The following is a 50,223-nucleotide window of genomic DNA, read 5'->3' on the forward strand; positions in this document are numbered from 1 at the left end:
CGCCCCCGCCCGCCCGCCAAACCGCGGGCCGGACGGGGACGTCGGCACGGGTCACCACCGGGCCGATGGGGACGTCGGCGCGGGTCACCGCCGGGCCGACGGGGACGTCGGGCACCGCCGGGCCGACGGGGACGTCGGCGCGTCTCGCACGGATCACCGCCGGGCCCACAGGGATGTCGGCGCGGCCGTCCGTCGGTGTCGGCACCGTAGGCCCTTGGCGTCGGAACGGGCGGGCATCGCCTAGCCTGCCCTGCATGTCCGACGACACCCCGCCCGCCGAGCGTGACGACCGACCCGAGGAATCCCGGCGCGTGCGCCTGAGCCGGACGTTCGACGAGGACGCGGAGTTGTACGACCGGGTCAGGCCGGGCTACCCGCCGGATCTGTACGACGACCTCGCGGAGTTCACCGGTGCCGGCCCCGGACATCGCGTACTGGAGATCGGCTGCGGGACCGGCCAGGCCACCATGCCGCTGGCCGAGCGGGGCTATCGGATCACCGCCGTCGAAGCGGGACCGAGCATGGCCGCGGTCGCCCGCCGCAACCTGGACGGGTCGCCGGGAGTGGAGATCGTCACGGCGGACTTCGAGAGCTGGCCGCTGCCGGAGGACCCGTTCGACGTGGCCTTCGCGGCGACCGCCTTCCACTGGATCGACCCGGCGGTGAGGATGGCGAAGGCCGCCGAGGCGCTGCGGTCCGGTGGCGCGCTCGCCGTGGTGCGGACCCAGCATGTGAGCGGTGGTACCGAGGAGTTCTTCGTCGAGGTCCAACGCTGCTACGAACGCTTCGACCCGGACACGACGCCTGGGACGCGGCCTCCGGAAGCCGCCGACGTCGACGGCTCGGACCACGCCCGGGAAGTCGCGCGAAGCGGCGCGTTCGGTCCCGCGGCCTTCCGACGCTACGAGCAGGACCTCACGTACACCGCGGCGGAGTACCTGGAGTTGCTGCAGACGTACTCCGGCCACCGCGCGCTTCCGGAAGCCGCCAGGAACGGGCTGCTGGCGTGCGTGGGGGGCCTGATCGAGGGGCGGTACGAGGGCCGGGTTACCAAGCGGTATCTCATCGAACTGGCGGTGGCGCACCGGCGGTGAGCCGGTCGGTGCCGGTGCGCCGTGGGACGTAAACACGGTGCCGGAGACGTCGGCCCGCTGTGATACTCGTCCGATGATCAGTCTGCCTGCCGCCGTCCTCGACTCCCTGCACGGGCTCGCCTTCGGTGACGCCTTCGGCGACCGGTGGTTCGGCATCCTGCGCCGGGAGGGCCCGGCGGCCCTTGAGGCCCGGACGCCGCCCCCGGAGCCGCTGTGGCAGTGGAGCGACGACACCGCCCAGGCGCTCGTGCTCGTCCGGGAACTCGCCGCCGGTGGCGGCGACGTCGACCAGGACCGACTCGCTCTGGGCCTCGCGGCGGCCTACGCCGACGACACCCACCGCGGGTACGGCGCCTCGATGCACGACGTCCTGCGTCGGATCGGAGCGGGCGAGCCGTGGCGGGAGGTGGTCGCCGGACAGTTCGGCGGCCAGGGCTCCTGGGGCAACGGCGCCGCCATGCGCGTCGCACCGCTCGGCGCCTGGCACGCCGCCGATCTCGACGTCGTCGCCGAGCAGGCGGCCCTCCAGAGCACGGTCTCGCACCACCATCCGGAGGCGGTCGCCGGGGCGGTGGCGGTAGCGCTCGCCGCCGCGCTGGCGACGCGCAGCCGGGGCGGACCCGCTCCGGCACGGCCGGAGTTCCTCCGTGCCGTCGCCGCAGGCGTCCCCGACAGTGACGTCCGGTCGGGTCTGCGCATCGCGGCCCGGATGCCGGCGCACACCTCCGTACGGCACGCCGCGGAGGTCCTGGGTTCCGGCTACCGGATGTCCGGGCCCGACACCGTTCCCTATGCGCTGTGGTGTGCGGCGGGGCACCTCGACGACCTGCACGAGGGCCTGTGGGTCACGGTCGCCGGGCGCGGCGACATCGACACGACCTGCGCCATCGCGGGCGGGGTGATCGCCGCGCGGACGGGAGTCGCCGCCCTCCCGGCGGCCTGGCACGCGGCCCGCGAACCGCTGCCCCTGGTCGTGTCGTGACGGCGAGTCCTGATCAGCCGGTGCCGCGCGAGGTGAAACGCCTGGACACGGCGTCGCTGCTCGCCCTGGAGGAGCGGGCCCTGGGGCTCGTGCTCAACCAGCGGCTGGATCCGGCGTGGGTCGCGGCGCACGCGGCGCCGGACGGTGCGCACTATCTGTGGCCGGCCCTGTGGAACACCCTGCCCCATCGTCCGGAGGTTCCTCGGCAGTTGCGCTGCGAGCTGCTGATCGCGCTGCGCGGCGGGCAGCATGTGATGAGCCTGCTCGACATGCTGCCGGAGGACTTCGCGCCGCTGCCGAGGGTGACCTCGCGGGAGGAGGGGATGCGGGTGAGCCGTCTCCTGGACGACTCCCCGACGGTGCGGCAGTGGCTGTCGGGGTCCCTGTCACGAAACGACGGCCCGGGGCGGGGGTAGGCGACGTCCGGAGTCTCCGCTCTTCCTCGCCGCCGGCGACCGGCTGCGGTTCGAGGGCGGTGTGCTCGTGGTCCTGCGGGACGGCCGGGTGCGGCACGGTCTCGTCGGCGACTGGTACTGGCGGTGCCGCCGCATGCGCAGTGCTCCCCGGACCGGGCTCCCGCGCGCCCGGCAGACCACAGAAGACGCCTAGCTTTAGCCCGTTTCGGGTGATTTCATCCAGGTGTCCGCCTCGTTGATCACCGCATGAAGCAGCTCGGACGACGTCGCTGGATCTGGTCCCCCATCACCTCCTGGCAGGCCAGGAGGCTCTCCCGGGTGTCCGGGGTGAGTCTCGACGAGGCGTGGGTCAGGATCCGGCTGACCACGCACCCCGAGGAGTCCCACCTCGCCCTCACCCGTGACGTGCTCACCCGGGTCCTGCTCACCCGGCGCACCGGATGAGCACACCTCACTCGACCGTCCCCCACCACGTCCCGCCCCGCGCCGCGTCCGTCGCCGGGTCGCCGGGCGGGCCGTCTCCGAGGGCGAGTCGGGAGACGATGCGGTAGCGGTCGCCCCGGTAGAGGGAGCGGACGTACTCGACGGGTCTGCCGTTCGTGTCGGAGGTGATCCGGTCGAAGAGCAGGGCGGGCGACAGGACCGGCACGTCGAGCAGGGCCGCTTCCTCCTCGCTCAGTACGGTCGGCTCGATCGACTGGACCGCGTGGGCCGGCCGGATCCCGCGCCGCTCCCGCAGATGGGCGTAGAAGCCGGCTTCCATGTCGGCCGCGGTGAGGCCGGGAACCAGGTCGGCCGGGACGTGAAGGTGTTCCAGGGCGATCGGGGCGCCGTCGACGTGCCGGAGGCGCGTCACGTGGACGAGTTCCGCCGCAGGGGAGATCGCCAGCCTGCGGCCGACGCGGGCACCGGCCCGTACGGTGCGGAGCGCGAGCACGGTGCTCGTCCAGTCGCCACGGCTCCGGGGCGCGCCCGCCGCCCGGTGCTCGGCGACCAGTTCCTGGGTGATCTTGTCCGGTGCGACGAACATGCCGCGGCCGTGCTCCCGTACCAGCAGACCCGTGGCGACGAGTTCGTCGACCGCCGCCCGCAGGGTGGGACGGGAGACGCCGAGGGTGGCGCAGAGGGTGCGCTCGGACGGGATGGCGTCGCCGGGACGGCGGCTCTCGATCACGGTCAGCAGATGCTCCCGTACGCGCTCCCGCTTCAGCTCCATGCCGTCCACTCCCCCGTGCGCCGTTCCGCTGCGGGTCAGTATGCATCCCCCTCCGTCGAGGAGGTCACGAGGCCGTCGCGGGTGAAGTCGAGGCGGGAGACGATGCGGTAGCGGTCGCCTCGATAGACCGAGTGGACGTACTCGACGGGGCGGCCCGCGGTGTCGAGGGTGAGGCGTTCGATCAACAGGGCGGGCGAGAGGACGGGGACGTCCAGGAGCGCGGCCTCGTCCTCGCTGACGACGGTCGGTTCGATCGACTGGGTGGCCTCCTGGACGTGGACCCGGTGGTGCTCCCGCAGATGGTCGTAGAGGTCGCCCGCCTCGAGCTCCTCCGGGGTGAGCGAGGCTCCCACCAGGTCGGCCGGGATGTGCAGGTGCTCGATGGCCATGGGTGAGCCGTCGACCAGGCGGAGGCGGGCGACGTAGAGCAGTTCGGCGGCGGGCGAGAGGCGGAGCCTGCGGCCGATGCGCGCGCCGGCCCGGACCGTGGCGGATTCCAGAACGGTGCTGGACCAGCTGCCCGAGGCGCGGGGGACGGTGAAGGCCGCGTCGTCCGGGGCGAGCCGCTGGGTGATCTTGGCGGGGGCGACGAACATGCCGCGGCCGTGTTCCCTCACCAGCGCCCCGGTCGCGACGAGTTCATCGACGGCCGCGCGCAGGGTGGGCCGGGAGACGCCGAGGGCGGCGCAGAGGGTGCGCTCGGAGGGGATCGGGTCGCCGGGCCCGCCCGCCTCGATCAGGCCCAGCAGGTGTTCCCGTACCCGCTCCCGCTTCAGCATCCCGCTGGAGGAGCCGTCCTTCATGCCACCCACCCTCATTCCGACTGGTCAACTGGTAAATCCGATACTAGCCGGACCCGATGACCTGAGACCCGGTGAACAACCCATGTTTTTCAAGGGATTGACGGCTCCTCTCGACCGTGTCACCTTCTGGTCACACACCTGACCACTTGACCAATTGGTCAACCATTCATCGAGGTGCCCGTGAAGACTCGTCCCCTCGCCGGCTCCGTCGCCCTCGCGGCGGCCGTCGCCCTCACCGCCACGGCCTGTGGTGGATCGGGCGATCCGGCAGCCTCCGGCGGACCGGAGAAGGTCACCGTATGGATCATGAAGGACAGCGTCACCGACGCCTTCCTCGACCGCTTCCGCACCGGCTTCGAGGCGGAGCACAAGGACATCGACCTGGACATCCAGATCCAGGAGTGGGACGGCATCGGCGAGAAGGTCACGGCCGCCCTCGCCAGCAAGGACGCCCCGGACGTCATCGAGGTCGGCAACACCCAGATCGCGCAGTACGCGGCGAGCGGCGGCGTCCGCGACCTCAGCGACAGGACGGCCGAGCTGAACGGCGCGGACTGGCTGCCGGGGCTCGCCGAGCCGGGGAAGGTCGACGGCAAGCAGTACGGCATCCCCTGGTACGCGGCCAACCGGGTCGTGATCTACCACAAGGACCTGTTCGCCCGGGCGGGCGTCACCACGCCGCCGAAGACACAGGCGGAGTGGCTCACCGTCACCGCGAAGCTCAACCGGGGCAAGACCCAGGGGATCTACCTGCCCGGCCAGAACTGGTACACCCTCTCCGGCTTCGTCTGGGAGGAGGGCGGCGACCTCGCGGTCAAGGACGGCTCGACGTGGAAGGGGGCGCTCGACACCGCCCAGGCGCGCGCCGGCATGGACTTCTACCGGCAGCTCCAGGCCCTCGGCAAGGGCCCCAAGGACTCCGACGAGGCCAAGCCGCCGCAGGCGGAGGTCTTCGCCAAGGGCGAGGTCGCCCAGATCATCGCCGTACCCGGTGGCGCGAAGATCGTCGAGGAGATCAACCCCGCGCTCAAGGGCCGGCTCGGCTTCTTCCCGATCCCCGGCAAGACCGCGGGGAAGCCGGGCGCCGTCTTCACCGGCGGCTCCGACCTCATCGTTCCGGAGGCGTCGACCCACCCCGAGGCCGCGTACGAGGTGGTCAAGGCGCTCGCGGGCGAGAAGTGGCAGACGGACATGGCCAGAACGATGAGTTACGTGCCCAACCGCACCTCGCTCGCCCGGGTGATCCAGGACGACGAGGGGACGGCGGCCATGGCCGCCGGCGCGGCCCAGGGCCGGGCGACGCCGAACTCCCCGCAGTGGGCGGCCGTCGAGGCCACCAACCCGATCAAGCAGTACATGACGGCCGTGCTCACCGGCACCGATCCCGCCCAGGCGGCCGCGACCGCCTCGCAGAGCATCACCAAGACCCTCGGCTCGTGAGCGGCCCCGCCGTACGGCTCCCCGACCGGTCGAACCGAGCGGCCTTCTGGCCCTACCTCCTGGTCGCCCCCACCGTCCTCGGCGGTCTGCTCCTCCTCGGATACCCCTTCGCCCGCAATCTGCTGATCTCCTTCCAGGAGTACGGCCTGGGCGAACTCATCCGTGGCGACGCCGCGTTCGTGGGGTTCCGCAACTACCGGACCGTGCTCGCCGACCCCGAGTTCTGGGAGGTCGTCCGGCGCACCTTCTGGTGGACCCTGGTCAACGTCGTCCTGATCATGGTGATCGGCACGCTGGTCGCCCTGATGATGCAGCGCCTCGGCCGGCGGATGCGGATCCTGGTGACGACCGGTCTGGTCCTCGCCTGGGCCAGCCCGGTCATCGCCACCACGACCGTCTTCCAGTGGCTCTTCGCCTCCCGGCTCGGGGTCGTCAACTGGGTCCTCGTACGGCTCGGGTTCGAGTCCTTCGAGGGGTACTCGTGGCTGGCGGACGGCCCCGCCGCGTTCACCGTCCTGGTCCTGCTGGTGGTGTGGCAGTCGGTGCCGTTCGCCGCGATCACGCTGCACTCGGCGCTGCTGACCGTCCCCGCCGAGCTGTACGAGTCGGCCCGGCTGGACGGGGCGGGGGGCTGGCGGATCTTCCGCTCGGTCACGCTTCCCCTGCTGCGCCCGATCTTCGGTCTCGTCCTCTGCCTGGAGGTCATCTGGGTCTTCCGCTGCTTCGCGCAGATCTGGGCGGTGACCAAGGGCGGGCCGGGCGAGGCGACGACCACCCTGCCCGTGTACGCCTACCGGGTGGCCCAGTCGCTGCACCGCTACGACCTCGGGGCCGCCGTGTCCACGCTCACCGTCCTGCTCCTGGTGGCCGTGCTGATCGCCTACTTCCGCCAGATGCTCCGACAGGAGGCCGACCGGTGACACCGCGCTCCCTCCGCCGACTCCCCCTGAACACCGCGGCGGCGCTCGTCTTCGTCCTGGCCGTCTTCCCGGTGTACTGGATGGTCCTCACGGCCTTCCGGCCGACCCGTGACATCCAGTCCGAGACACCGCGGTTCCTGCCGGTCTCCGTCACCCTGGAGCACTTCCGGAACGCCGTGGCCGCCGACGGGTTCTGGACCTTCTGGCGCAACAGCCTGCTCGTGACCGCCGGTTGCGTCCTGCTCGCCCTCGTGGTGGCGCTGGCCGCCGCCTTCGCCGTCGCCCGGATGAACTGGCGCGGCCGGCGGGGCTTCATCCTCATGGTCTTCATCGCTCAAGTGGCGCCCTGGGAAGCACTGCTGATCCCGATGTACGTGATCGCCCGGGACGCCGACCTGCTCGACCGGCTCGCGACCCTCAGCCTCATCTACTTCATGGTCACCCTGCCCTTCACGATCGTGACCCTCCGCTCCTTCCTGGCGGCGGTCCCGGCCGAGCTCGAGGAGGCGGCGCAGGTCGACGGGTGCACCCGCGCCGCCGCGTTCCGCCGGGTCACGCTCCCGCTGCTGGCCCCCGGGCTCCTCGCGACCTCGCTCTTCGGGTTCATCACCGCCTGGAACGAGTTCGCCTTCGCCAACATGCTCATCATCAAGAACCAGGACGACCGGACCCTGCCCGTCTGGCTGTCGTCCTTCTCCAACGTCTTCGGCACCGACTGGGGCGCCACCATGGCCGCCTCCACCCTCTTCGCCCTGCCCGTCCTCGTCCTCTTCCTGGTCCTGCAGGGCCGGGTCGCCGCCGGAATGACCGGCGGAGCCGTGAAGGGATAACGCACCGCGATGCCCCAGCCCCGACTCGTCCCCGAACCCACCCATCTCCAGCTCCTGCCCGGCACGTTCACCTTCACCGACGCGACCGCGCTCAAGGTCTCCCCGGGCGCCGAGGGCGCGGCCGGACTGCTGCGCGCCCTGCTGGGCCCGGCCACCGGACTGCCGCTGCCCGCCCGCGCGGACGGCTCCGTCGTCCTGGCGCTCGACCGCGCCCTCACCGGCCTCGGCGAGGAGGGGTACGGCCTCACCGTCGGCGCCGAAGGGGTACTGCTGCGGGCCGCCCGCCCGCAGGGGCTCCTCGCCGGCGTCCAGACCCTCCGCCAGCTGCTGCCCGTCGAGGCCCTTCGGGCCGAGCCCGTGGCCGGCGTCGCGTGGTCCGTGCCCTGCGCGCAGATCACCGACACCCCCCGCTTCCCCTGGCGGGGCTCCATGCTCGACGTCGCCCGCCGCTTCCGGCCCGTCTCCTACCTCCGGCGGTACGTGGACCTCCTCGCCCTCCACAAGCTCAACGTCCTCCATCTCCACCTCACCGACGACCAGGGATGGCGCATGCCGGTCGCCGCGCTCCCCCGGCTCACCGAGGTCGGCGGACTGCCGCACGGCGGTGCCTACACCCGTACGGAACTCACCGGCCTGGTGGCGTACGCGGCGGAGCGCGGCGTCACCGTCGTGCCCGAGATCGAGATGCCCGGGCATGTCCGGGCCGCACTCGCCGCGTATCCCGAGCTCGGCAACCATCCGGGCCGTACCTATGACGTCTGGGACAGGTGGGGCGTGTGCGACACGATCCTCGGCGTCCACGACGGAGCGCTGGACTTCTGCCGCACCGTCCTGGACGAGGTGATGGACGTGTTCCCCTCCTCGTACGTGCACATCGGCGGCGAGGAGTGCCCCACGACCGAGTGGTACGACTCGCCCGCGGCGCGCCGAAGGGCGGCCGAGGAGGGGCTGCCGGGGCCCGCGGCCCTGCACGGCTGGTTCATGGAACGGATCGGCCGGCACCTCCTCGACGCGGGGCGGCTGCCGCTGAGCTGGACCGAGAACGGCGCCGACCTCCCGCCGTACTTCACCGTCATGCCCTGGCGCGACGCCGACCACGGCCGTACGGCCGTCCGCCGCGGACATCGCGTCGTCATGGCGCCCCACCGCACCACCTACCTCGACTACCCCCAGTCGGCCAGTCCCGCCGAGCCGCCGGGTCAGGCCGGGGAGGTCGTCGATCTGCGCACCGTGCACGGCAACGAGCCCGCTCCGGCGGACTGGAGTCCGGAGGAGGCGGCCCAGGTCCTCGGCTCCCAGGCGCAGTTGTGGACCGAGTACGTGCCCACCACCGCGCACGCCGAGTACCTCACGTTTCCGCGGCTCTGCGCACTCGCCGAGGTCGTCTGGACCGGCCGCCACGACTGGCCGGGCTTCCAGGAGCGCCTTCGCCACCACCGGACACGGCTCGACGCCCTCGGGGTGCCGCGCCGCCTGCCCCCCGCGCCCTCGCCCCTCCTCACCCCCGCCTCATGACCCCGTCAGGGCCTCACCCCGTCGGCCTGCGTCGACCGGAAGCACCCCTCGGAAGCACACCACCCAAGGAGAGGAACCACCATGAACGACCCCACAAGGAACAGGAGCCTGCGGATCCGTGCCGCGCTCGCCGTCGCCGCGGTGACCGGGCTCGGTGCCACCGCCCTCACCGCCCTGCCGGCGGCGGCCGCCGGTGAGGCGGTCACCGTCCAGTACCGGCAGAGTTCGACCGGCGGCGACCAGGTCGAACCCTGGCTCAAGGTGGTCAACACCGGCTCGTCGAGCGTTCCGCTGAGCCAGGTCAAGGTGCGCTACTACTTCAAGGCCGACGCGGGAGCCTCGTACACCTACGCCTGCTCCTGGGCGGTGAAGGGCTGCGCGAACCTCACCGGTACCTTCGGCACGCTCGCCAGCCCCACCGCGACCGCCGACCGCTACCTCGAGATCGGCTTCACCGCCGGAGCCGGTTCCCTCGCACCCGGCGCGGACACCGGCGACATGCAGCTGCGCTTCCACCGCTCCAACTGGCAGTCGCTGAACCAGAGCGACGACTACTCCTTCGGGCCCGCCCAGACGACGTACGCCAACTGGTCCAAGGTCACGGCGACCGTGGGCGGCGTGCCGGTCTGGGGCACCGCCCCTGCGGGCAACGAACCCACCCCGACGCCCACCGACCCCACCACTCCCCCGACCACGCCGCCGCCCAACGGGGCCGCGCTCTTCGACGACTTCGACTACGCCGGACACACCGACCCGGCGATCGACGCCCACGGCTGGAGCGTCCGCTCCAACTCCGGCGGCCCCGGTGTGCCGGGCGCCACCTGGGCCCCCGAGAACGTCACCTTCGCCAAGGAGGGCACGAACTCCATCATGAACCTGCGGAGTTCGACCGCCGGGACCGGTGAGTCCACCCGGCACACCGAGATCCTCACACGCGCCTCGAAGTTCAGGAACGGCACGTACGCGGCGCGGGTGCGCTTCTCCGACGCGCCGGTGTCGGGACCGGACGGCGACCGTGTCGTGCAGACCTTCTTCACCATCAACGACCTCAAGGCGCCGATGGCCGACGACTACGCCGAGTACGACTTCGAGTACCTGCCCAACGGGGGCTGGGGCGAGCCCGCCAACATCCTGTACACCACGTCGTGGGAGACCTATCGGCCCGACCCGTGGGAGGCGGTCAACCAGCACTCCGAGGCCCGGACGAGCTACGCCGGCTGGCACGACCTCGTGCTGACCATCGACGACAACGCGATCGTCTACTACGTCGACGGCCAGGAGTTCGGCCGGCACGACGCCCGGTACCTTCCCGAGCGCCCGATGTCGATCAACTTCAACCAGTGGCTGATCGACCTCGCCGGCCAGACCTCGACGACGCCGCGCTCCTACGACCAGAAGGTCGACTACGTCCTGCACGTCAAGGACCAGGTCCTGACCCCGGCCCAGGTGGCCGCGAAGGTCGGCGCCTACCGCACGGCGGGCACGACGTTCCAGGACACGGTGCCGGCCACGTAGCCACGCCGTCCCGGTGGGCCGTCGTCCCTCGGGGCGGCGGCCCGCCGGCGGGTTCAGGAGGCGCGGCAGGTCGGGTCGTCGACGGCGCTCACGGTGTACGGGGGCCGGCCCGGCGGCTCGTCCAGCTGGCTGTTCACCACGTAGAGGCGGCAGCCGTGCCGTGCGAGGGTGGTGGGCAGGTCGAAGGGTTCCCCCGTGAGGCGATGGGTCACCGTGCCCGTGCGCAGGTCCTCGTCGAGGCGGGCGATGTACACGCCGTGCGGGGCACCGTGGTTGAGCACGGCGTAGAGCGTCCGGCCGCGCAGCACCATGCCGTCGGGTCCGAAGGACTCCTCACCGAGCGAGAGCCGGGTGACGGTCCGGTCGGCGGTGCCGACGCGCCAGACCGCCTCGGTGCCGTTGGAGGCGACCAGGAGGGTGCTGCCCGTCTCGTCCGCCACGATGCCGTTCAACAGCCAGTACCGCGCCGGGAACTGCGGGAACGCCGCGCGGATGTCCAGCCACGGTTCGAGGGGGCCGAGGGTGCCGCCCCGCATCTCCGCCCGGTACACCACGGGGTTAGCCCAGTCGGTCACGTACACCGCGTCCTTCGTCACGGTCAGGTCGTTGAGGTCGGGCGCGCCGAGCGGTCCGCCGCCGGCCGTACGGGTGGCGAGCAGACGTCCGTGCCGGTCGTGGACGGTCAGGCTCGCCCCGCCGACGGAGAGGACACGGCCGCGCCGGTCGGTGTGGACGCCCAGGGTGCTGGTACGGCCCTGCAGTCCCTGCGCAGGGAACGGCCGCAGGTCCGGGCGGCCGATGTGACCGCGGTAGAGGGCGCCCGTGCCGTCCGAGGACACGTACAGGGTCCCGTCCGGGGTGACCGCGATCCCCTCGGGGAGTACGCCCGGGGCCCGGGAGACGACATAGGTGTCGGGCAGGTCCCGGGCGACGGCCGGCCCGGGCGCGCCGGCGAGGGCGGCGAGCAGGACCGTGGCGACGAGGCAGGCGGTACGGGTGGGGGCGCGGCGCATGGGTGTTCCTCCGGGGTGGTTCGTCGGGGGGCGTCGGGGGGGGGGCTGGCTCGGTGAGAGGGTGGTGAGAGGCGCACGGGGAGAGGGCAGGGGCACGGGCAGCGGGTCGGGGAGAAGGACACGGGGAGCGTGCTCCCTCGTCGTCCGCGACGCATCGCCTTTCACGCCTGGGCGAAAGGGTCCGCCGTACCCTCTGGGGGAACGCGGCCGTGGGGCCGATAATCGGTCGGCATGATCCGTCTTCACTTCACGGCCGCCGATCTGCGCCGGATCACGCTCGCCCCGGCGGCGAACGCGCTGTCGGAGACCGTTCTGAGTCTCCGTCTGGGCCTCCGTACGGGCTCGCGCCGGGGTGCGCGGGTACGGACCGCGGCCCGGCAGTGGCACGAGTCCCTGCCGGGAGGCGCGCACGTCAGGGCGGGTGTTCTCGCCGAACTGCTCACCGAGGACGCCTTCGTCCCGGACTTCCTGCTGCAACCGGCGGCGCACGACTTCGCCGAGGCCCTGGAGTCGGCGGCCTCGACGCCGCTGGAGCGGCTGGCGCTCGATCTCGGGATACCGGAGGCATCCGGCTGGAACGGCGGCCTGGGCCGACCCGGCCGGTGGGCCCACGATCTGGCCCACGGCGTACCGGCCGCTTCCGCGGCCCTGATCGACGACACGCGCGGCTACTTCCGTACGGCGATCGAGCCGCTCTGGCCACGGATCCGCAGCGACGCTCTGACCGATCGGGCGCTCCGGGCGGAGATGCTGCTGCGCGGCGGTGTCGACGCCCTCCTCACCACGCTGGGCACGACCTGGAACTGGCAGCCGCCGACGCTGCACCTGCCGTCCGCCTCGACGTACGACATCCCGTTGTGCGGGCGCGGCCTGCTCCTCGTCCCGTCCTGGTTCGCGACCGGCCCGATGGTGATGTACCGCCCGGAGGCGGCGACCGTGCTCGTCTATCCCCTGTACGACGACGGTGCCGGCGCGGGCCGCGCGGACGGGTCCCCTGAACGGCCGGAGGCGCTGGCGGCCCTGCTCGGGCGCAGTCGAGCCCAGGTCCTCGCGCTGCTGCGGTCGCCCGCCACCACGACGGCGCTCGCCGAGCGCGCGGCGCTCTCGCTCGCGGCCGCCAGCCAGCACGCGGGGGTCCTGCGCGGAGCGGGCCTGATCACCACCGTGCGGACGGGCACGTCGGTGCTCCACAGCCTCACCCCGCTCGGCGCCTCCCTGCTGGCCGGGGTCTGAGCGGGCGGCACCCATCGCGTGGACACCGGGCCGTGCCGTAGGGCACCGGGCCGCAGGGCACCGGGCCGCAGGGCACCGGGCCGCAGGGCACCGGGCCGCAGGGCACCGGGCCGCAGGCCGCCGGGTCCTACGGCCCGGCCCGGCGGCCACGGGGCACCGATCGGCGCAGGGGCTGAAGGTCGCCGCGTGCCGGACGGTGCGTCCCGGTGGATCCTGGGGATATGGGTGGCACTCCCGGGGAGCGGCTGTCGAAGGCCCGGCTCCCGCCCGCCTACGCGGCGGCCGTACGGCGGTCGGTGCGCGTCACGGTCGCCGCTGCCGCCGGCTTCTACCTCTTCCTGTACGGCTTCGACTCGCCCGTCGCCGCCACGTACGCGCTCTTCGCGGCGGTCGCGATGGCGGGTCTCTCGCACATCCCCGGCACCGGGCGGCAGCGCGCGGCGACCCTGCTGCCCGTGGTGCCCGCCTGCTGGGCCCTCATCACGATCGGCACCTATCTGTCCGTACGGACGTGGAGTGCCGTCCTGGGCATGCTGGTCATCGGATTCGTCCTCGCCTTCATGGCCGTGGGAGGGCCGCGGCCCGCCGGCGCCGCTCCGGGACTGCAACTGATGTACATCCTGCCGTCCTTCCCGCCCTACGTCCCCGAGTCCCTCGGCGAACGGCTGGTCGGAGCGACGGTCGGCCTGGCGCTGCTGATCCTCGCCGAGGCGTTCCTGCTGCCCGATCGCGTGCAGGGCGTCCCCTACCGCGAGCTGGCCGCCCGGGCCGCCGACCGCGCGGCGCGCTGTGCCGACGACCTGACCTCCGCCCCGTACACGCTCGACGACACGGCGCTACGGGCGGCCCGGGAGCTGAGCGGCAGCCTGCGGTCCTCACGGGTGCCGGAGGCGGAGCGGCCCGCGGGTCCGGGTGTCAGGGCCCGGGCCCTGGCGCACACCGGTCTCGCCACCCGCACCCTCCTCGGGCGGCTGACGTCGCTTCCGCCGCCGCCCGGCGGCCCGGCGGAGGCGCGGACGTGGCCCGAGGTGCTGCGCGCGGTGCGGGACACGTGTCTGGAGACCGCGTCCCTGCTGCGCGGCCGCGACGGCTCGGGGGACGCCCGCTCCCGGCTCCAGGAGGCCCGTCGCGCCCTGGCCGAGGGTGCCGAGCCGGATGCCGCGCCCGCCGCGCTGCGCCGCCACGCGGCGGTCCTGGAGGTGGCCGACGCCGCGCTGGCGACGTCCATGGCGGCGGAGATCGCCGTCCGGGGCAGGGCCGCCCCGGCGGCGGCGCCGGGCCGGTTCTGGTACGCGCGGATGCGGGCACCCGAGCTCTGGTGGCGGCGGCTCTCGGGGCATGCGGGGCAGCGGTCGGTGTTCTTCCAGAACGCGGTGCGCATCGCGCTGGCGCTCGCGGCGGCACGGACCATCGCCGGCCTCGACACGCTCCCGCACGGATTCTGGATGCTCCTCGCCACGCTCACCCTGACCCGGACGACGGCGCGGGAGACGAGGAGCACGGTGCGGGTGGCGCTCACCGGCACCCTCGTGGGCGCGGTCGTCGTGGCCGCGCTGCTCGCCCTGGTCGGGACGGACACCACGGTGTACACCGCCGCGCTGCCTCCGCTGATGCTGGTCGCCTTCACCCTGGGTCCGGTGAAGGGAGTGGGGTGGGCCCAGGCGATGTTCACGATGGTCGTCGCCCTCGTCTTCGCCCAGCTGGCCCCCGCTACCTGGCGGCTCGCCGAGTTCCGGCTGCTCGACGTGGTCGCGGGCAGCGCGGTCGGCGCCGTGTTCGGACTGCTCGCCTGGCCCAAGGGGGCCCACGACGAGTTGCGGCGGTCGGTGGCGACGATGCTGCGGAGCGCCGCGGAGACCGTGGTGGCCACGACCTCGCAGCTCGCCGCCGGCGGGGCGCGCGCGCCTGTGACCATGTCGCCGGGCCACCGGTCGTTGCAGCATGCACTGATCATGGCGGAATCGGCGTACGCGCAGTACCGGAGCGAGCCGAAGGCACTGGACAAGCCGAACGACACACAGGACTGGCAGGCCGCCCTGCTGTCCGGCCACCACACCCTGTGGGGTGCGGACCGGCTGCTCGTGCCGCCCGCACCGACCGTCGTCCCGCCCCTGCCCCAGGAGCCGGCGGAGGCGGTCACCCGGATCGGCGACCGGGTGGCCGCGGGCATGCTGCTGGTCTCGGCCCGGCTGGACCCCATCGGCGACACTCCGGGCACACCGGTCGCCGTCGGCGCACGGGACTTCGCCGACTTCGACGCCGAGCCACCGGGTGCTCCCCGGCCGTACTACGCCGCCGTCGAATGGCTGGATTCGCTGATGACGGACATGGAGCGGATCGCGGGCGACCACAAGTGAGCCGTGCCACATGGGAATTGACTGTGCAGAGCCGAACACCCGGGTTCTGAAGGACGACAGCGATGCGTTAGCACGGCGGCAGCGGGACGTGAGCGGCGCACGGGAACCTGAAGGGGACCACCGTGGCCGGCACGCCGGCCACGGACAGCACCACAGCAGACCGATCATCGGCAGACCAGTCATCGTCAGACCACGGGGACCTCACCACGCGGCCGCGCACGGACGGTCGAGGCGAGGGAGAAAGTGCAGGTAGCGGAAGTGCTCACCAAGCGGGTGACGGTGACCGTCCACGCGTCCGATCCACTGAGCCGGGCCGGGCTCATCAGCCACCTGAGGCATCAGCCGACCGTCGACGTCGTCCCTGACCAGGACGACGTGTGCCCGGACTCCCCGGCGGTCGCGGTGATGCTCGCGGAGCGGATCGACGACCCCACCACGGCCGAACTGCGGCGCCTGCTCCGCGGCAGGGACCAACGTGTCGTGCTCGTCGCGCGCGAGCTGCGCGAACCCGACCTGCTGGCCGTCGTCGAGTACGGGGTGCGGGCCATCATCTGGCGGCATCAGGCCACCGAGCAGAGGCTGTTGAGCGCCGTGCACAGCGCCGCGCGCGGTGAGGGCGAACTCCCGCCGGACCTCGTCAGCCGTCTCCTGAACCAGGTGGGGCGCCTGCAGCGGGCGACGACGGCGGGCGCGGCCACCGGAGGGGCGGCGCCGCTCTTCGGGATGGCGCCGCGTGAGGTGGACGTCCTGAGGCTGCTCGCCGAGGGGCTCGACACCCGGCAGATCAGCGAGAAGCTCGCCTACTCCGAGCGCACCGTCAAGAACATCCTGCACGCGCTGATGACGCGTCTGCAGCTCACCAACCGGGCGCATGCCGTCGCGTACGCGCTCCGTGAAGGCTACATCTGATGCTCCATGAGATCGACGAGGCACTGCGCAGCCTGCTGACGCCCGCCGTCGAGGGCGATGTCGCCTTCGACGCGCCGACCCGCGACTGGGCGGCCCGCCGCAACGCCCCGACCCTGAACGCCTATCTGTACGACATCCGGGAGGACGTGGCCCGGCGCGAGCGCGGCGCCCATGCCGAACGGGACGCCCAGGGCATCGTCACGCACAAGCGCCGCCCGCCGCGCTGGTTCCGGCTCTCGTACCTGGTGACCGCCTGGACCTCGCGCCCCGAGGACGAGCACCGGCTGCTGTCGGGCGCGATGGCGCTGTTGCTCCCGCACGAGGTGCTGCCGGACGCAACGGTGCCGGAGTCGGTGCGCTCGATCACCACCCAGCTGCCGATCTCCGTCGCGGTCCCGCCCACCGAGTCGCGCTCGCTCGCCGACATCTGGTCGGCGCTCGGCGGTGAGCTGAAGCCCTCGCTCGACGTCGTGATCACCACGCCGTTCCCGGTGGCACCGGTGTACGAGGTGGCCCCGCCGGTCACCGAGGGAGAGATCGTCGTACGCGGCGTCGCGGGGGTGCCCGCCGCGTCGAGGCCCCGGATGCTACGGCGCCAGGGGGCGGCGGCACGGACCCGCCATCAGGCCCGGACGCCCGATGAGACCAAGGAGAGCGCGGCGGCGTTCGAGGCCTTGCAGGCCCTGGAAGCCCTGGAGAGCGGCAGCGGCAGCGACGGCTGCGGCTCGCAGGACGGGGCCGGCGCATGAGCGACCCCCGGGCCGTCCTCGGGTCCCCGCTGCTCGCACAGCTCGCGGTCCTGCGTGCGCGGGTCGCCACGCTCGTCGACGTACGCAGTGCCGGTGACCCCACGGCCGGTGATCCGCTGCGCGGGCTCTACCTGTCCGCGGAGTCCGCACACCGGATCGCCGCGGGGCCGCTCGGCCCCGAGGTGCACGAGGTGCACGAGGCACGTGCGTCTCACGAGGTGAATGGGACTCGTGAGATTCAGGAGGCGCGTGAAGCTCACGACGCTCACGACGGCGCTCTCCCCCTGCCGGACCTCGGCGGAGACGATCGCCTCGGCGCGCTCGCGCGGGCCTTCGGGCTGTCGCCGCTCGACGCGCACATCCTGCTCGTGGCGCTCGCGCCCGACGTGGACCGGGGTTTCGAGGCCCTGTACGGGTACCTCAACGACGATGTCGGGCGGCGCCGCGCCACGATGGCGCTCGCCCTCGACCTGGCGGGCACCGGCCCCTTCGACCCCGCCGCACGTGACCGTTTCCATCCGGGCGCGCCGCTGCGCTCCGGGGGCCTGCTCGATGTCGAGGACGAGGACCGGCCGCTGCCGGGTCGTGCCCTGCGCGTACCGGAGCGGGTGGTGGCGCATCTGCTGGGCGACGACAGCCGGATGGACGCCCGCCTGATCGGGGTCGGGGTGGAGTTGTCGACGCCGCCCCCCGCCGGCGCGGAACCGGACATGGCGACCACGCCGCTCGGCGAACGGGTCGCCGCCGCCGGGCCGGTCACCGTACATCTGCGGGAGCGCGTGCCGGGGGCCGCCACGGACGCGGTCGTGGCGGGACTCCTCGCGGCCGGGCGGCCCGTCCTGCGGTACCGGCCGGAGAGCGTCGACGCGACGGAGGCACGGGCCGTGCTGCGCGAGGCACGGCTGCGCGGCGCCGCCGTCGTCGTCGAACCGCTGCCGCAGCGGCCCGGGCCGCTGGTGCGGGCGCTCGTCTCGTCCGGCACGACGGTGGTCCTCGCCGGCACTGAGGCGCCCGACCCCGCTTGGGCACCGGACGCGGAACTCCTGGCCCTCGACGCGCCGGGCGGCACGGTCGGCACAGCCGACCTGTGGCAGCGTGAACTCGGTCGCCTGGACGGTGACTTCGACCTGGCCGAGGCCACGGCGGCGTACCGCCTCAGCGGTGCTCAGGTCCGCCGTGCGGCCCGTACGGCGCGGGCGCTCGCCGCCTTCGAGGGCACCGCTCCGACCCTGGCACACGTGCGGCACAGTGCCCGGCTCGTCTCGGCACCGCTGCTCGACAGCCACGCCCGACGGATCCGGCCAGCCGTCGGATTCGCCGATCTCGTGCTGCCCGAGGAGCCATTGGGTCTGCTGCACGAGCTGACCGCGCGGGCCCGTCACAGGGACCGGGTGCTCGGCGAGTGGCGGCTGCGCACCGGTGGCGGACGCGGGCGCGGTGTCGTGGCGCTGTTCGCCGGGGAGTCGGGCACCGGCAAGACGCTCGGTGCCGAGGTGGTGGCGGGCGAACTCGGCCTGGACCTCTATGTGGTGGACCTCTCCTCGGTGGTCGACAAGTACGTCGGCGAGACCGAGAAGAACCTGGAGCGGATCTTCGTCGAGGTGGACCGCACGGACTGTGTGCTGCTGTTCGACGAGGCGGACGCGGTGTTCGGCAAGCGGTCGGAGGTGAAGAGCTCGCACGACCGGTACGCCAACCTGGAGAGCGCGTATCTGCTGCAGCGTCTTGAGGCGTTCGACGGGATCGCGGTGCTCACCACCAACCTCAGGGCCAACATCGACGACGCGTTCACCCGCAGGCTCGACGTGGTCGTGGACTTTCCGTTCCCCGACCCCGAGCAGCGGGTGTCGCTGTGGAACGCCTGCCTGGCGGGCACCCCGAAGGCGGCGGACGTGGCCGACGAGATCGCGCGCTGTGCCAAGGAGTTCGAGCTGGCGGGCGGCGCGATCCGGTCGGCCGCGGTCACGGCCGGATACCTGGCCGCGGCCCGTGGCTCGGCGGTGACGGGCGAGGACGTGCGGACGGGGGCGCGGCGCGAGTACCGGAAGGCGGGGCGGCTGGTCCTGGAGGGGCGGGCGCCCTGGGCTCCGTGACGGGGGCGGGACGCGGGACGCGGGAGCGACGACGGAGAGGGGGGCCACCCGGCGCGGGTGGCCCCCTCTCCTGTGCTGTCGAGTCCCTGGAGCCCGACTCCCCGCAGCCCCCGCAGCTCAGTTCGGCTCGGCTCGGCTACATGACGCTGCCGCCGACCATCTTGCGGATCGTGTTCCAGTCGGCCGTCCCGTTCACGGGCAGACCGACGGCCGCCTGGTACTGACGTATGTGGTCGGCGACGCTGCTGTTGTACCGGGTGGCCGTCTGCTTGTCCGAGCGCAGGTAGTCGATCCCGGCCTGGGCGAACCAGCGTGCCTTCTCGAGGTCCTTGGTGTCGGACTGGCGGTTGTAGGCCCACCAGAAGGCCGCCATCAGCTGGGTCGTCTGCATGGTGTTGGCACCGCTCTTCACCGAGTCGGGCGTGATGCGCTGGGCCCACAGGGAGGTGAGGGTCGCCCGGCCGAGCTCCCCCTCCTTGTCCGTGTCGAAGATGGCGGCGGAGTTCCTCCCGTTCTTGACCCCGTCATTGACCACGGCGTGCTGATAGCACGCGAGGGAGGCGCGGGTCCGGGTGTCGATCACGCCCGGGGTCCACCCCGGCTTGAGCGTGCAGGCGTTGCTCGTCCCCAGGCTCGCGAGGCGCTCCTGGGCGAATTCGACGACGAGGTCCCTCGGGTAGCCCTGGCGCCACGGCGGCAGGGTGAGCTGCTGGGCCGGCGGGGGCGGGGGCGGCGGCTTCTGGTTCCCGCCGCCGTCACCGGGGTCCTGGCCGCCCTCGGTGGGATCGGCTCCGCCGCCTCCACCGTCGCCGCCGCCACCACCGCCGGGAGCACCGCCCTCGGTCGGCCCGCTGCCGCCGCCCGCGTCGTCACCCGTTCCGTCGCCGCCGCCCGGCGATCCCCCGTCCGTCAGGGGCGGGAGGGAGCCGGGCGGCTTCGCGCCCGGGGTGGGTCCTCCGCTCCCGTCGGGCGGGGGCGGCGCATCGGGGAGCGCGTCGCCGGTGCCCTGCGGCGCGGGCCGGGGCGCGTTGGTCGCCCGGAGATCCTTCGCCGCGCTGACGACCTTCGGAGAGAAGTTGATCCAGAGCACGACGAACGCGATCACGGCCGTCAGCAGGAGTCCGCCCGCGACGACGAGCCAGTTCCCGAAGACGGGGCGCTGGTCGAAGGTGGCGTCGAGGTCGAGGGCGGTGTCGTCGCCGGCCCGCCGGACGGCCACGGTGAAGCGATGCGACTCCTCGGCGCCGGTCCATCGCACGGCCTGCGGCCGCACCACCAGTTCGCCGAAGGCGGCGCGTCCGGGGGCGATCTGCACGGCGTTGGGCCGTACGTCGAAGGTGAGCCGGTTGGCCTCGTCGCGCGCCACGAGGGACGCGGTCAGGGGGGTGTTGCCGAGGTTGTCCACGGCGATGCGGGCCCGCCCCCGGAAGCGCCCGATCAGCGCGGGCGGCAGCAGTTCGGCGCGCGTCTCGGTGAAGGGCGTGACGGTCAGCCGGCCCTCCACGACGTCGCGGGCCCCGGAGTTCTCCCGGGGGTCGACGCGGATGCCGTACGCGAGGGGTCCGGCCTCCACGTCCGAGGAGCGGGGCGGGGCGAAGGAGATCTCGGCGGTCCCCTCGCTGCCCGGGTAGAGGCGGAGCACGTCCGGCTCGACCCGGGACCAGCCCGAGGGTTTGCCGACGAGGGAGAGGCGGTATTCCTCGACGGTGTCGCCGGTGTTCCGCACCCGCAGTCGGGCGCCGGCCCGTGCTCCGGGCTCGACGGTCACCTCGGCCGGGTCCAGAGAGGTCCACATGGTCATGGGCGAACGTTAAGGGCGCGGGTGGGGTGTCCGGCTGCCCGAAAGTCCCTGCTCGGGGGCAGCGTGACGTGCCCCGGCAGCCCGTCGGCTGCGGTGCGGGCGCCGCAGCGCCCGGGTCGCGGGGCCGGGGCGCACGAACCGCGGGCCGGACGTCGGGTGTCCGATGTCCGGGAGGGCAATCGGCCCTGCCCTCGTGAGCGCCCCTTCTCCCCTGCTCGGGGCGGCGCGGCTCGGCGAGAGTCGGAGGCGTACGACCGCTGTCCACGGTCGGGGAGGGCGAGCGGGACGAGGTCGACTCACCGCAGCACGCCGGACGCGGGCAACCGCACGCCCCACGCCGTGACACCGCAGAGCCACCGCCTTCCGCAGAACCACGCTCTCCGAGGAGAACACGCACCATGCCCACGTACCTGTCCCCCGGCGTCTACGTCGAGGAAGTCGCCAGCGGCTCCCGTCCCATCGAGGGCCTCGGAACCTCTGTCGCCGCCTTCGTCGGGCTCGCGCCCGCCGGGCCGCTCAACGAGCCCGTGCTCGTCACCAACTGGTCCCAGTACGTGGCGTCGTTCGGTGACTTCACGGACGGGTACTACCTCGCCCACTCCGTGTACGGGTTCTTCAACAACGGCGGCACCGCCGCCTACGTCGTGCGGGTCGGCGGTGGCGACGCGCAGGGCGCCACGCGCGCCGTCGGATCGGCCGCCGCGTCGGCGGCCGCCGCCACTCCGGAGCTCGTCGCCGGTGAGGCCGTCGCGCTGGGCACCTTCAAGGTCGCCGCGATCACGGCCGGTTCCGAGGCCGGCGGGGCGCTCACCGTCGAGGTGCAGGACGTCGAGGGCGAGGCGGAGCGCTTCAAGCTGGTGGTCAAGGACGGCGAGAAGGTCGTCGAGAGCTTCGACGCCTCCGCCAAGAAGAGCGCCCGCAACTACGTGGTCGCGCAGGTCAAGCAGCGTTCCAAGACGATCGTCCTGGAGGAGGCCGTGGCCGGCGGGCAGCTCGCCAGGCCCGACGCGCAGTCCGTGACGCTCGCCCCGCCCGCGCGGATCCCGGCTCAGGTCGACGCGGGCGCCGACGTCGCCGCCGCCCTGGAGTCCGGGCAGTTCATCGGCGACTCCGCCGACCGCACCGGCTTCGGCGGCCTGGAGGCGTACGACGAGATCAACATGGTCGCCGTGCCCGACCTGATGGCCGCCTACCAGCAGGGGCTCATCGATCTGGAGCAGGTCAAGGCCGTCCAGATCGGTCTCATCGCCCACTGCGAGCTGATGGGCGACCGGATGGCGATCCTCGACCCGCCGCCGTCGCTGAACGCCCGCGACATCCGCAAGTGGCGCCAGGAGATCGCCGGTTACGACTCCCCGTACGCAGCCCTCTACTACCCGTGGATCAAGGCCTTCGACCCGGCGAGCGGTCAGACCCGGGTGGTTCCGCCGTCGGGCCACATGGCCGGCGTGTGGGCGCGCAACGACGCCGAGCGCGGTGTCCACAAGGCGCCCGCCAACGAGATCGTGCGCGGCGCGGTCGACCTGGAGCTCCAGATCACGCGGGGCGAACAGGACCTGCTCAACCCGATCGGCGTGAACTGCATCCGCGCCTTCCCGGGCCGCGGCATCCGGGTGTGGGGCGCGCGGACGCTGGCCTCCGACCCGGCGTGGCGCTACCTGAACGTCCGCCGCTACTTCAACTACCTGGAGGAGTCGATCCTCGTCGGGACGCAGTGGGTCGTCTTCGAGCCCAACGACCCCTCGCTGTGGGCCCGTATCCGCCGCAACATCTCGGCCTTCCTCGTCAACGAGTGGCGCCAGGGCGCGCTGTTCGGCCAGCGCGCGGAGGACGCCTTCTACGTGAAGTGCGACGCGGAGACCAACCCGCCGGAGTCGGTCGACCTCGGCCGTGTGGTCTGCGAGATCGGCATCGCCCCGGTGAAGCCGGCCGAGTTCGTGGTCTTCCGGCTCGCGCAGATCCAGGGCGGCGGGGGCGAGCTGGAGGAGTAGTCCTCCCCTCCTCGCCCTCCGTACCGCTCGTCGCCCCGCCCCTTCCGGCCCCGGGTCCGCGCGTCTGCCGCGCCCGGATCCGCCCCTCGAACAGGAGTGAACCCCCATGTCCCTCGACACCGGTGACGCCCTCACCACCCACAATTTCGGCCTGCAGATCGACGGCGTCATGGTCGAGACCCTGCAGGAGATCAGCGGCCTCTCGATGGAGCAGGACGTCATCGAGTTCCAGCAGGTCTCGGCGGACGGCAAGCCGATCATCAAGAAGCTCCCCGGCGTGAAGAAGGCCGGTCAGTGCACGGTGACCCGTGGTGCGACCCAGTCCGCCGCGTTCACCGAGTGGATCACGTCGTCCATCGCCGGCGACATGGGCTCGGCCCGCAAGGACGCGTCCATCATCTTCCTGGACTACCAGCTCACCGAGGTCAAGCGGTACAACCTGCGCAACGCCTGGTGCACCAAGGTGGAGCTGAGCGCGACCAAGGCCGGCGACGCCGCGGCACTCACCGAACAGGTCACCATCACCTTCGAAGAGCTGACGCTCGGCTGATGCGACGCGAGGGATCGGCGGGCGCGCAGCAGGGCCGCCCGCAGGAGCCGCTCCGCACGGAGTTCGAGTTCGAGCTGCCGCGCGGTTTCGTCGACGAGGCGGGCACCGTGCACCGCAACGGGGCGATGCGGCTGGCCACGGCCCGGGACGAACTGCTCCCGCTGCGCGACATCCGGGTCCGCGAGAACCCGGCGTACCTGTCCGTGGTGCTGCTCGGCCGGGTCATCACCCGGCTCGGCACGCTCCCGTCGGTCCACGACGGGACGGTGGAGAACATGTTCGCCTCCGACCTGGCGTTCCTCCAGGACTTCTACCGGCAGATCAACGCGGAGGGCCACACCCGGGCCGCGGTGGCGTGCCCGCACTGCGAGGAGTCCTTCGAGGTCGAGCTGGCCGGGAGCCGCCTGGGGGAATCGTGACGTACGCGGCCGACCGGATCGAGGAGGAGACCGCGTACCTCGCCTTCCACTTCCACTGGGGCATGGACGACATCCTCGATCTGGAGCACGCGGACCGACGGAGGTACGTGGCTCAGGTGGCGTCCCTCGTGGAGCGGTCGCAGGCATAACGACAGGACAGGGAAGGGAGGTCGGAGGGGACTGTGGGAATGTTCGGGAAGTGGCGGACGGCGCGGAACGCGCGGGGCGCGGAATCCGGTGTACGCGAGGAGACCTCGGTGTCCGTCGCGCCTGCGGCGGCGTCCGGGGACGCGTGGCGGGCGCTGCCGCCCGTGCAGCGGGTCCTGGCCGCGGGTCCGCGGACCGTCGCGGAGTACGGCTTCTCCGCGTCGCTCGCGACCCACTGGAACCCTTCCTTCCAGAGCGACCTCGGCCACGGGGCGGTGCCGGACGCGCCGGGCGGCGTCATGCTCGACGCGGTGCGGGCGGTGCCCTTGCCCGTGGAACGGAAGTCGGCGGGGCCCTCTGAGGGGGTGGAGCTGCCGGGGCTGCGCTTGCCGGTGGCGGGATCAGCGGGTCCGGCAGATTCAGCCGGTTCGGCGGGATCAGCCGGTTCGGCGGGATCAGCGGGTCCCGCAGGTTCGGCGGGTTCCGCAGGTTCGGCGGGGCCGACGGCTTCGACGGGGCCGACGGCTTCGGGCCAGGAGACGGCTTCGGCCGTGCAGCGCACGGGCGCGACGCCGTCTGTCGGTCGACCTGCGCCGATGCCCCGTCCCGTACGGGGGGAGGCCGTGGCCGCTCCCGTACGGGGTGGCGGCACGGCGCGCGAGGCCGGGAACGCGGGCGTGACCTCGGACGAGGCTTCACGTACGGCCACGGGCGCGCCCCGCTCGGCGCCTCCCGCCGTCCAGCGTGCCGCCGCGGCCACCGGTAGGGCGGAGCGCGTTGCTCCGGCCTCCGCGCCGAAGGCCGGTGCGGCCGGGACCACGCAAGCGTCGTCCGCCAGTGCCACGCAGCCAAGCCCCGTACGGTCCGCGCCCGTTCGGCGGTCTCCGCTGGTCTCCGCACGGCCTGTTCAGCCGCCACGGCAGCTGGCTCCGGCCGGTGCCTCGCGCCACGAGGCCGCGGTCGGGCCCGTCCCTGCTCCGGTCCAGCGGGCAGCGGCCTCCGTCCGTACACCGGAGAAGGAGGCGCGTCCCACGGATGCGCCCGACACCGCCGCACCGGAGCCCTCGGCTGCCGGTCGGCCCCAGCACGTCCCGGGTCCCGCATCCCCCGGCGGGCCCGGGACTCCCGGCCTCACGCCCGGCACTCCGGTGCAGCGCCGCCCGCCCGTACGCCGCTCCCGGCGTGCGCCGGGCGGCGACTGGAGCACGACGGCGTCGACGCCGCCGGTACCGGAGGCACTGCCGGCGCCTCCGGCGGTCCCTGCGCCTCAGGCGAGCCCTTCGACACGGCAGGCCTCGGCGCCTGCGCCCGCCGGTCCTTCGGCTCCGGCGCAGAAGGCCGGTTCCGTCGCACCCACCGGGCCCGTGGCGCAGGACCCCTCGAACGCACCCACCACGCCGACACGCCCGGCGGCTCCGACCACCCCGGTGGCCCGAGCCGTCGCGCGTTCTTCCTCCTCCTCCGCAGCCGCCGTGACGCCGTCGACCCCGCCGTCGCCCTCGTCGCCTTCGCCGTCGACCCCATCGTCGCCGGAGGCTCCCGCAGCCCCGGTGGCCCGAACCGTCACCAGGTCCGCCTCCCCGGCCGACTCCGTGACGCCGTCGTCCCCAGTGCTCCCGCCGGCCGCCGCGTCCGCGCCCCCGAGGGGCGCGGCACCCGCACCCCGCTCCGCGTCTCCGGCGCGGCCGTCGACTCCGGCGCCCGTCCCCGCGCCCGCGCCTTCGACCGCGCCGGTACACCCCACGACGCCGGGCTCCCCGGCGACCCCGGCAACCCCGGAAGCCGCCGTGCCCACAGCGCCCACAGCGCCCTCGGTTCAAGCCGCGCCCGCACGGCCCACCTCACCCACGTCTCAGTCAGGAACGATCGCCCCGGCTCCCCTGGTCGCCCGGGCGCCCGCCCCCACCTCCGTAACGCCCGCGACGCCGTCGACTCCCCCGGCCCGGCCCGGACTCGGCGCCCCCGTGCAGCGTGCCGCCACCAAGGCGTCGATACCGCCCGCGAGCACCACGCCCCGCAGGTCGCCGATCGGCGCGCCGATCACACGCGCGTCCGCGACACCGTCGGCGTCTGCTCCGGCCAAGGCCGCTTCACCTGCCCCCGGCAGCCCCGTCACACCCACTCGGGTGGTCGGCCCCGTCCCGCCGTCGGCCGAGGCCGCGCCCGTACAACGGTCGACCACGAACCAGCACCAGCACCAGGCGCCGGTCGCCCCCACGACCCCCCTCGCGAACGTACCCACCGGGCCGTCGACTCCTCCCCCGGTCCAGCCCGCCCAGGCCGCAGCGCGGCCTCAGCCCCCTGCCCCCTCCCCCGACCCCTCCCCCGCACCCGCGCAGCCGCCCGTCGTCACCGTCACCGACCTCCCCCGTGCCACCGCGCCCATGGTGCAGCGGCGGGCGGTCCGTCCGCTGGCCACAGCCCGGCCGCTCACCCCGAACCTGCCGCACAGCACGAGTCCCTCCTCCAGCACCCCGGCTCCGCCCGCCGCGCCCGGTCCCCGGCAGCCCGCACCCGTGCCCGCGACGCCCCCCGCCGTTCCCCTCTTCACGCCGACCGCCGCCGCCTCCCCCTCCGCAGCCCCCGCCCCGACCGTTCAGCGCACCGCCGCCGCACCCCCCGGCACCCCCCGGCCCATCGTCCCCCTCGCCCGGCCGTCCGCCGCGCGGCCCGTCGCCCGGCCGGTCGTCCAGCGTCAGACCGCCGCCGGCTCGACCCCGTCGACGACGCCCGCGCCGGCCGTCCCCGTGGTCACCCCCACCCCGCTCCAGCGGACCTCGGCCGCCCCGGCCCCAGCCCCCGCCCCTGTCACTCACGCGCCGCGCGCCGCCACGACCGTCACGCGGACCGCCCCGGCCTCGCCCTCCCCGTCCGTGCAGCGCACCGCCGCCCCGGGCCCCGCTGATCCGGAATCACCGAGCCACCTGGACGAGTTGGCCCGCCGTCTGGTCACTCCCCTCTCGCGGCTCCTCCGCGCCGAGCTCCGCGCCGACCGCGAGCGGGTGGGCCGCCTCCGCGACCACGGCCGCTGACCGCACCGCGCCCCTACCGCCTCCCCACCCGCCTCTGACCGCACCGATCCGAGAGACCCGCCACCATGCCCCAGCAGCCGGATCCCGCATCCACCGTCTTCTTCAAGCTCACCATCGACGGCGAGGACCTCGGCGTGTTCAACAGCTGTGACGGTCTCTCCTCCGAGGTCGAGGTGGAGCAGCGCCGGGAGGGCGGCAACAACGGCTTCGTCTGGCAGTTGCCCACCCGTGTCACGTTCTCCACCATCCGCCTCACCCGCCCGCTCACCCCCGAGACCGCGAACGTCGCCGCCTGGATCTCGTCGCTCGCCACGGGAATCACCCGTCCGACGGCGCAGATCGCGGCGCTGCGCGCGGACGGCTCGATCGTGGCGCAGTGGGGTCTGGTGGAGGTGTTGCCGGTGCGGTGGACGGGGCCGACCCTCGATCCGGCAAGTCCGGCCGTGGCGACGGAGACGCTGGAGATCGCCCACCACGGGTTCACCGACGCGGGAGGCGCCTGAGATGGCCCCGTTCTTCGGCGGGTCGACGGCGAGCGGCCTCTCCCGCGCCGCGCTCGCCATCCACCAGCCGCCGACCGACCTGTCCGGCTCGTACGGCGGGAAGCTCGGCGAGGTGAAGTTCGAGTTCAATCCGGATCAGCTCCAACTGAGCCGTTCCGCGCACTGGTTCACCGAGCAGGCCGTCGCGTACGACCGGGGTGCGCCGCCCAAGTTCACCGGCAGTGAGCCGGCCCAGCTCCAGCTGGAGGTCTTCCTGGACCGCTCGGGGGACCCGTCGTCGAACGACGTGCAGCAGCAGGTCGAGTTGCTCCTCTCCTGCTGCGAGGTGACGCAGCAGAGCATCGCCGCGAAGGCGCCGTCGCCGCCGTGGGTGCGGTTCTCCTGGGGATCGTTCTCGACGGTGCAGTTCGTCGCGTACGTGACGTCCGTGTCGGCGACGTACACCCTCTTCAGCCCCAGCGGGATCCCGATCCGCGCGACCTGTTCGCTCTCCCTGACCGAGATCTCCAGCGCGACCAAGAAGCAGAACCCGACGTCCGGAGCGCTCTCGGCCCGCCGGGTGCACCGCACGGTCGCGGGTGACTCCCTCGCCTCCCTCGCCTGGCGCGAGTACGGCGACGCGACCCGCTGGCGGGTCATCGCGGAGGCGAACCGCATCGACGACCCGATGCGGCTGCGCCCCGGCACCGAACTGCTGCTCCCGTCCACCACCGAAACGCCGGAGACCGAGGGCGCCCCATGAGCGAGAAGACCTTCACCACCGTCCTCCACGTGCAGCTCGACGGCACGCCGCTGCCGGACCCGCTCGCGGTCCGCCTCACCGAGGGCTGGGTGGACGCGAGCGTCAACGTCCCGTCCGCGTTCCAGCTGACGTTCAGCGACAAGGACGGCACCCTCACCACGAAGTTCCCGTTCCTCAAGGTCGGCGCGATGGCGGTGCTGTCCCCTTTCACCGACGGCAGGCTCGGTGAACCCATGCTCACCGGCGAGGTCACGGCCGTCGAGGTGGACGCGGCGCCCGGTCACGGCCGGTATCTGATCGTGCGCGGTTACGATCCCGGCCACCGTCTGCTGCGCAGCCGGCGCGTCGAGGGCTATCCGAACATGACGGCCTCCGACATCGTCAGGAAGCTCGCCGGGCTCAACCGGATCCCGCTGGGCAGGGTCGACGCGACGCCGACGGTGTACGAGCTGGCCACCCAGCCCAACATCACCGACTGGGACTTCCTCTCCCGGCTCGCGCGCGAGAACGACGTCCGGCTGTCGCTCGACCCGGCGGGGCGCTTGGTGTTCGCCGCGCTGCCGCCGGCCTCCTCGGCGCCGGCCGACACCACGCCGGCGGCGGCCAGCCCGTACGTCCTGGACTTCGGGAGCAACACGCTGCAGAGCCGGGTGTCGGTGACCGCCGCCGGGCAGGTGGGGAAGGTGGACGTGCGGGGCTGGGATCCCCGTACCAAGCAGGCGCTGTCCTCGCCGACGCCCGCCGTCGCGAGCAGGGAGATCGTCTCGGACATCACCCCGGCGCAGCTCTCCGCGCCGTTCGGTCCGGCCGAACTGGCCGCGACGGACACGCCGTTCACGACGCAGTCGGAGGTGACCCAGGCGGCGACGGCGCTCGCCGACGACGTCACCGGGTCGTTCGCGGAGCTGGAGGTCGCCGTCACCGGCAATCCGGCGCTGAAGCCGGGGCAGCCGGTGGCCGTGAAGGGCGCCGGCTTCCCCTTCGAGGGGCGGTACACGGCGACGGGGGTGCGTCATGTCTTCGCGTCCGGGCGGCAGTTCGCCACGTGGCTGACCGTGTCCGGGCGGCAGTTCCGCTCGCTGTACGGGACGGCCTCCGGCGGCGGGGAGGCGGCCCCGCCGATGCCCGGTGTCGCGGTCGCGCTGGTCACGAACACCAAGGACCCGCTCTCGCTGGGCCGGGTCAGACTGCGCTTCCCATGGCTGTCGGCGACGTACGAGAGCGGCTGGTGCCGGGTCGCCCAGCTCGGCGGGCGCGGGGGCGGCGGTCTGATGCTGCCCGAGGTGGACGACGAGGTGCTGTGCGCCTTCGACCGCGGTTCTCTTGAACACCCGTACGTGCTGGCCGGGTTGTACAACGGCGTCGACAAGCACACTCCTGCGACCGACCGGGTGCCGCCCGTCGATCCGACCAGCGGGCGCGTCCAGTGGCGCGCCCTGACCTCCCGCACCGGTCACACCGTGGAGTTGCGCGAGGAGGGCGGCCGGACGCGTGCCTCGCACGGCATCCGGCTGCGCACCGCGAAGGGCGGGCTGAGTGTCGAGCTGAACGAGGCCCGCACCACCCTGACGATCGACAGCGACGGGACGGTCACCATCTCGGGGGCCAAGGGGGTGACGGTCGAGTCGGGGGCGGATCTGACGCTCTCGGCGACGGGGCGGATCACGCTGGACGCGGGACTCGGCGTGGACATCAAGGCGGGGACGAAGTTCAAGGTGTCGGCGGTGACCACGGCCGTCGTCAACGCGCCGATGTTCCACACCCTGAGTCCCCCGATGCTCAACCCCGCCTCGGCGATCGCGCCGTTCTGATGAACGTTCCCGCCGCCCGGCCCCGTTCCACGGAATCCAGAGGAGGACCTTCCCTTGAGTGAGCACTTCGTCGGCGCGGGATGGGCCTTCCCGCTGCGGACCGGCCCGAGCGGCTCCATCGCGCTCGTCCGGCGCGACCGCGAGATCGAGGAGTCGATGCGGCTCGTCCTCGCCACCGCCCCGGGCGAGCGGCCGATGCGGCCCGAATTCGGCTGCGCCGTGCACGAGTTGGTGTTCGCCCCGGTCAACGACTCGACGATGGGACGGGTCCGGTACGAGGTGATGTCCTCGCTCGACCGCTGGGAGCCGCGCATCGACGTGGAGGAGGTCACGGTCTCTCCCGCCCCCGGGGAGCCGACCACTCTCTTCATCGACATCCGCTACCGGGTCCGCGGTGCCAACAACCCGCGCAACCTCGTCTTCCCCTTCTACGTCATCCCCTCCGAGGACTGAAAGAGCCACCATGGCCCTGCCCGCACCCCATCTCGACGACCGCCGCTTCCAGCAGTTCGTCGACGACGCCAAGCGCTACATCCAGCAGGCGTGCCCCGAGTGGACCGACCACAACGTCTCGGACCCGGGCGTCACCCTGGTCGAGGCGGTCGCGCACATGGCGGACCAGCTCGTCTACCGCCTCAACCGGGTCCCGGAGAAGAACCACCTCGCCTTCCTCGACCTGCTCGGGGTGACGTTGTTCCCGCCCGCGGCCGCCCGCGCCGACATCACCTTCCGGCTCTCGGCGCCGCAGCCGGAACCGGTGGTGCTGCCCACGGGTACGGAGGTGTCCACCGGGCGTACGGAGACGGAGGAGGCGGTCGTCTTCGCGACGGCCTCCGACCTGACCGTCGTGCCCTGCTCCTTGACGCACATCCTGCGCCAGGAGGCGGGCGGCGCGCCCGAGGACCGCTCGCAGGATCTCCTCGGCGGTACGGACGTGCCCGCCTTCTCCCCCCTGCCGCGCGTCGGTGATCTGCTGCTGCTCGGCCTCTCGGCGGCGGTGCCGGACTGTGTCCTCGTCCTCGACCTGGACAGCCGGGTGGACGGCGTCGGTGTGGATCCGCGCAGGCCGCCGCTGGTGTGGGAGGCCTGGACCGGGGCCGAGGGCTGGGTCGCGTGCGAGGTCGACGAGGACTCCACGGGCGGGCTCAACCGGCCGGGCGAGGTGGTGCTGCACATGCCGTCCGGGCACGCGGTGTCGCGCCTCGGTGGGCACGAGGCGGGCTGGGTGCGCTGCCGGGTCGTCGAGGCCGCCACGGGTCTGCCGTCGTACAGCGAGTCGCCGACGGTGAGGGCGGCGGAGGCGTTCACCATCGGCGGGACGGTCCGCGCGGCGCACGCCGAGGCGGTGCGCGACGAGCGGCTCGGCGAGTCCGAGGGTGTTCCGGCGCAGCGGCTGCGGCTGGCGCACGCGCCGGTCGTGGACCGGCCGCCGCTGCTGCTCCAGGTCGCCGAGCGGGCGGACGGCGGCGTCGACGAGGAGGACCCGGAGGCCGGCTGGCAGGAGTGGACCGTCGTCCGTGACTTCGCCTCATCGCGCCCCGGTGACCGGCACTTCACCCTCGACGCGACCACGGGCGAGATCGCCTTCGGGCCGTGCGTACGCCAACCGGACGGCACGCTGCGGCAGTTCGGTGCCGTGCCGCCGAAGGGGGCGGCGATCCGGGCGGTCCGGTACGGCACCGGGGGCGGCCGGGCGGGGAACGTGGCCCGCTCCACGATCACCGTGCTGCGCAGCTCCATCCCGTACATCGCGCGGGTGGAGAACCGCGAGGCGGCGCGCGGCGGGGTGGACGGGGAGACCGTCGAGGAGGCCAAGTCCCGCGCGCCGATCAGCCTCCGTGCCCAGGAGCGGGCGGTCACCGCACGGGACTACGAGGAGCTGGCGCGCCGGGCGGCGCCCGAGGCGGCGCGGATCTCCTGCCTGGCGGCGGACGCCGCAGAGGCCGGCGACAACGCGGTCCGGGTCCTGGTCGTGCCGCAGGCCGTGCCGGACCGGGGCGGCCGGCTGCGGTTCGAGCAGCTCGTGCCGGGCGAGGAGCTGCTGTCCCGGGTGACGGGCTTCCTCGACGAGCGCCGGCCGCTGGGCACGCGGCTGGCCGTCGGGCCGCCGTTCTACCAGGGCGTGACGGTGGTGGCGACGCTGCACTCCTTCCGGGCCGCCGAGGCGGAGCGCGTACGGGCGGAGGCGCTGGACGCGCTGTACGCGTACCTGGACCCGCTGACGGGCGGGGCGCACGGCGAGGGTTGGCCGTTCGGGCGCCCGCTGCGGGCCGGTGAGGTCTTCGCGGCGCTCCAGCGGGTACCGGGCGTGGAGCTCGTGGACGAGGTCCTGCTGCATCCGGCCGATCCGCTGACCGGCCGCAGGGGTGACACGACGGACCGGATCGAGCTGGCGCCGTCCGCGCTGCTCTTCCCGTTCGACCATCGCGTCCGTGTGATCGAGGCGCGGTGAGCGGGTCGGCGCGGGGGACGGTTCCGGGCCTCGCGACGCCGTACCCGCTGGGTGCGGCGCTGCCCGCCGTGTACGCGGAGGACGACTTCGGGCAGCGGTTCGTGTCCGGCCTCGACGTCGTCCTCGCTCCGCTCTTCAACGTCCTCGACTCCCTCGAGGCGTACTTCTCGCCGGCGCTCGCCCCCGCCGACTTCGTGGACTACCTCGCGACCTGGGTCGGCGCGGAGCTGGACGGCGACGAGCCGTTGGCGCTCCGCCGGCACGCGGTCGCCTCGGCCGTGGCGCTGCACCGGGTGCGCGGCACCCGGCAGGGGCTGGCGGCGGCGGTCCGGCTCGCCTTCGGCGTCCCCCCGGAGATCTCCGAGAGCGGGGGTGCGAGCTGGTCGTCCGCGCCGCTGGGGCCGTTCCCGGGGGCGCCTGTCGCCGGACTGCACGTGGTGCTCCGGGTCGCCGACCCGGCCGCGGTGGATCCGCACCGGCTGCGCGCGGTCGTGGCCGCGGCCCGCCCCGCGCATCTGCCGTTCACGGTCTCGGTGACGCACTCCCCGCCGCCCCCGGCGACCTCTTCCCGTCCATCCGAAGGAGCTTGACCCTGATGAGTGACGCGTCCCTGTCCCGCCCCTGCCCGGACTGCGCGAGCCCGGTGCGTGCGGCGGACCAGTCGTTCTGTGACAGCTGCGGGGCGTTCCTGCGCTGGGACAGCCCGGCCGGCGCGGCGAGCGCGGAAGGCTCGGCCACCGCCGCACCGCCCGCCTCGCCCGCCTCGTCGGCCGTGGCGCCGTCCGCCGCGGCCGCTTCGGTTCCCGGGGGGCCGGTCCGGGCGGAGCCGGAGGCCACGCCCGCGGACGACTCGTCGCGGACCGCCGCGGAGGGGTCGGCCGGCTCCCCCGCCGACGTGCCGGACAGCCGGTCCTCCGTCGGTCCGGAGGAGGTGACCGCCCCGCTGCCCGCCGTGGCCCCCGCCCCGGAGGCACCCGGTTCCGCACCCGTATCCGGTCCCACGCCCGAGCCCGTACCGGAGGCTGGGCCGGCGTCCGACGGGCGAGCGTCCGACGGGCCGGCGTCCGACGGGCCGGCGTCCGACGGGCCGTCGGACACGCTCGTACGGTCCCTCCTCGTCCCGGTCCCCGGGAACCGTCCCGTGGAACCGGCCGTCGCCGCGCCCGTGCTCCCCGCGCGTCCTGAGGCGGCCCGGCCGACGGTCCGGGCCGCCGAGACACCCGTCCCCGTTCAGGGCGGCACGCCGTGCCCGGCCTGCTCGCTGGCCAATGCCCCGGGGCGTCACTTCTGCCGCTTCTGCGCGACTCCGATGGTCCCCGAACAGCTCTCGACGGCCGAGGGCCCGTACGCGGGCCGGCGTCCCGGACTCACCCGCGACCGGAGCCGCTGGATCGTCCGGGCCCTGATCGCGGCGGGGGTCGTCACCCTGGTGGTCGGCGGCGTCGTCGGCGGCCCGCCGGCCGTCCGGGCGGTCCAGGACCACTTCGCCAAGCGGGTCCCGGTCCACCCGGTGGCCTGGGCGGCCTCCCACTCCGCGCCGCGGCAGCAGGCGAAGCTCGCGGGCGACGGGTACTCCAACACCTGGTGGGGCACGGGGTACGCGGGCGACTCGGCGGGGCAGTACATGGAGGCCCGGTTCGCCGAGCCGACCGATCTGCTGAGCGTCCTGATCACCCCCGGCAGCTCGAAGAACACCACGCAGGCCGACGGCCAGGCGACCCCGCGGACCTTCGACCTGGTGGTCAAGGACTCCGCCGGCGAGACGCACGTCTCGCAGCATCGCATCGACGACGGCGGAACCCAGCGGGTGGACGTGCGGGTACGGGACGCGCTCACGGTGCAGTTGGTGCTCCGCACGGCGTGGCGGGCCGATCCCACGAAGCAGGTTGCCGTCGCGGAGCTGGAGTTCTTCGGCAGGTCCGTGTCCTGACCCCCCGCGTGCGGGAAAGGCGCGGAAAACGGGGCCGGGACCCCTTCTCAGGCACGGAACGAGGAAGAACGATGATCCCCGGGGTATCTGACTGAAGGAGGGGTCCATGCGCAGCTACACCGGCGTGCTCGCCGGCAATCTGATCCTCGCCGCGTTCGCCGGTCTGGCCGGACCGGCGTTCCTCGTCGTGGCGTACGTCGCCCGGGTCGAGGGCGCCGCATGGTTCTGGGTGGCCGGGGCGTCGGGCATCGGGGTGGTCGGGACGGCGCTGATCCCCTTCGCCGCCGTCCGGAGCGCGCGGCAGGAGTTTCCCCGGATCACCCGGCGGGACCGTGCGGGGGACACGCGCTCCGCGTACGGGGACGACACCTCGGTGGTGTGGGCGCCCCGCTCCGCCGGGGGTGCGGTGGGCGCGCGCCTGGTGCGGGCGGACGTCCGCGAGGCGTCGCTGGTGGGCTACGACCCCGAAGGCGGTGCCTCGTTCACGACGTACGGGGGTGATCACGATCCGGCGGAGTTCAAGGCGACGGTCGGGCTGAGGCTGTGGGTCCACGACGGCGAGGACACCGGTCGGGGCTCGGGGGGACGCGAGGTCACCGAGGAGGTGCGGGTGCCGTCCCTCTGTCTCTCCGCGATCACGGCGGGGCGGCTGGCCGTCCTGGTCGATCCCCCGGACGCGCCGACGCCGGGGAGGGTCACGGTCCTCTGGCCGCGCAGCCTCCTCCTCGCGGGGACGAGGACCTGCCGGGTGATCGACCTCGACGGACGCGTCACCGACGTGACCCGCTTCGCCCGCCGACAGCTGGAGCAGATGCGGATCTCACGGTCGGTCGGCGGTGTCGTGATGGACGGCGACCTCATCGACCTCCGGCGCCTCGACGCGGCGACGGCGGCCCGGTACGCGGCCGTGGCCCGCGATGTCACCGAGCAGCGGGCGCCGGTGACCGAGCCGGGCGAGGAGGCCCGTCGTCTCGCGGAGTTCCTCCCGGGCGAGGAGGGAGCGTTCGGCTCCGTCCCCCGCCGCTGGTCGCGCCGCGGTGGGCACCTGGTGCTCGCCCGGTTCCTGTCGCTGCGCGGCCGGACCACGTTCCAGTACCACGGTCCGGTCCTGGACACGCTGCTCCGCGTCCGTCCGGCGGACGGCTCTCCCGCGTACGACGTGGTCCGGCGCCTCACGGTCCCGATGAACTACCTGGCGGTCCTGCACCACACGAGGGACGTCGTCCTCCGGGCCGGCCCGAACGGCCGGTCCCTGGTGGTCGACTGGGCCCGCACGAATCTTCTCGCCGGAGTCACGACGGCCCAGGTCATCGCGCCGGACGGGGTCGGCATCCCGCTGCCGAGACGCTCCGAGGCGCTCTGGCCCCTGATGAACCTGCTGGTCGCCCACGGCGTCTCCAACCCGACGCCGGTCCTCGACCTCCGCGAGCCCCGGATGCACGCCGTGTCGGACGCGGTGACGGACCTGATCCGCGGTGCGGGGACGAGGGTGGAGGAGGTGCTCCGTGACCGCCTCAGGTAGCGACCACCGCCGGGCGCGGCCCGTGGAGTTCCTCGACGTCCGCCGGATCGGTTTCGTCGAGCACCCTCCGCCCGCCCTGACGCCGTGGGAACAGAGGGAGGTGGACCGGCTGTGGGCCGGCACGAGGGAACGGAGTCCCACCACGTTCGACGGGCCGCTGGTCGCGAGTCTGGGGATCGACCTCCCCGGGCCCGGGGTGCTGGTGGCGCACTGGGCGCGGCTCTCGTACCGGTACCGGGCCCTGCGGGTCCTCCGGCCCTCCGGGGACGTGCCGGGGTCGGTGTTCGTGACGGTGCTGCTGCCCACCGAGCGGGGGCTCGTCGTCGGCCGCGGGGCTCGCACCACGGCCGCGCCCGGCCGTTGGACGCTCCCGGGCGGCTCGGTGGAACCGCCCGACGACGGGCAGCCGCTCGACGGGGCGGCCCTGCGGCGGGACGCCGCGCGCGAGCTCGCCGAGGAGCTCGGGGTCCGGATCGCCGACGGGGAGTTGCGGTTGTTCGCGGTCACCCGTGGACGCCGGTTCGGCAGCCTCGGTTTCCATTTCCTCGCCCCGCCGGTGACCGGCGCGCTCGTGCTCCGTCGGCATGCCGATCTCGTGGCGGCGGAGACCGGGCACGGCGCCGGGCCCGAGCTTGACGAGGTCGCCTTCGTGTCGTCACCCGCGGAGGCGGACCGCCTCGGTCCGGGCGCGGACTATCTGCCCCAGGTCCTCCGCCGGTACGGCGACGAGGTCTGAGCGCGCGTCCGGCGGCGGCGAGCCGCCCGGCGCGGCACGTCGCGCCCGGTGCCGGGGACCGGCACCGGGCGCGTTCGGCAGCCGTGCGCGCGGGGTCAGGTCCGCAGCCACACCGCCGTGTCCGCGGGCAGTCGTCCCTCGGTGTCCAGGGGGCCGCTCGCCAGGAGCAGTTCCTCGTGCGCGGGGAGTCCGGCCGGGGTCGCGGAGAGGTTGACCAGGCACTTCAGGCCCTCGCCGCGGGCGAAGGCGAGTACGCCCTCCGCCGCGGGCAGCCAGGTCAGGGGGCCGTCGCCGAAGCCCTCGACCGTGCCGCGCAGCCTCAGCGCCTCGCGGTACAGCGCGAGCATCGAGTCCTCGTCCGCCTGCTGCCGGTCCACCGCGTAGTCGTCCCAGTCCCGGGGCTGGGGAAGCCACGGCTCGGAGCCGGCGTCGGAGCCGAACCCGTACCAGGGCGCTCCGGCGGTCCACGGCAGCGGTACGCGGCAGCCGTCGCGGCCGGGGTCGGTGCCGCCGGAGCGGGCGTGCATGGGGTCCTCGATCCGGTCCAGCGGCACCTCCGCCTCGGGCAGGCCCAGCTCCTCGCCCTGGTAGACGTACACCGATCCCGGGAGGGCCAGGGTCAGCAGGGCCGCCGCGCGGGCCCGCCGGGTGCCGAGGGCGAGGTCCGTGGGTGTGCCGAAGGCCTTCGTGGCGAAGTCGAATCCGGTGTCGGCGCGCCCGTAGCGGGTGACCGTGCGGGTGACGTCGTGGTTGCAGAGGACCCAGGTCGCGGGGGCGCCGACGGGGGCGTGTTCGGCGAGGGTGTCGTCGATGGTGCGGCGCAGCCGGTCCGCCTCCCAGGGGCAGGAGAGGAAGTTGAAGTTGAACGCGGTGTGGAGTTCGTCGGGGCGGAGGTAGCGGGCGAAGCGTTCGGAGTCCGGGAGCCAGACTTCGCCGACGAAGACGGCGCCGTACTCGTCGGCTATGGCGCGCCACGACCGGTAGATGTCGTGGAGTTCGTCCTGGTCGATGTACGGGTGGGGGTCGACGCCCTCGACGAAGTCGGCGAGGGCCGGGTCCTTGGCGAGCAGCGCGGCGGAGTCGATCCGTACGCCGGCGACTCCTCGTTCGAACCAGAAGCGGAGGACGTCCTCGTGTTCGCGGCGGACGGCCGGGTGGGCCCAGTTGAGGTCGGGCTGTTCGGGGGTGAAGAGGTGGAGGTACCACTCGCCGTCCTCGACCCGGGTCCAGGTCGGTCCGGAGAACTGGGAGGGCCAGGTGTTGGGCGGGATGTCGCCGTTCTCGCCGTGGCCGGGCCGGAAGTGGAAGAGCTCGCGTTCCGGGCTGCCGGGGCCGGCGGCGAGGGCGGCGCGGAACCAGGCGTGCTGGTCGGATATGTGGTTGGGGACGATGTCGACGATCACCCGGATGCCGAGTTCGCGGGCCTCGGCGATGAGCTTCTCGGCCTCGGCGAGGGTGCCGAAGGCGGGGTCGATGGTGCGGTAGTCGGCGACGTCGTAGCCGCCGTCGACCAGGGGCGAGAGGTACCAGGGCGTGAACCAGACGGCGTCGACGCCGAGTTCGGCGAGGTAGGGCAGTCTCGCCCGGACGCCCGCGAGGTCCCCGGTGCCGTCGCCGTCGCCGTCGGCGAAACTGCGCGGATACACCTGGTAGATGACGGCGTCGCGCCACCAGTCGTCGGTGCGATGCGAGTGAGGGGCTGCCACGTGACGGTCCTTTCGGGCAGGTCGGGGTTCTTCGTCGCCGGCCCGGTTGCTGCGGGGCATGGACGGCGGGCCGGCGACGAAGGCATGGGGTGGTGCGGAGGGCGTGGGCGGTCGGGCCGGCGGGGTGGCCGGGTGGCTGCCGGTGCCGGTGGCCCCGGTGACGCGGAGGGCCGGTCAGCCCTTGAGGCCGCCCGCCGTGAGGCCGCTCATGATGTTGCGCTGGAAGACCAGGAAGATGAGGAGGGTGGGCACGGAGGCGATGGCGAGCGCGGCGATCAGGACGTTGACCGGGACGCCGTTGGAGAGGGAGTAGATGCCGACGTTGAGGGTCTGTCCGGCCGGGTCGGGCAGGGTGAGCATCGGCCAGAGGAAGTCCTTCCAGACCCCCACGACGGCGAAGATCGAGACGACGCCGAGAATCGGCCGTGAGATGGGCAGCACGATCGACCACAGGATCCGCATCGGGGACGCTCCGTCGATGGACGCGGCGTCCAGGAGTTCCTTGGGGATCGAGTCGAAGAAGCGCTTGAGCAGGAAGATGTTGAACGCGTTGGTCACCGAGGGCAGCCAGATCACCCAGGGCGAGTTGAGCAGGTTGCGCTCGAAGATCGGCAGGTCCAGGACGGTCAGGTACTGGGGTACGACGAGGACGGTCGCCGGGATCATCAGGGTGGCGAGCATCATGCCGAGCACGGCCTTGCCGAAGATCGGCCGGAGCTTGGAGAGGGAGTAGGCGGCCGCCACGTCCAGGACGAGCTGGAAGGCGAGCGCGCCGAACGCGTAGTAGAGGGTGTTGAAGAGCAGTGTGGAGAGGTCCATGACCTCCCAGGCGCGTGCGTAGTTCTCCGGCGCGAAGCTCTCCGGCACCAGGGTCGGCGGGGTCTGGACGGCCTCCTGGGTGTCCTTGAAGCCGCTGGACACCATCCAGTAGAGGGGGCCGAGGAAGGCCAGGGTGAAGCCGCCGACGACGAGGGCGAAGACCACCCGGTAGAGGGCCTTGCCGCGGGGGCGGGCGAGCTGCGCCGGCGAGATGAGTGTGCGTGTGGACATGCTGGTCTCCCCGGTCCTACTCGTCCTCGGCGCGGCTGAGCTTCACGTACGCGGCCGAGAATCCGGCCAGGAGTACGAGGAGGAGCAGGCCGAGCGCCGCCGCGGCACCGTAGTTGTTGAAGTTGAAGGCGTATTGGTAGATGAGGTAGACGACGGTCGTGGTCGATCCCTCGGGGCCGGCGCCGCCGGTGAGCAGGAACGGTTCGACGAAGACCTGCATGGTGGCGATGACCTGCATGAGCAGCATCAGGGAGAGGATCAGGCGCGTCTGCGGGATGGTGACGTGCCAGATCTTGCGGAACAGTCCGGCGCCGTCGAGCTCGGCCGCCTCGTACAGCTCGCCGGGGATGCTCTGGAGCGCGGCGAGGTAGATCAGGGCCGCGCCGCCCATGTTCATCCAGGTGGAGGCGATGACCACGGAGAGCATGGAGAGGTCGGGGTCCTGGAGCCACTGCTGCTCGGGGAGGTGGAGGAAGCGGAGGAGCTCGTTGAGGAGGCCGTAGCCGGGGTCGTACAGGTACTTGAAGAGGAGCACCGAGGCGACGGGCGGGAGCATCACGGGCAGGTAGACGAGCAGGCGCAGATAGCCCTGGCCGTGGTGGAACTCGTTGATGACGAGGGCGACGACGAAGGGGACGACGAAGCCGAAGACGAGCGCGAGCACGGTGAACAGGAGCGTGTTGCGCCAGGCCTGCCAGAAGGCGGGGTCGTTGACGACGGTGACGAGGTTGTCGAAGCCGACCCAGGTCGACTGTCCGCTCTCGGTCTTCTGGAAGGCGAGGAGGACCTCCCTGACCATCGGGTACCAGGAGAAGAAGGCGAAGCAGAGCACGGCGCCGATGAGGAAGCCGTGGGCGGTGAGGTTGCGCCGCAGGCTCTTCGCGAAGCGGGCACGGCCACCGGGGGGTACGGGTCCCGCCGCGGCCGGCGGGGAGTGGCGGGCGCTGCCCGTCGTGCTCGGGGTCAGGCTGGGGGCCGACATCGTCGCTCCTTGGTACTGGTCTGCCGGGGTGGTCCTGGGAGGAGTGGAGGGCCGGCGGGGGCGGGCGGTCGGTCCGCCCCCACCGGTGCCCGTCACTGGGTGGCGAGGACCTGGTTGACCTGTGCCTCGGCGGTGGCGAGGAGCTTGTCGATGTCGGCGTCCTTGTTGGTGAGGAGGCCGGACATCACGTTGTCGAGGACCTTGTAGACCTCCTGCGCCTTCGGCGGCTCGGCCTTGCCGGCGACGGGGTTGTCCATGAAGGACTTGAAGTTCTGGACCGGCATGGTGGCGTGGGTGACGCGGGCGGCGTCGTCCTTCGTCTTGGAGTCGTTCAGCCAGAAGTTGGGCTGCGGGACACCGACGGGGAGGGCGTCCTGCTTGGTGCGGGCCCAGTCGAACTGTCCCTTGGCGACGGTGAGGTTCTTGAAGTTGTGCCAGGCGATGGCTGCCTTGATCTTGTCGCCGGAGATCCCCTGCTTGATCATGTAGCCGTTTCCGCCGGCCAGGGTGTTCTTCTCGCCGGGGATCGGGCCCATGCCGAAGTTCTCGTACTTCGCGCCGAGTTGCTGGACCATGTACGCGATGTCGTCGGGGGCGGCGAGGAACATGCCGAGCTTGTCGGTGGCTATCTGCTTCTGCAGGTCGCCCCACTTGAGCAGCTGGGTCTTGCCCATGCTGTCGTCCTCCCAGCGCATGGCGTGGAGGTTCTCTGCGACCTGCTTGCCGAGCTCGTTGTTGAAGGCCGCCTTCTTGCCGCTCGCGTCGACGACCTCGCCGCCGATGCTGTACATCTGGGCGGTGAAGTGCCAGCCGCCGGTGTTGCCGGCGCTGTACTCGCCGAAGCCCGCGACTCCGTTGCCGAGTGCGGCGATCTTCTTGGCGGCGGTGCGGACCTCTTCCCAGGTGCGCGGCGGGGCGTCGGGGTCCAGGCCCGCCTGGGTGAAGAGCTTGCGGTTGACCAGCAGGCCCATCGTGTAGTTGCTGGTGGGCAGACCGTACAGCTTGCCGTCCTGCTTCAGGGAGCTCAGGACGTTCGGGTCGATGTCCTTCAGGAGCGGGACGCTCTTGTCGTTGACGTACGCGGTGATGTCCGCGGCGCCGTTCTCGGAGAGGACCTGCGGCAGGTCGGTGAAGTAGGTGTAGAACATGTCCGGCTGGGACTTGGCCTTGAGCATCGCGGTGAAACGCGGCGGCTCCAGACACTGGCCGGGGGTGGAGCGGCCCTCGATGGTGACGTTGGGGTACGTCTTGTTGAACTCGGCGACGTCCGCCTTCCACTCCTTGAGCTCGGCCGCCTTCGCCGCGGGGGGCATGCAGTCGATCGTGAGCGTGACCTTGGTCTTCGGGTCCAGCGGGGCGGTGGGGTCGGAGGACCCACTGCCCTCGGAACCACCGCTGCCGTTGTTGCTGCTGCTGCTCGTGCCGCAGGCGGCGAGCGCGGTCAGCGTGAGCGCGGAGACGAGGGTGACCGCGCTGGCGCGGCGCGTACGGCGGAACCGGGCACTTCTCATGGGTGGTCCCCTTCGGGCCTGAACGTGGAGGTCGCCCCACCGCCTGTGCGTTGTGGGGCGTCGCACACTCAACCACCATCAACAAGTGAACGCAAGATATCGCGCTGATTTCGTAATTGCCTGACAGTCGAGGGCTGATGGGCCGGGTTGGCCACTCAGGAAACCGACAGTTCAGGGGCCCGGAGCCGGGGGCTAGGGGCTCGTGGCGCAGCGCGGGCGACAGAACGCACGCAAGACCGATGCAAGTGGCTGCAAGCCACCTGCATCGGCCTCGCGAGGGGAGCGGCGGGGTGTCCCGCCGGCCGGACTACGGGTTGACGTTGATCTTGAAGGTGGAGGTGGTGTTACGGATGTCCACCGCGTTGCCGCTCAGCCGCAGCCCGTTGAAGGTCACCTCCCCCACGGCGGGCCCCTGTCCCGACTCGGGCAGCTCGTTGGCCCACAGGCCGAACCCGGACTTGGCGTCGAACGCGTCACCGCTCTTGCGCGCGCCCGTGATCGAGACGTCCGTGAACACGGTGTCCTTGATGGGGAACTGTGGCTGACCGCCCACGTAGTTCGTCTGGAACATCACCCCGCTGTACGTGGGGTCGACGATGTCCACATGGTTCACCCTGATGCCCTGGAAGACCTTCGACGCGGAGAACACCCAGATGCCGGGGAAGGTCTGGGAGCCCCAGAAGTGGCCGCCCGCCCGGACGATGGAGATGTTCTCGAACGTCGTGGGCTCGGTGCCGAAGCCGTTCATCGGATAGCCGAAGTCCAGGGACGAGATGGTGATGCCCGCGTAGACGAGCGTGTCGGCGATATGGATGTTGCGGAAGGTGTTGTTGTAGCCGCCGTAGACGGCCACGCCCGCCGCTCGCCACGTCAAGGTCGTGGTGAGGTTCTCGTAGACGTTGTTCTTCATGTCGGCGCCGCCGGCGTCGATCGCGGAGAACAGGGCGAAGCTGTCGTCACCGGTGGCCCGCGCGTCGTTGTTGACGACGTGGTTGTCCGTCGAGCCGTTGGTCATGTTGATGCCGTCGGCGAACATGTTGCGGATCCGGGAGTTCTTGATGGTGATCCGGTCGGTGTTGGCGCCCCAGTAGAGGCACACCATGTGCTCGTTCCAGATGTCGTCGATGACGATGTCCGTGACGTTCGCGAAGTCGAAGACCTTGCCCGGTCCGTCGATGCGCGAGGTGTAGTTGCCGAAGTAGGCGAAGCCCTTGAACAGCGAGCCCTTGGCCGCCGCCTCGGCCCGGAAGCCGACGTCGGTGTTGTCCTGGGTCGACGGCGCGTGGAACGTCGTGAACCACGGTCCGGCGCCGACCACCTTGACCGGCTTCCCGTACACCTGGAACTTGCTCGCGGTCTGGTAGTCGCCCGGCGGCAGGTAGACACCCACCAGCGTGCCGGTGGTGTCCATCCGGACCCTGTCCAGGGCGTTCTGCACGTCCTGGTGCCCGAACCCGGCCGGCACGGCGTACGTGGCCGGGTCGGGGTTCCCGACCGGGGCCACCTGTTCCAGGTTCACGAAGTCGATCGCGTACGTGGAGGTGTTCGCGGCGTCCTTCTGGAGCCTGATCCTGCTGCCCGCCGGGACGGTCTCGCCGAGGAGGAGGTGCGCCTCGTCGTAGATGTGCCGGGGTGCGCCCGAGCCCGGGGAGTTGCCGGGACCGGCCTCGGCGCCGTACAGCCAGGCGTACTTCGACGTCAGCGGGAGCGACTTCTTGAACGCCCCGTCGACGTACACGTTGATGGTGGAGTCGATGCCGCCGCCGCCCGGTGAGTCCGGGATGGAGAAGCGGGTCACCAGGGTGTTGGTGGAGCGCCGGGTGGTGAACTCGACGTACTCCCCCGTCGCGTCCAGGCTGACGGCCTTGCGACCGGAGGCCTCTCCGGCGATGTCGCCGATGGTGCGGTTCGGCCCTGCGACGGTGGCACCGCCGCCCACGGTGCCGTCCTCCGCCTCGTACATGTCGTACGGCATGTTGGCGCCGCGGCCGACGAAGAGGGGCTGGGTGGAGGTGTTGTTGGCCCGCTTGACCGGGAGTTCGTTGGCGTCGTCGGCGACGACCGTCCTCACGGTGTAGGAACCGTTGGCGGCCGTCCACGGGCCGAGGTTCACCTCGGCGCCCGCACCGGCCGCGAGGGCTCCGTTGTGGGTGCCCGTCAGGGTCTTGACGGTGGCGCCCGTCGAGTCCGTCAGGGTGAGGGTGACCCCGTGGGCGCCCGCGGCGCTCGCCGCGGTGCCCTGGTTCCTCAGGGCCACCTTGAAGGTGACCGTGTCGCCCGCGGCCGGGCTGGACGGCGACGTGGTCACCGAGGCGGCGACCAGGTCGGAGCTGGACACCGGCGCGACCACCAGGGCGGTGGGGCGGGTGTAGGTGTTGTTGGACTCGTTCTGCTCGATGACGGCGTTCGCCTCGTCGGCGACGGCGCTGAGCTGGTAGCTGCCGGCGTCACGGGCGCCGATGGAGGCGCCGACCGTGGTCTGGGCGCCGGCCGCCAGGGCGCCGACCTGAGCGGTGGCGACCTTCGTGCCGCCGAGGCGCAGCGCCACGGCGCTGGCCGGTGCGGCGGCCGGTCCGCTGTTGCGGACGGTGGCGGTGACGGTGATCGGGTCCGACTCGACGGGCGAGGCGGGCGTGGTGGTGAGGCCGGTGACCTCGAGGTCGGGGTTGGGGGCGGGGACGCCGATGACCTGGAACTCGGCGAGCTGGCCCGCCGCGGAGCCGGTGTTGGCGGTGAACTTCAGCTGGACGTCGGCGACGCGGGCGGTGACGGGGATGGTGACGGTGTTGCCGTTCGCCGGGTCGAAGGTGTAGCTCTTCGCCGCCGTGATGCCGCTGAAGCCGGTGGCGCTCTGCTCCCGGCCGAGGACCTCGACGGTCTGGCTGCGGGTCGCCCAGGCCGTGTCCGGGTTGAGCTTGAGGACGAGGCTGTTGACGTCGGCGTTGGAGCCCAGCTTGACGGTCAGGGTGTTCGGGTAGCTGCCGCCGGCCCCTTCCCAGTAGGTGCTGACGTTGTTGTCGTTGGCGTTGGCCGCGACGAAGGTGTGGACGACGGAGGAGGCGTCGATCTCCTTGCCGACGGCGAGGTTGGAGCCGCCACCGCCGCTGCCGGTGCGGGTGACGGCGTTGCTGTCGGTCGACTGGTTGCCCGCCGCGTCCTTCGCGCGGACGCGGTAGGTGACGGTCGTGGAGGCCGCCTGGGTGTCGGTGTACGTGGTGACGTTTCCGGCGACGCTGCCCCGGAGGACGTTGTTGGCGTACACGTCGTAGCCGCTGACGCCGGTGTTGTCCGTGGAGGCGTTCCAGGTCAGCTTGACCTGGCCGGCGGCGGGCTCGGTGAACGCGAGGTTCGCCGGCGCCGTCGGGGCCTGGGTGTCGCCGGTGTCACCGGTGCGGGTGACGGCGTTGCTGTCGGCGGACTGGTTGCCCGCCGCGTCCTTGGCGCGGACGCGGTAGGTGACCGTCTGGTTCGCCGGCCGGGTGTCGGTGAAGGTGGTGACGTTCCCGGCGACACTGGTCAGCAGGGTGCCGTTGGCGTAGATGTCGTAGCCGGTGACACCGGTGTCGTCGGTGGCGGCGTTCCAGGTGAGCCGGATCTGATCGGTGGCCGGCTGGGTGAGGGCGAGGTTCGCGGGTGCGGACGGTGCCTGGGTGTCGCCCGAGGCCGGCCCGTAGACCTCCAGCTCGGAGAGCTGGGCGGCGGGCTGTACGGAGTTCGCCGTGACGAGGACCCGGACGTACCGGGTGGTGGTCGCGTCGAAGGTGATCGTCGCGGCCCGTCCTCCGGCGGCGTCGAAGGCGTACGCCTGGGCGGCGGTCAGATCGGTGAAGGCGGTGCCGTTCGCGCTGCCCTGGATCTTGAGGGTCTGGCTGCGCGCACCCCAGCCGTCGGGAAGCCGGAGGACGACCCGGTCGACGCGGACGGACGAGCCGAGGTCGGCCTGGATCCACTGCGGGAGGGCGTTGTTGGCGCTCTCCCAGTAGGTGGCCCGGTTGCCGTCGTTGGCGTTGCCCGCCGTGTACACCTCGGTGTGGCTGCTCGCGGTCAGGGTGCGGCCGCTCGCCAGGTTGGCCGAGGATCCGTCGGCCGCGTGGACCTCCAGTTCGGAGAGCTGCGCGGCCTGCCAGCCGGTGTTGGCGGTGATGTCGACCCGTACGAACCGGGCCTGGGTGGCCGGGAAGGAGACCGTCACGGTGTTGGCGGCGCCCGGGGCGAAGGTGTAGGAGGCGGAGTTCTTGAGGGTGGCGAAGCTCGTGCCGTCGGCGCTGCCCTGGACGGACAGCGTCTGGTTGCGGGTCTCCCAGCCGGCGGGCAGCTTCAGGACCACCTCGTCCACCCGGGTGGTGGCGCCGAGGTCGACCTGGACCCACTGGGGCAGGGTGCTGCCGGCGCTCTGCCAGTACGTTCCCTGGTTGCCGTCGGTGATGTTCGCGGCGCCGTACTCGGCGTGGGATCCGGACGCCGCGGCGGTGTCGCCCAGGGCGATGTTGGGGCCGCCCGCCGCCCGGGCGGACATCAGGGGTCCTCCCAGGGCCAGGAGGCTGGTCGCGATCACGGCGCTCAGGCCCCGTGATCTCCAGTGGTGGAAACTCATCCGTCCTCGCTCTCGATTCTTGGGCACGGGGTCAGCCGGTCCGGTTGACGACGAACTGGGAACCGGGCTCGACGAGGACGTCTCCCTCGGCCGAGTTGGTGATGGTGACGCCGGTCAGCGTCGCGCTGCCGCGGGCGCCGCTCATCGCGAGGATCCCGGAGCCGTTGACCGACTTGTCGATGCGGACGTTGGTGATCTTCACGTCGGGCATCTCGCCGCCACCCGTCTTGAACTGGATGCCGTCGTAGGTGGAGTCGTGGATGTCGGTGTCCCGGATGGTGACGCCGGGGATGGGCTGGCCCTGGGCGAAGAGGGTGATGGCGCCGAACTCCTGGTCCTCGTTCCAGAACGCGCCGCCGGTGCGGTGCAGGGCGTTGTTGGAGATGAGGGTCTGGCCGGAGAAGGGCAGCGGGTCGTGGTCGGTCGCGAGCATGATCCCGGGGTAGTTCATGGTGTCCGAGATGATGTTGTTCTCGATGGTGTTGCCGTAACCGCCGTAGACCGCGATGCCGTTGGCGCGCCAGGGCAGCTGGATGGTGTTGTTGCGGAAGTGGTTGTCGTGGCCGACGTCGACCGAGGTGTCCTTGACGTACTTGCTGGCCCAGACGGCCAGGGCGTCGTCGCCGGTGTTGCGGAAGGAGGAGTTGAAGACGGTGGAGTTGCGGGTGCCGTTGGCGAAGTTGATGCCGTCGGCGTAGGTGTTGCGGATCCGCATGCCGGTGAACTCGAGACCGTCTCCGGGGCCCCACAGTTCGGGGATGTTGGAGTAGTCGCGGCCGGCCCAGACGCCGACGTTGGCGTGCTCGATCCAGACGTTGCTGATCTTGGTGTCCTTGCCGAAGCGTCCGTTGAGGCCGACGCCGCCCTCGGCGTTGCCGTCACCGCCTCGGATCGCTCCGGAGCCGAAGATGGCGATGTCGGAGATCTGGGTGTTGTGGTCGATGTCGAAGCCGAAGTTGCCCTCGTGCGGGTGGTTGATGCCGCCGGCCTCGTGCGGCGGGGTGAGGGTGTAGAGCTGGGAGTGCCACATGCCCGCGCCACGGATGGTGACGTCGCGGATGCCGACCTGGTTGAACTGGCCGCGGTTGAGCGGGTCGTCGGTGAGGATCTTCTGCTCCTGGCGCCACTGGCCGGCGGGGATCCAGACGCAGGGGATCTGGCCGTTCTGGTCGGCGGTCACCGCGCGCTGGAGGGCGTCGGTGTCGTCGATGCCGTCGTTGGGGACGGCGCCGTACTCGGTGATGGAGACGCAGTTCGCCGGCTTGGCGGCCGGGGGCGCGACCTGCTCCAGGTCGATCAGGTCGATGATGTAGAAGGACGCCGAGTCCCCGGCGTCGCGCTGGAGGCGGAACTTCGTGCCCACCGGGTACGACTGGGCGAGCAGGGCGTGGGACTCGTCGAAGAGGCGCCGGGCGTCGCCGCCGGGGCGGTTGGTGAGTCCTTCGGGGTCGTCGGTGCTCCCGTAGAGCCAGCTGTGCTTGGACGACAGGGTGAGCTTGCGGACGAAGACGTCGTTGGCGTAGAGGCTGATGGTGGCGTCGGCGCCGCCACCCGCGGCCGCGTCGGGCACGGAGTTGCGGACGACGATGGAGTTGGCCGGGTTGGTGGAGGTGAACTCGACGAACTCACCGGTGGCGGTGAGCCGGACCGACTTGCGGCCGGAGGACTCGGTGGCGAAGTTGGTGTGTCCGAAGGTCCGCTTCTGGTCGGCGGTGAGCAGGGTGCCCTGGTAGCGGGCGTCCTCCGCCTCGTACTCGGTGTACGGCACGGCGGCGCCCCGGCCCACGACGAGGGAGCGCGAGAAGACGTTGTTCGTCTCGTCGGTCTCGGTGAGGGTGCCCGTGGCGTCGGCGGTCGCGGTGAGCGTGGCGCCGCCGGTGGTGGCGGTCCAGCTGCCGGAGATCGGCACGTTGACCGTCTGACCCGCGGCGATGGTTCCCGTGGTGCCGTTGAGCGTGGTGGTGCCGGCGGTCAGCCGGGTGACCGTGCCCGCGGCGGCGGTCGTGCCGCGGTTCTGGACCGCGACGGTGAAGGTGACGGCGGAGCCGACGGCGGGGCTGGTCGGGTTGCTGGCGATCCCGGTGACCCGCAGGTCGGGGCCGGGGCTCTGGCCGACGACCAGCTTCGTGGCGGCGGTCCGGCTGTTGTTGCCGTTGTCCTGCTCGGGGACGGTGTCGGTCGGGTCGACCACCGCCGAGACGGTGTACGAGCCCATGGGCCGCTTGCCCACGGTGACCGGGACGGTCGCGGAGGCGCCGGCGGCGAGCGGGCCGACCTGGGCGGAACCGGCCACGGCGCCTTCGACACTGACCTCGACGGTCGTGGCGGCGGCCGCCGCGGTGCCGGCGTTGCGCACGGTGGCGTGGACGGTCACGGCATCCGTCTCGGAGGGGGTGGACGGAGACCAGGTCAGATCGGTGACGGTGAGGTCGGGGCCGGGTGCCGCCGCGCCCACGACCTGGAACTCCGCGACCTGGGCGCCGGGGGCGCCGGTGTTGGAGAAGAAGGTCAGCCGCAGGTCGGCATAGCGTCCGGAGACCGGGATGGTGACGGTGTTCTGCCCGGCGGAGGGGTTGAAGACGTAGTCGGCGCGGGCCTTGAGCGAGGTGAAGCCGGAGGCGGCCTGTTCCCGCCCGAGGACCTGGATGGCCTGGGTGCGCGGGCCCCAGACCTGAGCCGGGTTGAGCTTGACGACCACGGCCGTGACATCGGCGTTGGCGCCGAGCTTCACCGTCAGGTCGGCCGGGAGTCCGGCGGACTCCCAGTAGCTGGTGGTGCTGTCGTCGTTGGCGTTGGCCGCGACGTACGTCTGGGTCGTGGAGCTCGCCTCGATGGGCTTGTTGCGCGCGAGGTTGGTGCCGGTGGGCGGCGGGTCGACCGGGCCGCCGCCGCTCTCGCCGTAGATCTCGACCTCGGAGAGCTGGGCCGCGTTCCAGCCGGAGTTGGCCGTCACCTGCACGCGGACGTACCGGGTCGTGGTGGAGGTGACGCCGACGGTGACGGTGTTCGACGCGGAGGGGTCGAAGGCCCGTGACTGGGGCGCGGCGAGGGTGGTGAAGGTGCTGCCGTCGGTGCTGCCGAGCACGGCGACGGTCTGGGAGCGGGCCTCCCAGGTGGTGGGGAGCTTCAGGACGACGCTGTCGACGCGGGTTCCGGCGCCGAGGTCGACCTGCACCCACTGCGGGAACGATCCTGCGGGGCCTTCCCAGTAGGACTGCTGGCCGCCGTCGGTGACGTTGCCGGCCGGGTAGGCGCCGTGGGCACCCGATGCCGTGGCCGTTCTGCCGAGGGCGAGGTTGGTCGCGGCCGCCGCGTACGCGGTGACCGGAAGGAGTCCGACGGCGATCAGTCCGGCGATCAGCACACCGATCGTCAGCCGCCAGCTCAGGATTTTGCCTCTCATATGGGCCTCTCCGCCTGCTGGGCCACGGCTTCGGAGCCGGCACACGGCCTCTCGCCAGGAACCCAGCGGAACTCTGACAATGAATGACGGCGAGATGCAGACTTATTGAGCATTCTCGTTAATCTTTTGCGCCGCCGGGGTGTCAGGTTTCTAGCAGGTCACCGCTTTGTCAACAGCCGTGACAGAAACGGGGGTTGGGCCGCCGCATCCGCGCAGGTCAACGAGAAACGGCTCCGGCGCCGGGGAGGCGGTGAGG

At 72.5% G+C, this 50,223-nt stretch carries 41 protein-coding genes and 1 pseudogene; 28 read left to right on the forward strand and 14 right to left on the reverse strand.

The window, feature by feature from the left end; translation table 11 throughout:
- Positions 1-205: pseudogene (locus tag ACFQ79_RS24635) on the reverse strand (hypothetical protein); the annotation flags it as partial.
- A 49-nt stretch (positions 206-254) separates the two neighbouring features.
- Here ACFQ79_RS24635 and ACFQ79_RS24640 point away from each other — a divergent pair.
- The 4 genes from ACFQ79_RS24640 to ACFQ79_RS24655 all read left to right on the forward strand — a co-directional run bounded on the left by ACFQ79_RS24640 (position 255) and on the right by ACFQ79_RS24655 (position 2,936).
- Positions 255-1,094, forward strand: a complete 840-nt coding sequence (locus tag ACFQ79_RS24640; RefSeq protein ID WP_383586931.1) for a class I SAM-dependent methyltransferase — start codon at positions 255-257, stop codon at positions 1,092-1,094.
- Between the two features lie 73 nt (positions 1,095-1,167).
- The gene (locus ACFQ79_RS24645; protein WP_383586933.1) at positions 1,168-2,076 is read left to right on the forward strand and encodes an ADP-ribosylglycohydrolase family protein; all 909 of its coding nucleotides are present in this window, start codon (positions 1,168-1,170) and stop codon (positions 2,074-2,076) included.
- A 32-nt stretch (positions 2,077-2,108) separates the two neighbouring features.
- Complete coding sequence (locus ACFQ79_RS24650; RefSeq protein WP_383586935.1) at positions 2,109-2,492, forward strand: hypothetical protein; 384 nt, start codon at positions 2,109-2,111, stop codon at positions 2,490-2,492.
- Positions 2,493-2,738: 246 nt separating this feature from the next.
- On the forward strand, positions 2,739-2,936 hold the full coding sequence (locus tag ACFQ79_RS24655; RefSeq protein ID WP_266972740.1) for a hypothetical protein: 198 nt from the start codon (positions 2,739-2,741) through the stop codon (positions 2,934-2,936).
- Between the two features lie 7 nt (positions 2,937-2,943).
- Here ACFQ79_RS24655 and ACFQ79_RS24660 read toward each other — a convergent pair whose 3' ends face one another.
- Both ACFQ79_RS24660 and ACFQ79_RS24665 read right to left on the reverse strand, forming a co-directional pair.
- Positions 2,944-3,708, reverse strand: a complete 765-nt coding sequence (locus ACFQ79_RS24660; RefSeq protein ID WP_383586937.1) for a GntR family transcriptional regulator — start codon at positions 3,706-3,708, stop codon at positions 2,944-2,946.
- A gap of 35 nt (positions 3,709-3,743) precedes the next feature.
- The gene (locus ACFQ79_RS24665) at positions 3,744-4,511 is read right to left on the reverse strand and encodes a GntR family transcriptional regulator (protein WP_383586939.1); all 768 of its coding nucleotides are present in this window, start codon (positions 4,509-4,511) and stop codon (positions 3,744-3,746) included.
- 180 nt (positions 4,512-4,691) lie between these two features.
- Between ACFQ79_RS24665 and ACFQ79_RS24670 the strand changes: the two genes are divergently transcribed.
- From ACFQ79_RS24670 to ACFQ79_RS24690, 5 genes are all read left to right on the forward strand, one after another.
- Positions 4,692-5,951 (forward strand): extracellular solute-binding protein, encoded by a 1,260-nt coding sequence (locus ACFQ79_RS24670; protein WP_383586941.1) that lies wholly within the window; start codon positions 4,692-4,694, stop codon positions 5,949-5,951.
- Positions 5,948-6,871: a carbohydrate ABC transporter permease gene (locus ACFQ79_RS24675; protein WP_383586943.1), complete on the forward strand. Its 924-nt coding sequence runs from the start codon at positions 5,948-5,950 to the stop codon at positions 6,869-6,871. Before ACFQ79_RS24670 ends, ACFQ79_RS24675 begins: the two co-directional genes overlap by 4 nt.
- Positions 6,868-7,701: a carbohydrate ABC transporter permease gene (locus ACFQ79_RS24680; RefSeq protein WP_383586945.1), complete on the forward strand. Its 834-nt coding sequence runs from the start codon at positions 6,868-6,870 to the stop codon at positions 7,699-7,701. The genes ACFQ79_RS24675 and ACFQ79_RS24680 overlap by 4 nt, the downstream gene beginning before the upstream one ends.
- Positions 7,702-7,710: 9 nt before the next feature.
- Positions 7,711-9,216, forward strand: a complete 1,506-nt coding sequence (locus ACFQ79_RS24685; protein ID WP_383586947.1) for a beta-N-acetylhexosaminidase — start codon at positions 7,711-7,713, stop codon at positions 9,214-9,216.
- A gap of 81 nt (positions 9,217-9,297) precedes the next feature.
- On the forward strand, positions 9,298-10,731 hold the full coding sequence (locus tag ACFQ79_RS24690) for a cellulose binding domain-containing protein (protein ID WP_383586949.1): 1,434 nt from the start codon (positions 9,298-9,300) through the stop codon (positions 10,729-10,731).
- Between the two features lie 53 nt (positions 10,732-10,784).
- Here the strand turns inward: ACFQ79_RS24690 and ACFQ79_RS24695 are convergent, their stop codons facing one another.
- Positions 10,785-11,744 (reverse strand): hypothetical protein, encoded by a 960-nt coding sequence (locus ACFQ79_RS24695; RefSeq protein ID WP_383586951.1) that lies wholly within the window; start codon positions 11,742-11,744, stop codon positions 10,785-10,787.
- Between the two features lie 231 nt (positions 11,745-11,975).
- On the opposite strand from ACFQ79_RS24695, the gene ACFQ79_RS24700 reads away from it, so the two are divergent.
- The 5 genes from ACFQ79_RS24700 (at position 11,976) to ACFQ79_RS24720 (ending at position 19,085) form a co-directional block, all read left to right on the forward strand.
- A complete protein-coding gene (locus ACFQ79_RS24700) occupies positions 11,976-12,977 on the forward strand; it encodes an ArsR family transcriptional regulator (RefSeq protein ID WP_383586953.1) in 1,002 nt (333 codons plus the stop codon).
- 221 nt (positions 12,978-13,198) lie between these two features.
- Positions 13,199-15,334: an FUSC family protein gene (locus ACFQ79_RS24705; protein ID WP_383586955.1), complete on the forward strand. Its 2,136-nt coding sequence runs from the start codon at positions 13,199-13,201 to the stop codon at positions 15,332-15,334.
- 243 nt (positions 15,335-15,577) lie between these two features.
- On the forward strand, positions 15,578-16,243 hold the full coding sequence (locus tag ACFQ79_RS24710) for a response regulator transcription factor (RefSeq protein ID WP_383586957.1): 666 nt from the start codon (positions 15,578-15,580) through the stop codon (positions 16,241-16,243).
- The gene (locus tag ACFQ79_RS24715) at positions 16,243-16,992 is read left to right on the forward strand and encodes a DUF4255 domain-containing protein (protein ID WP_383586959.1); all 750 of its coding nucleotides are present in this window, start codon (positions 16,243-16,245) and stop codon (positions 16,990-16,992) included. The genes ACFQ79_RS24710 and ACFQ79_RS24715 overlap by 1 nt, the downstream gene beginning before the upstream one ends.
- Positions 16,989-19,085: an ATP-binding protein gene (locus tag ACFQ79_RS24720; protein ID WP_383586961.1), complete on the forward strand. Its 2,097-nt coding sequence runs from the start codon at positions 16,989-16,991 to the stop codon at positions 19,083-19,085. The genes ACFQ79_RS24715 and ACFQ79_RS24720 overlap by 4 nt, the downstream gene beginning before the upstream one ends.
- A gap of 136 nt (positions 19,086-19,221) precedes the next feature.
- Here ACFQ79_RS24720 and ACFQ79_RS24725 read toward each other — a convergent pair whose 3' ends face one another.
- Entirely contained in the window at positions 19,222-20,886 is a 1,665-nt protein-coding gene (locus ACFQ79_RS24725) for a hydrolase (RefSeq protein WP_383586963.1), read from the reverse strand.
- Between the two features lie 398 nt (positions 20,887-21,284).
- On the opposite strand from ACFQ79_RS24725, the gene ACFQ79_RS24730 reads away from it, so the two are divergent.
- From ACFQ79_RS24730 to ACFQ79_RS24745, 4 genes are all read left to right on the forward strand, one after another.
- Positions 21,285-22,877, forward strand: a complete 1,593-nt coding sequence (locus ACFQ79_RS24730) for a phage tail sheath subtilisin-like domain-containing protein (RefSeq protein WP_383586965.1) — start codon at positions 21,285-21,287, stop codon at positions 22,875-22,877.
- A gap of 106 nt (positions 22,878-22,983) precedes the next feature.
- Positions 22,984-23,427 carry a phage tail protein gene (locus ACFQ79_RS24735; protein ID WP_383586967.1) on the forward strand — a complete coding sequence of 148 codons (444 nt, stop codon included), beginning with the start codon at positions 22,984-22,986 and terminating at the stop codon, positions 23,425-23,427.
- Entirely contained in the window at positions 23,427-23,846 is a 420-nt protein-coding gene (locus ACFQ79_RS24740; protein ID WP_376336454.1) for a hypothetical protein, read from the forward strand. Before ACFQ79_RS24735 ends, ACFQ79_RS24740 begins: the two co-directional genes overlap by 1 nt.
- Complete coding sequence (locus tag ACFQ79_RS24745) at positions 23,843-23,995, forward strand: DUF6760 family protein (protein WP_167346856.1); 153 nt, start codon at positions 23,843-23,845, stop codon at positions 23,993-23,995. The genes ACFQ79_RS24740 and ACFQ79_RS24745 overlap by 4 nt, the downstream gene beginning before the upstream one ends.
- Here the strand turns inward: ACFQ79_RS24745 and ACFQ79_RS24750 are convergent.
- From ACFQ79_RS24750 to ACFQ79_RS24760, 3 genes are all read right to left on the reverse strand, one after another.
- Positions 23,959-24,702, reverse strand: coding sequence for a hypothetical protein (locus ACFQ79_RS24750; protein WP_383586969.1), 744 nt, complete (start codon positions 24,700-24,702; stop codon positions 23,959-23,961). The two genes, ACFQ79_RS24745 and ACFQ79_RS24750, sit on opposite strands and share 37 nt — an antisense overlap.
- 558 nt (positions 24,703-25,260) lie before the next feature.
- On the reverse strand, positions 25,261-25,737 hold the full coding sequence (locus ACFQ79_RS24755; protein ID WP_383586971.1) for a hypothetical protein: 477 nt from the start codon (positions 25,735-25,737) through the stop codon (positions 25,261-25,263).
- A gap of 108 nt (positions 25,738-25,845) precedes the next feature.
- A complete protein-coding gene (locus ACFQ79_RS24760; RefSeq protein WP_383586973.1) occupies positions 25,846-26,076 on the reverse strand; it encodes a hypothetical protein in 231 nt (76 codons plus the stop codon).
- A 43-nt stretch (positions 26,077-26,119) separates the two neighbouring features.
- On the opposite strand from ACFQ79_RS24760, the gene ACFQ79_RS24765 reads away from it, so the two are divergent.
- From ACFQ79_RS24765 to ACFQ79_RS24810, 10 genes are all read left to right on the forward strand, one after another.
- The gene (locus ACFQ79_RS24765) at positions 26,120-27,025 is read left to right on the forward strand and encodes a hypothetical protein (protein WP_383586975.1); all 906 of its coding nucleotides are present in this window, start codon (positions 26,120-26,122) and stop codon (positions 27,023-27,025) included.
- A 65-nt stretch (positions 27,026-27,090) separates the two neighbouring features.
- Positions 27,091-27,528, forward strand: a complete 438-nt coding sequence (locus ACFQ79_RS24770) for a phage tail protein (protein WP_030317091.1) — start codon at positions 27,091-27,093, stop codon at positions 27,526-27,528.
- A gap of 1 nt (position 27,529) precedes the next feature.
- Positions 27,530-28,270 (forward strand): LysM peptidoglycan-binding domain-containing protein, encoded by a 741-nt coding sequence (locus ACFQ79_RS24775; protein ID WP_383586977.1) that lies wholly within the window; start codon positions 27,530-27,532, stop codon positions 28,268-28,270.
- The gene (locus ACFQ79_RS24780; protein ID WP_383586979.1) at positions 28,267-30,081 is read left to right on the forward strand and encodes a VgrG-related protein; all 1,815 of its coding nucleotides are present in this window, start codon (positions 28,267-28,269) and stop codon (positions 30,079-30,081) included. The genes ACFQ79_RS24775 and ACFQ79_RS24780 overlap by 4 nt, the downstream gene beginning before the upstream one ends.
- Positions 30,082-30,135: 54 nt before the next feature.
- Positions 30,136-30,534 (forward strand): GPW/gp25 family protein, encoded by a 399-nt coding sequence (locus ACFQ79_RS24785; RefSeq protein WP_030317086.1) that lies wholly within the window; start codon positions 30,136-30,138, stop codon positions 30,532-30,534.
- Positions 30,535-30,544: 10 nt separating this feature from the next.
- Positions 30,545-32,533 carry a putative baseplate assembly protein gene (locus tag ACFQ79_RS24790; protein WP_383586981.1) on the forward strand — a complete coding sequence of 663 codons (1,989 nt, stop codon included), beginning with the start codon at positions 30,545-30,547 and terminating at the stop codon, positions 32,531-32,533.
- Positions 32,530-33,123: a phage tail protein gene (locus ACFQ79_RS24795; protein WP_383586983.1), complete on the forward strand. Its 594-nt coding sequence runs from the start codon at positions 32,530-32,532 to the stop codon at positions 33,121-33,123. Before ACFQ79_RS24790 ends, ACFQ79_RS24795 begins: the two co-directional genes overlap by 4 nt.
- A 5-nt stretch (positions 33,124-33,128) precedes the next feature.
- The gene (locus tag ACFQ79_RS24800; protein WP_383586985.1) at positions 33,129-34,463 is read left to right on the forward strand and encodes an NADase-type glycan-binding domain-containing protein; all 1,335 of its coding nucleotides are present in this window, start codon (positions 33,129-33,131) and stop codon (positions 34,461-34,463) included.
- A 106-nt stretch (positions 34,464-34,569) separates the two neighbouring features.
- Positions 34,570-35,985, forward strand: a complete 1,416-nt coding sequence (locus tag ACFQ79_RS24805) for a hypothetical protein (protein WP_383586987.1) — start codon at positions 34,570-34,572, stop codon at positions 35,983-35,985.
- A complete protein-coding gene (locus ACFQ79_RS24810) occupies positions 35,969-36,721 on the forward strand; it encodes an NUDIX hydrolase (RefSeq protein ID WP_383586989.1) in 753 nt (250 codons plus the stop codon). The genes ACFQ79_RS24805 and ACFQ79_RS24810 overlap by 17 nt, the downstream gene beginning before the upstream one ends.
- A 95-nt stretch (positions 36,722-36,816) precedes the next feature.
- On the opposite strand, the gene ACFQ79_RS24815 is transcribed toward ACFQ79_RS24810, so the two are convergent.
- From ACFQ79_RS24815 to ACFQ79_RS24840, 6 genes are all read right to left on the reverse strand, one after another.
- Positions 36,817-38,427 (reverse strand): alpha-amylase family glycosyl hydrolase, encoded by a 1,611-nt coding sequence (locus tag ACFQ79_RS24815; RefSeq protein ID WP_383586991.1) that lies wholly within the window; start codon positions 38,425-38,427, stop codon positions 36,817-36,819.
- 174 nt (positions 38,428-38,601) lie between these two features.
- Complete coding sequence (locus ACFQ79_RS24820; protein ID WP_383586993.1) at positions 38,602-39,477, reverse strand: carbohydrate ABC transporter permease; 876 nt, start codon at positions 39,475-39,477, stop codon at positions 38,602-38,604.
- A 16-nt stretch (positions 39,478-39,493) separates the two neighbouring features.
- Complete coding sequence (locus tag ACFQ79_RS24825; RefSeq protein ID WP_383586995.1) at positions 39,494-40,459, reverse strand: carbohydrate ABC transporter permease; 966 nt, start codon at positions 40,457-40,459, stop codon at positions 39,494-39,496.
- 92 nt (positions 40,460-40,551) lie between these two features.
- Entirely contained in the window at positions 40,552-41,970 is a 1,419-nt protein-coding gene (locus ACFQ79_RS24830) for an ABC transporter substrate-binding protein (RefSeq protein ID WP_383586997.1), read from the reverse strand.
- A 307-nt stretch (positions 41,971-42,277) separates the two neighbouring features.
- Positions 42,278-46,564 (reverse strand): discoidin domain-containing protein, encoded by a 4,287-nt coding sequence (locus tag ACFQ79_RS24835; RefSeq protein ID WP_383587000.1) that lies wholly within the window; start codon positions 46,562-46,564, stop codon positions 42,278-42,280.
- A gap of 31 nt (positions 46,565-46,595) precedes the next feature.
- The gene (locus ACFQ79_RS24840) at positions 46,596-49,967 is read right to left on the reverse strand and encodes a CARDB domain-containing protein (RefSeq protein ID WP_383587003.1); all 3,372 of its coding nucleotides are present in this window, start codon (positions 49,965-49,967) and stop codon (positions 46,596-46,598) included.
- Positions 49,968-50,223: the final 256 nt, after the last annotated feature.

The organism is Streptomyces sp. NPDC056480, assembly GCF_042795405.1.
In the GTDB taxonomy this organism is placed as follows: domain Bacteria; phylum Actinomycetota; class Actinomycetes; order Streptomycetales; family Streptomycetaceae; genus Streptomyces.

What these genes read in the sequence shown, in the direction of transcription:
- ACFQ79_RS24835 (WP_383587000.1), bottom strand. Translation starts at nt 46,564, where the DNA reads ATGAGTTTCCACCACTGGAGATCACGGGGCCTGAGCGCCGTGATCGCG.
- ACFQ79_RS24830 (WP_383586997.1), bottom strand. Translation starts at nt 41,970, where the DNA reads ATGAGAAGTGCCCGGTTCCGCCGTACGCGCCGCGCCAGCGCGGTCACC.
- ACFQ79_RS24790 (WP_383586981.1), top strand. Translation starts at nt 30,545, where the DNA reads ATGGCCCTGCCCGCACCCCATCTCGACGACCGCCGCTTCCAGCAGTTC.
- ACFQ79_RS24840 (WP_383587003.1), bottom strand. Translation starts at nt 49,967, where the DNA reads ATGAGAGGCAAAATCCTGAGCTGGCGGCTGACGATCGGTGTGCTGATC.
- ACFQ79_RS24820 (WP_383586993.1), bottom strand. Translation starts at nt 39,477, where the DNA reads ATGTCCACACGCACACTCATCTCGCCGGCGCAGCTCGCCCGCCCCCGC.
- ACFQ79_RS24740 (WP_376336454.1), top strand. Translation starts at nt 23,427, where the DNA reads ATGCGACGCGAGGGATCGGCGGGCGCGCAGCAGGGCCGCCCGCAGGAG.
- ACFQ79_RS24825 (WP_383586995.1), bottom strand. Translation starts at nt 40,459, where the DNA reads ATGTCGGCCCCCAGCCTGACCCCGAGCACGACGGGCAGCGCCCGCCAC.
- ACFQ79_RS24695 (WP_383586951.1), bottom strand. Translation starts at nt 11,744, where the DNA reads ATGCGCCGCGCCCCCACCCGTACCGCCTGCCTCGTCGCCACGGTCCTG.
- ACFQ79_RS24720 (WP_383586961.1), top strand. Translation starts at nt 16,989, where the DNA reads ATGAGCGACCCCCGGGCCGTCCTCGGGTCCCCGCTGCTCGCACAGCTC.
- ACFQ79_RS24800 (WP_383586985.1), top strand. Translation starts at nt 33,129, where the DNA reads ATGAGTGACGCGTCCCTGTCCCGCCCCTGCCCGGACTGCGCGAGCCCG.
- ACFQ79_RS24705 (WP_383586955.1), top strand. Translation starts at nt 13,199, where the DNA reads ATGGGTGGCACTCCCGGGGAGCGGCTGTCGAAGGCCCGGCTCCCGCCC.
- ACFQ79_RS24640 (WP_383586931.1), top strand. Translation starts at nt 255, where the DNA reads ATGTCCGACGACACCCCGCCCGCCGAGCGTGACGACCGACCCGAGGAA.
- ACFQ79_RS24700 (WP_383586953.1), top strand. Translation starts at nt 11,976, where the DNA reads ATGATCCGTCTTCACTTCACGGCCGCCGATCTGCGCCGGATCACGCTC.
- ACFQ79_RS24770 (WP_030317091.1), top strand. Translation starts at nt 27,091, where the DNA reads ATGCCCCAGCAGCCGGATCCCGCATCCACCGTCTTCTTCAAGCTCACC.
- ACFQ79_RS24660 (WP_383586937.1), bottom strand. Translation starts at nt 3,708, where the DNA reads ATGGAGCTGAAGCGGGAGCGCGTACGGGAGCATCTGCTGACCGTGATC.
- ACFQ79_RS24690 (WP_383586949.1), top strand. Translation starts at nt 9,298, where the DNA reads ATGAACGACCCCACAAGGAACAGGAGCCTGCGGATCCGTGCCGCGCTC.
- ACFQ79_RS24645 (WP_383586933.1), top strand. Translation starts at nt 1,168, where the DNA reads ATGATCAGTCTGCCTGCCGCCGTCCTCGACTCCCTGCACGGGCTCGCC.
- ACFQ79_RS24735 (WP_383586967.1), top strand. Translation starts at nt 22,984, where the DNA reads ATGTCCCTCGACACCGGTGACGCCCTCACCACCCACAATTTCGGCCTG.
- ACFQ79_RS24655 (WP_266972740.1), top strand. Translation starts at nt 2,739, where the DNA reads ATGAAGCAGCTCGGACGACGTCGCTGGATCTGGTCCCCCATCACCTCC.
- ACFQ79_RS24715 (WP_383586959.1), top strand. Translation starts at nt 16,243, where the DNA reads ATGCTCCATGAGATCGACGAGGCACTGCGCAGCCTGCTGACGCCCGCC.
- ACFQ79_RS24685 (WP_383586947.1), top strand. Translation starts at nt 7,711, where the DNA reads ATGCCCCAGCCCCGACTCGTCCCCGAACCCACCCATCTCCAGCTCCTG.
- ACFQ79_RS24775 (WP_383586977.1), top strand. Translation starts at nt 27,530, where the DNA reads ATGGCCCCGTTCTTCGGCGGGTCGACGGCGAGCGGCCTCTCCCGCGCC.
- ACFQ79_RS24805 (WP_383586987.1), top strand. Translation starts at nt 34,570, where the DNA reads ATGCGCAGCTACACCGGCGTGCTCGCCGGCAATCTGATCCTCGCCGCG.
- ACFQ79_RS24780 (WP_383586979.1), top strand. Translation starts at nt 28,267, where the DNA reads ATGAGCGAGAAGACCTTCACCACCGTCCTCCACGTGCAGCTCGACGGC.
- ACFQ79_RS24665 (WP_383586939.1), bottom strand. Translation starts at nt 4,511, where the DNA reads ATGAAGGACGGCTCCTCCAGCGGGATGCTGAAGCGGGAGCGGGTACGG.
- ACFQ79_RS24730 (WP_383586965.1), top strand. Translation starts at nt 21,285, where the DNA reads ATGCCCACGTACCTGTCCCCCGGCGTCTACGTCGAGGAAGTCGCCAGC.
- ACFQ79_RS24725 (WP_383586963.1), bottom strand. Translation starts at nt 20,886, where the DNA reads ATGACCATGTGGACCTCTCTGGACCCGGCCGAGGTGACCGTCGAGCCC.